This window comes from Neobacillus sp. NPDC093182 (genome assembly GCF_044754045.1).
In genome coordinates, this window is record NZ_JBIVOI010000006.1 from 173014 (window position 1) to 230684 (window position 57671).

Genomic DNA, 57671 nt, shown 5'->3' on the forward strand with positions numbered 1-57671 from the left:
AGATAATAATTGCTGTTATTTTAGGTTTATTTTTAACTCATAGCCCTGTATATACTTTTTTATTCGAAGCGGATCATGTGTTTTTAATTCCGCTTGAAACCCGTTTAAAAGGTTATTTTTTACGTTCAGGGCTGCTTAGTTTAGTTTTTCAGGGATACATTTTATTAATGGTTTTAGCTATAGTCATGCCAATGTATGCACATGTCAGCGCAAACGGATTTCAATCATTTTTTATTTTCCTATTGATTCTGCTGGTCATTAAAGGATGGAATATTGCTGTAAACTGGAAAATCCACTATTATGTACAGCCATCCGTTTATACTTGGGACATGTTCGTCCGTTATTTCATTAATGTGTTATTTACCTTTTTGCTTTTTAACAACGCACATTTCGTCTTTTTATTGATATTTGCTTTGATTATGGCGTCTTATTACCGCTCCTTCTCTGTCAGGACGGAAAAGATGGGCTTAAAATGGGATTTGCTTATTGCTCAGGAAGAAAAGCGAATGGCGTCATTTTACCGGCTGGCCAATTTATTCACAGATGTACCAAAATTAAAAGATACGGTAAAAAGAAGAAAATGGCTGGACTGGTTTATTAATGGGATTTCCTTTTCACAAGAAAAAACCTATGATTATTTATTTGCAAGAACATTCTTGAGATCTTCCGATTATTTAGGTCTTTTTATTCGCTTAACGGTGATAGGTGCATTAGCATTGTATTTTATTTCCTTCGGGGCAGGGCAAATCGTGCTGTCTCTCTTATTTATCTATTTAACCGGATTCCAGCTTCTTCCATTATGGAATCATCACCAAAACAAGCTTTGGATTGATTTGTATCCAGTATCTCATAACCATAAAACAACTGCTTTTCATTCCCTGCTTATGAGGATTCTGATCATTCAATCCTCCATATTTACAGTCGTTATTTTGTTTAAAGGACAATGGATGTTTTCCTTATTAATCCTCCTCTCTGGACTGCTGTTTAGTGTTTTATTTGTAAAAGTTTATAGTAAGAATAGACTAAAAGCATGAATGGATTAGAAACAAACCTAATATCTTTTTGCTGAGGGGAGTGGGAGCATGAATGAATATGAGCTGAAGGCATATGGTGAAGTGGTCGACTGGAAAAGAAAATTAACCAGACGTTCAGGAATGATGAATCGAATTTCAAAAAAAGCGCAAGGGAAAATAAATGAAATGATTCCTGAAAAGGTTCACGAAGTCATGACAGAAAGCATAAAGGGAATGGTTAAAACCACCTTATTTGGATCCCAGCTTACGACCAGCAAAAACCAAGCTGCCGGCCTGACACTCGAAGAACGTGATGAATTAATGAGGAAAAAGACGGCAATCTTCCAAAAAACGGCATTGGTCGAAGGTGCAGGAACAGGTGCTGGAGGAATCCTTCTAGGGCTGGCAGATTTTCCTTTACTTCTTTCCATCAAGATGAAATTTCTTTTTGAAGCGGCAGCCATTTATGGATTTAACACGAAAGAATTTGAAGAGCGGCTATTTATTCTTCATATATTCCAGCTTGCGTTTTCAAGTGATGATATCCGCCGTGAAACGTTAGCTGAAATTGAAAACTGGGATGCGAGAAAGCAAGAGCTCGTTGAAATGGACTGGCGTAAATTTCAACAGGAATATAGAGATTATATCGATCTTGTTAAGATGTTCCAGTTAGTTCCTGGAATTGGTGCGTTTGTAGGTGCGTATGCCAATAACAATCTGCTCAAACACTTGGGAGAAACGGCGATGAACGCATATAGGTTAAGAATCCTAACAAAAGCCCCTGAACTTTAAACAGTTCAGGGGATCAGTTTATTTAGAGCTGTGTATTTTTAGTGCAGCTGTCCCGAGCGTTTTTGCGGCTATTAACATGGCGTTCTCATCAATATCAAACTTTGGGTGGTGGTGTGGAAAGCCTGGGTTTACACCTGGGGGTTTTGCACCTGTGAAAAAGAAGGTTCCGGGTACTTCCTTTAAGTAATAGGAAAAATCTTCTCCTCCCATTTGCGGCTCAGATTCTTCAATGGTCGTTACCTCAGGAACTTCCCTTGCCGCAGCAACGAGAAACTCTGTTTCTTTAGCATGATTCACTACTGCAGGATAACCTCTCTCATATAAAAATTTATAGGTGCTGCCAGACATGTGGCATGTGCCCTGAATAATTCTTTCCATTTCTTCCTCAATGTATTGGCGGACATCATCACTAAAGGTACGGACTGTCCCAATAAGCTTTGCTTTATCTGCGATTATGTTAAACGCATTTTCAGACATAAAGGAGCCCACTGTCACAACCGCAGACTCAACTGGATTCACTTTCCTGCTGACAATTTGCTGCAGATTTATAACTAACTGGGAAGCGGTGACAATCGCATCCTTGGTCTTATGCGGCTGTGCACCATGACCGCCTTTGCCCTGAATCTCAATTTCAAAACGATCAGCTGCCGCCATGATTGGACCGGTTCGATATTGGATGGTACCGGTCGGTTCACTGGCCCATAAATGAGTTCCAAATATCACATCAACACCTTCTAAGCAGCCATCCTCAATCATGGTAATGGCTCCTCCGGGTGCGTATTCTTCAGCATGCTGATGAATAAAGACATAGTTTCCCTCAAGGTCAGCCTTCAATTCATTTAGTACCTTTGCAAGGACAAGAAGAGTGGCAGTATGTCCATCATGACCACAGGCATGCATCACACCAGGAACTAAGGATTTATAAGGTACATCTTTTTCATCATGAATAGGTAACGCATCGAAATCTGCCCTTAATGCGACCGTTTTCCCTGGCTTTTTACCGTAAACTTTGGCTACAACACCATTTCCTCCAATATTTCCTTTTACTTCTATCCCAAGTTTTTCATAAAATTCCTTTATATATTGGGCTGTGTTATATTCTTGAAAGGACAATTCTGGATGCTGGTGCATAAACCTGCGTATTGTGACCATATCTTCATAGTAATCATCTAATTTTGAAAACAATTGCTTTAACATGTGTGAAATCCTCCAAACACCAAAGATTTTTATCCTATTTTCAAACTATTTTAACACTTTTACACTATTATGTAGATTTAAAAGTAAGTTTTATTTATAATTTTATAGTGTTTAGATAGAGAAAGGATCATTAAGCAGATGGTAAATAAAAGGAATACTTCTACATACTTAATTTTAGGTTTTTCTATTTTAATAGCAATCTATATTTCTATCAAAGTAGCTGCTAAACAAACTTTTTGGCTGGATGAAAAACTAGCGGACTTATTCGCTTATGTACCGGATACGTTTAACCCGTTTTTTCTTATTCTAACGGACCTAGGGGATAAGAAGGGGATTGGCATTGTTGCCCTGATTGTTTTAGGCTGGTTATTGCTAATAAAAAGAAATCTTTTAGGTGCTGCGGCCATTGCTTTGAGTGTTGCTCTAGGAAATGAAGTTAATAAACTTCTCAAGGACCTGATTGCACGCCAAAGACCAGAGCTTGACCATCTGGCACATGTGGATAGCTTAAGTTTTCCAAGCGGACATGCAATGGTTGGATTAATTTTCTACTATTTTATTGCCTATCTTATGCTGGAGGATATCAAATCAGCAGCAGCGAGAAGGTTGGTTATCATCTTTGCCGTTCTGCTGCTGTTATTAATTGGAGCCAGCCGCATCATTCTTCAAGTCCATTACCCTACAGATGTCATTGGAGGCTTTGCCTTTGGCTATATATGGGTGCTTCCATCCATATATATTTACAATTTCTTTAAAAAGAAACTGAAAAAGTAATCATAAAAAAGAGGCCGCAGCCTCTTTTTTATATTAGAAACATTGCGACGATCGTTGTAACTGCTAGACCGATTACTACAGGAAGCAGATTCCTCCTTGCTAATTCAAATGGGTCAACGTTACAAATAGCGGCTGCAGGGATTAACGCCCAAGGTACTAATGTTCCGCCGCCTACCCAGATGGCAGCAATTTGGCCAAGGGCAGTTAAAGTGGCCACACCTTTACCAATTGCAACTGCAAACAAGCCCGCGACTGAACCTGCGAGTGATATTCCTGAAAATCCAGAGCCATCCAAACCCGTAATCGCTCCTACAGTGGTAAGTGTTACTGCTCCGACCACCTTGCTCAATGGAACAATATTGGCTAACGCAATACCAAGGTCATTGACAATACCTTGAGAACCATCTGGTAAAAAGTCACCGATAATCTTTCCAAACCCAGCATCACCTAAATAGAAAAAGGCAGCGATTGGAATCACCGGACCAAAAACCTTAAACCCGAAAGTAAAACCTTCAATTAAATAGCTAGTTGTTTTTTCAAGACCCTTGTTTTTATGGCTGGCCATGGTAATAAGGAGGAGGATAAATATCGATGTCCCGCCAACTAATGCAGTTGCGTCGCCCCCAGTTAGGTTAAGGATAAACATACCGGCAACGTCGATGGTAAATAAAATCGGAACAAGAATCGCGAAGAATCGCTTTTGGCCAATAGTGAGGAGGTTTTTCTCGGATGTTGTTTCTTCGGTTGACTCCATAGGTACATATGGAGTTGGCTGTAAGACGCCATTTTTCATATCTCTTTTAAGAAAATAGAAGGCAGCAATAGTGGTCACAATCCCCATTACAAATACTAATGGTATACTGGCACTGATGACATCACCGATTGGAATTCCAGCTGCATCAGATGTTAATTTCGGAGCAGCCTGAATGACAAAGTCCCCTGATAAAGCTATACCATGCCCAAACAAGTTCATTGCCATTGCAACACCCAAAGCTGGAAGTCCTGCTCGTAAGGCAACAGGAAGCAGCACGGCTCCTAAGAGAGCCACAGCTGGGGACGGCCAGAAAAACCAGGAAATAACCATCATTAAGATACCAATGGTCCAATAGGCGAGTGCAGGGTTACGAATTAATTTTGTAAAAGGTGAAATCATCACATCGTTTATTCCGGTAGAAGTTAAGGTTTTGCTCATTGCCACAATAATAGATATGACTAAGATGGTTGATAACAACTCTGTAATCGCATAAATAAAACTGTTGAAGATACTGCTGACGGAACTGCTTAAGGAGCCCGTTGCAGTAATCGCAATAAGGAATATCCCGAGGATACAAATAAGGGTGGTATCTCTTCGTTTGACCATAAATCCGATAATAAGAGCAATAAAAACAACGTATATCCAATGGAGAGCTGAAAGCTCGACAAGCATACAATGACCTCCTTTCATTATCATCGTAGGGGGGGAGGAATATAGGTATTCGCCCTCTGGATGTAATACAGGATATGAATCTACTTGAAAGTGGTGAAAGGGATTTGAATAAATAATAAGGTTAAAAACGACTTTTTTTTGACACTTTTCATCGTAACCTATACACAAATAGGAATAATCGATATAGTGAAAACAGTGCTATGTACGCTATAAAGTTTTTAATTTGTTGCCACATATATTAAAATATAACGAGACATGTCTTTTGAAAGGTGGATTTATTTACATGACGAAGCAAATCAACGATACATTTTTAAAAGCAGCAAGAGGAGAAAAGACAGATCACGTGCCAGTCTGGTACATGAGGCAGGCAGGACGTTCACAGCCCGAGTACAGAGAAATCAAAGAAAAGTACTCATTGTTTGAAATTACTCACCAGCCTGAGCTATGTGCGTATGTAACCCGCCTTCCAGTAGAGCAGTATAATGTTGACGCGGCTATTCTTTATAAGGATATCATGACACCGCTGCCAGCGATTGGTATGCAGGTTGAAATAAAATCTGGGATTGGTCCTGTCATTGACAATCCCATCACATCATTAGCAGATGTTGAAAAACTTGGTGAAATTCATCCTGAAGAGGACGTACCGTACGTATTAGACACGGTTAAATTATTAACCCAAGAACAATTGTCAGTACCGTTAATTGGATTTTCAGGGGCTCCCTTTACACTCGCAAGTTACATGATTGAAGGCGGACCTTCGAAAAACTATAATAAGACAAAAGCATTCATGTACTCTGAACCGAAAGCATGGTTCGCGCTAATGGAAAAACTTGCTGATATGATCATTACATATGTGAAATCACAAATTACGGCCGGAGCTAAGGCGATCCAAATCTTTGATTCTTGGGTTGGGGCTTTGAATGTTGAGGACTATCGCTATTTTATTAAGCCAGTCATGAATAGAATTTTTACGGAATTGAAAGAAGAGAATGTTCCCCTGATTATGTTTGGAGTAGGTGCGAGTCATCTTGCCTTAGAGTGGAATGACCTTCCGCTTGATGTAGTTGGTTTGGACTGGCGTTTGCCGATTCAACAAGCAAGAGAAATGGGTATTCATAAAACCGTTCAGGGTAATCTTGATCCAGCCATCCTGTTATCACCTTGGGAAGTGATTGAAGAAAGGGCCAAAGCTATTTTAGATCAAGGGATGGCTCAAGGCGGTTATATCTTTAACCTTGGCCATGGTGTATTCCCATCGGTAAACCCGGCAACGTTGAAAAAATTAACCTCATTTGTTCATGAGTATTCTGCATCAAAACTAAGCAGATAGCTACTATTCTCGAGTGTTAATATTGGTAAGATAAGTGTTTTTTTGGCACAATATAATATGCATGAAAAAAGAGGGCCCTAAACAATTAGAGGCCCTCTAAATCCTGATACAAGCTATTATTTTAGGATAAAGTCCTATATTTTGGATAAAGCAGCAAGACATAAAAATGAGGTGCGGATGATGACGAAAAAGAAAATGGGATTACTCGTAATGGCATACGGAACCCCATATCATTTAGATGACTTGGAACGTTACTATACACATATTCGGCATGGAAGAAAGCCTACTCCAGAAATGATTGAAGAGTTAAGGAATCGCTATGAAGCAATTGGCGGAATTTCACCGTTAGCTAAGATTACAATGGAGCAGGCAAAAAAACTGGAAGAACACCTTAATCAGGTTCAAGATGAAATACAATTTAAAATGTATCTAGGTTTAAAACATATAGAACCATTTATCGAGGACGCTGTTAAGGAAATGCATTCAGATGGAATTAAAGAGGCTGTTAGTATTGTCTTGGCGCCTCATTATTCAACTTTTAGTATTAAGTCCTATAATAACAGGGCAAATGAAGAAGCAGAAAAACTTGGAGGCATTTCAATCACTTCAGTTGACAGCTGGTATGATGAACCCAAATTCATTAACTACTGGGCAGATAAAATTAAAGGAATATATGATCAGATGCCTCAAGAGGAAAAAAATGACGCTATGATGATTGTTTCAGCCCATAGTCTTCCAGAGAAAATACTACAGTTTGGTGATCCTTATCCAAGTCAGCTCCAGGAAACCGCGGATCTCATTGCAAAACAAGCTGGAATTACTAACTATGCGATTGGATGGCAAAGTGCGGGGAACACACCTGATCCATGGTTAGGGCCAGACGTGCAGGATCTAACTCGGGACTTGGCAAAAGAACATCCTTATAAAGCATTTGTTTACGCGCCGGTTGGCTTTGTATGCGAACACTTGGAAGTCCTCTATGATAACGATTACGAGTGTAGAATAGCAGCCGAGGAAGCAGGAGCGAAATACTATCGTCCTGAAATGCCGAACGCACATGATGATCTAATTGAAGCAATGGCAGCGGTAATTTTAAAAAGATTAGCCAACTGACAGCAATCAGAATAAAGAAAGAAGGGTGACATCCGTGACGGAAGAAAAAAAGAAGGTAGCCATTATTGGGGGCGGAATTGCGGGCCTTACTGCGGCATTCTACCTTCAAAAAATTATTACCAATAAAAAGCTGCCTCTTGAAATCAAACTGATCGAAGCTTCACAACGTCTCGGAGGTAAAATGCAAACCGTTATAAGAGACGGTTTCACCATTGAAAGAGGTCCCGATTCCTTCTTAGCAAGAAAAACCAGCATGATTAGACTAGCTAAGGAAGTAGGGATGGAGGAGCAGCTGGTATCTAATTCTACTGGGAAATCCTATGTTCTTGTAAATGACAAGCTCTATTCGATGCCTGGTGGGTCCATTATGGGAATCCCAACTGAAATAGGACCATTTATTACGACGGAATTGTTTTCAATACCAGGAAAACTTAGAGCTGCTGCCGATTTTGTTTTACCTAGATCCGCTGGAAATACAGACCAGTCTTTAGGGGGATTTTTTCGCAGAAGGCTGGGCGATGAGGTAGTTGAAAATTTAATTGAACCGTTATTATCGGGTATTTATGCTGGTGATATTGATCAAATGAGTTTAATGTCGACCTTCCCGCAATTCTATGAGGTGGAACAAAAGTATCGCAGCCTCATCCTGGGCATGAAAAAAAACACACCATCAAAACCGAAAACACAACAACCTGATGAAAAGAAAAAAGGTGCATTTTTAACCTTTAAGTCTGGACTTCAGTCCTTTGCTGAAGGTATAGAAGCGAAACTAGAACCTAATTCTATATTAAAAGGGCACAGAGTCGATAAAATTACAAAGACAAATGAACACTATGAACTTTATCTAAATAACGGTGAAACATTGACTGCTGATTGTATTATTGCTGCAACTCCACATAAAATAACACAATCCATATTCTCGGACTATCGTTTTTTTGACCCTTTCAAATCAGTACCCTCAACATCTGTTGCAACGGTGGCGCTGGCATTTCCTGAAGAAGCAATAAAAAACGATATTGATGGAACAGGCTTTGTTGTCTCTCGAAATGGTGATTATTCCATAACAGCTTGTACATGGACACATAAAAAATGGGCTCATTCTACTCCAAAAGGAAAGGTGCTGCTGCGCTGTTATGTAGGGAGAGCAGGCGACGAAACCATCGTCGATCTTTCTGATGATAGAATTATTCAGATTGTTCTTGATGATTTAAGCAGGACAATGGATATTGGAATGCAGCCTGAGTTTGCTGTCGTTTCGCGCTGGAAGGATTCCATGCCGCAATACACAGTGGGACATAAACAGCGTCTAGAGACCATCAGAAACCATGTTAAATCCGAGTTGCCAGGTGTCTTTTTAGCCAGTGCCTCCTTTGGCGGCGTAGGACTTCCTGATTGTATTGACCAAGGTGAAGAAGCTGTAAAAGGTGTATTAGAGTATCTAAATGTCAAAGAATAAACTCGAAGCTGTTTTATAAATAGCTTCTTTTTTTATAAATAAGGGGGGTTTTTAGATGAAGTTGACAATTATCGGTTTTTGGGGTGGATACCCGAAAAGAAATGGCGCAAGTTCAGGATACTTGTTGGAGCATGAAGGATTTAATCTGTTAATTGATTGTGGCAGCGGTGTTCTTGCGAAAATGCAAAATATCATTGAGCCAGAAGAGCTTGATGCGGTATTAATTTCTCATTATCATCCTGACCACATTGCAGATATTGGGGTCCTGCAGCACGCACGATTAATACAGGGTTTTTTAGAGAAGAGTTTTCCGACATTACCTATTTATGGCCATTCTTTAGACAATACAGAATTTGCGAAGTTAACCTACAAAGAAATCACGAAGGGAAATGCATATTCACCTAATGATGTTTTGACTGTTGGTCCCTTCCAAGTTGCCTTTTTAAAAACAGACCATCCGGTGCCTTGCTATGCAATGAGGATAGAAGCAAACGGAAAGTCGATTGTGTACACAGCAGATAGTTCCTTTAAAGAAGAATTTATTGAGTTTAGTAAAGGCGCAGATCTATTATTATGTGAATGTAATTTTTATCAGCACCAAAACGGCAAATCAGCAGGTCATATGAATAGCATTGATGCAGGAAGATTTGCTGCAAGAGCTGAAGTTAAACAACTAATTCTTACCCATCTGCCACATTACGGAGAGGTTTCTAAGCTAATTAGTGAAGCCAGTACGGAATATACTGGTATAATAAAACTAGCAGAAGAATTTCAAACTATTTCACTATAAGAAGGGGAAAAATCGTATGTTATTTATTGATAATAAGGGCATTACCGATCCAAGAATAAATCTTGCCATTGAAGAATATGCGTTGAAAAATCTTGATATCAATGAAACGTATTTATTATTTTACATAAATGAGCCATCGATTATCATTGGAAAAAACCAAAATTCAGTAGAAGAAATTAATACCGAGTATGTTGAGAGTAATGGTATCCATGTGGTGCGCAGATTGTCTGGCGGGGGAGCAGTCTATCATGACCTTGGCAATCTTAATTATAGCTTCATCACAAAAGATGACGGTGATAGCTTTCACAATTTTCGTAAGTTTACCGAGCCGGTGATTGCTGCACTAAAACAGATGGGAGTAAATGCAGAATTAAGCGGCAGGAATGATATTTTAGCTGAAGGCAGGAAAATATCTGGGAATGCCCAATTCTCGACCAGGGGACGGATGTTTACCCATGGTACACTGCTGTTCAATTCCGAAATGGAGCATATTGTCTCAGCCCTGAGGGTAAAAAAGGATAAAATCGAATCCAAAGGAATTAAGTCTGTCCGAAGCAGGGTGGCTAATATATCAGAATTTTTGACAGAAAAATGGACTATTGAAGAGTTTCGTTCTGCTTTGCTGAAGTTTATTTTTCAAGGGCAAGAAGTAACGGAATATGTACTAACGGAAAAGGATTGGGAGAATATCCATCAACTTTCAAAGGAACGCTATCAAAATTGGGATTGGAACTACGGCAAATCGCCGAAATTTAATCTCCAGCATTCCCATCGCTTCCCAGTGGGGCAAATTGATGTTCGCTTAGATGTTGATAGAGGAATTATTGAAAACTGTAAAATCTATGGTGACTTTTTCGGTGTCGGCGATGTAAGTGATATCGAAAATAAACTAAAGCATGTTCGCTACGAAAAGAGCGAGCTAGAAGCGGCACTTAAAGATGTCGACACAACCTTTTATTTTGGAAATGTATCAAAAGAAGAATTTATCAACCTTATATATTAGAGTTTTACACGGTGAAATATTCACCGTGTATTTTTTAGGCTTTCTATCTAATGGTTTACACAAACAAGGCATAAAACCTTTTGTGGGTTAATTTATTATTTCTATGCTGGTTGATTAAAAGTCCATGCCTTCTCTATTTCTTAGAATAAATTATTAGTGAATAAAAAACTAAAATGGGTAATCTTCCGATAAATTTGGCTTTTAATCAAAAAGGGGAAATAAAATGCGTGTTTCTGTTGGGAAATGGACAAAACATAAATTGATGTTGGAGAATGAAAGACTTGCATCCTTTTTGCCTGATACACAATATTTGAATAGAACTTCTTTAAATACAATGTTAGACAAATATAATCAAATAATGGTAAAGCCATGCAATGGTTTTCAGGGGAGAGGAATTATCCAAATCTCTTCATTACAAGATGAAAAATTCGCACTTCATATTGAACGCAGTAAAAAGTTCGTAAACGGAAAGGAGAACATCTACGATTACTTAAAAGAGAATCACTTTCCAAGAAAAAGACACCGGTATATCGTCCAGCAAAGAATTCCACTTGCCGCGATAAATAATAATCCATTTGATGTTCGGGTAATGGTACAAAGGAAAAAGGATTCATTGGAATGGGCAGTAACGGGAAAACTTGCAAGAGTGGCAGCAAATAATTTTGTTGTTACTAATGTCGCAAAAGCAGTTTTATCAGTGGAAGATGCTATTGAAAAATCACTGATAAACAATGAAAAAATAAAAGATATTGTCGCTGATTTAGAGGAAGTTTCCTTGTTAATTGCGGGGCAATTATCAAATTCCTATTCCCAAAAACGTGTATATGGAATAGATCTTGGTATTGATTTAGAAGGGAAGGTCTGGATTATAGAAGCAAACCTAAGACCGGCTATTTCCATGTTCAAATATTTGAATGATGGCTCATATGAAACCATTAAATCTTTTAAAAGAGGATGAAAAATGGCTAAGTTTAACATCTGCCCATACCTTTTAAAGTGAAATGAATATAAATTATGGTAAAGGTCCTAATTACCTATTTATATTAGGAGGCGGAGGATAGATGATGAATACGGTTGGTGTACTGCTTTCTAAAAGGGAATGGAGTAAGTTACTTAGCCAAAAAAACAAGAAGGACGAAATTTGGCATATTTATGCTAAGAAGGGTAGAGAGTTAGACCTTAAAATTCAATTCTTTACACTTGTTGATCTTTCTCTCGAGAGTTTAAAAACGCAAGCAATTGAACTTCAGAATAATTTAATGATAAAAAAGGAAACAATTGACATCCCATCGATTATCTATAACCCCACTATGTTTTATAAAAAAAAGAATATCAAAAAATTAAGGGAACTTTCTAACCACCCTAAAATTCAAGTCCTTAATGAGCACCATATAATAAAGAAAAATGAATTATGTGCATTAATGGATTCATATTTTGATATAAAAATAGATTTTGATGAAGAAAACGACGCTGACAATACTGTATTTACTTTATATGTATTAGGTCAAAAAAAGTTAAATAATAAATGGAAATCCCCGCTTATGTACGCAAAAGATTCCAGCCAAAAATTATACTATCTAGAAGATTCCTCAATGGATGAACTATGGGAGTATAGCCAAAAGGTTTTAAATATCATTCACTTTTATTATCCTGGAATTTTCGAGATTGGTATTGTATTTTCATTAAATAGTAATGGTTTCTATTCCTTAAGTTCAACCTGTCCGATCAGTACCATTGTTAAAGACATTTTTGGATGGAACACTAAGATGTGTGAAAAAATATGTAAATTCCCATTCAAGGTTGCCAAGGAAATACTGCGACAAAAGGATTATCACGATGAAATCAGTAATGAATATAGCCTTGCTTATCCACAATCAACTGAACTTATACCAAGTCAATCTGAAGATAAAATGATCAAGCATTCTAATGATCACAGTATTAATCTTTGGATCAAATTAAAGGAGTTTCAGGAAGAGGAAATGTGCCTGAAATTACCAATGCTTCCGTCAAAATTAATCACCAGTGACCAAATCTCCCTCCAGTTTGGAATTAAAGAACAAACTTGTAAAATTGACATCATTGAGAGCGATTTTCGTTTAAACCGAAATTCATTTACCAATCCTGCAGAAGTGATTATCTCTAGTTCTCTTTTAAAGAAGCTGCATATCCCCATGGACTTGACATATCAGTTAAAGATATCAAACGATAAAGTAATAATTGGTCCAACCATTGGGCTGCTGCTAGGAGAAAACAATCAACTGTACAGTCCAGCCTATATGGAAAAGTACTCTGACCGTTTAATGGAATATGAGAAATTTGGAGGCTTAGTTGTTGCCTTTTCCACGCGTTCCATCGATTGGGACGAAGAGATTGCCTATGGGATGCTGTATGATCCATTTCTTAAAGCGTGGAGATATGATTCTGTACCAATTCCAGCTGCCTTGTACCGTAGAAATTTCCATCAAAATCATGATAGGATTAACGACCTGATTGAAATGACAAATAAGAATTTATTCAATTCCCATTACTTTAAGAAATCTGATCTGATTTTATTAAAAGATGAAAAGGAAATTCGTAATCATGTCCCGGCCACACATCTATTGAAAAAAATCGACGATTTCATTGAATTTATTCAGGATAAGGAAAAGGTTATATTGAAGCCTGTCAGCCTTTCACGAGGGAGAGGCATTTTTATACTGGAAAAAAATCAAAAACAAGATGATGGCTATATCTTATACGACCATCAAAATGAGTTTATACTGCGGCATCTGATTCCTGATAACAAGAGATTAGAAGAAATGTTAAAGAAGTTAAATATATTAAATAAGCAATATTTGTATCAAACTTACATTCCGCTTCTGAAAATAAACAACCGCCCTTTAGATGTGCGAGTAGTGATGCAAAAATATGATATAAAAAGCTGGAAATGCTCTGGTATTGAATGCAGGGTTGCCGGTGAGAATGAGGTGTTAACCAATATTTCAAGAGGCGGAGAAGCAATGACCTTGGAGGAAGTAGTAATTGGATCAGGAATTAATCAATCATACAATAAGATTTATGAGAGTATTATAGGTCTTTGCCAGAAGTTCTGTTATTTAATCGATAAAAAAGACGAACACTATGCAGAATTTGGTTTAGATATCGGTCTTGATCAAGAGGGGTTTCCATGGATTATTGAGGCAAATATTTTTCCGAGTTTTAAAGGCTTTAAAGAAATGGACTATGAATTGTACTTAAAAATACGCACTCAGCCTGTCTTTTATGCTGTTCATTTACAAGGATTTTGCGTAAGTGAAAGTGAGGCAGGGAGTTCCTATGAAACATTTAATAAAAGAAATTCCCATTCCTACTCCAACAATTCTCTTCCTTTAAGTGCAGATTAGGGGTTAATAAAATTTACTGGAAAGAAGGAGATTAGGAATATGACTACTCTAACCGTAGGAATTTTAGTAGATGGGTTGATATATAGCCGGATTAAGAATAACAGGTCATATTTTAAGCCTGTCAGTTTTTATGAAGAAGCCTGTTTACAATATGGGATGTGTCCTTGCTTTTTTCGATTAAAAGATATAACGCTTGAGACAAATCAAGTTAATGCGTTAGTAAAAGGTGATAAGGAAAAATATGAATTGAAAGTTATCACCATACCGAAAATTATTCATAATCGAGGACTTTTTTTTAGGAATGAATCAAAGTTAAAGATAATGAATCTTCAAAAAATGGGGGTCATTATTTTTAATGATAGGAATCGTTTTGGAAAATGGGTTGTTCATGAAATTTTAATGAAAAATGAAGAATTACAGCCCCATTTGCCTGAAACGAAACGAGCAAGTTCAGAGAATTTCAACGAAATGATGGAGAAGTATAAAGAACTAATCATTAAGCCCAATAGTGGAAGTCTAGGCAGCGGGGTCGTTATGGTCGAAAAAAAAGATAGTGATCTTTGGGAAGTTCGATACCGCCAGAAGAGAGAGGCTTTTGCTAACGTATGGCCGGAGATCATTCGTAAAAAGGTCTTAAATAAAAACTACATCATTCAGGAACGAATTCCTCTTGCAGAGTATGAAGGAAGCCCTTTCGATTTACGTGTTTCCGTCCAAAAAAATGGATTAGGAGAATGGCAGGTAACAGGTGTGGTTGGGAAGGTTGCAAAAATAGGAAATTATGTAACCAATGTTGCAAAAGGTGGTACCTGTAAAACGCTTAATGAACTATTAAACGATTATTCTGACCTGGACTTTAATGAAGTCTACCAATCAATTAAGGACTTTTCAATTAAAGCTGTAACTGAATTAAATAAGTATTTTCCTAACCTAGCAGATGTTGGGCTGGATATTGGTTTAACTACTGAAGGTTTTCCCATGTTTATTGAATGTAATGGCCGCGATCTAAGAATATCATTTAAAATAGCCCAAATGCACGAAGTATGGAAAGCCACATATACAACACCAATCAGTTATGCACGGTATCTTTTTGATTCCAAGATTGATGAGGAGTAATTTTATGAAGACTCGGGATGTGATTTATTTGCAAGGAATCGGTATGCTCCACTTCCGGGAAGATCCTGCAGATGTAAAAAAGGCGTACCCCTTTGCAGCCGTTGCAAAAATGGAGGGAATTCACTTTTTTTACTTTTCATTTAATAATGTAGATTTTGACAACATGAAGATTGATGGCTGGATGTATGAGGAAGGGAAGTGGATTCAAAAACAAGTAGATTTTCCTGCCGTTGTGATAAACAGCTGTAACCCAAAAACGGAGAACCAGACTAAAATATTAAGGAAGTTAAAAAAATATGCCATTTTAACAAGCTTTCCTGTAGGGAACAAAATGAAAGTATACAAAAAAGTGAAAAAAGCAAAAGTGTTCGCCTCATATCTAATTCCTTCCACTACGCTGCACAAGCCTGAAGAACTTATTACATTTCTAAAAAATCAGCCGAAAGCCGTAATAAAACCTTTATCTGGAAATCATGGAAAAAAGGTGTTTTTTATTGAAAAAACGGAGCAACAGTATAAAGTAACAGAACAATTCAACACAATGTATTTGAATGAAAAAGAACTTAACAGATACTTTCAGCCAATTATTACGGGACAAAGGTTTCTGATGCAGCCATTCATTGAATGTAAAACAAAAAATGGTCTTACGTATGATTTTAGATTACATGTTCAAAAAAATGGTGAAGGGAAATGGGAAATCAACTTGATTTATCCTAGAATATGTGGAAATGCAAAAATGATTAGTAATATAAGCAGTGGCGGCTACCGTGGAGAATTAGCCTCCTTTTTAAAAGATGAATTTGGTGAGGATTCGAAAATGGTCAAGGAAAGCCTTGAGGTTTTTGCTTTAACCTTTTCTGCTCATTTTGATACTTTATATGAACATTCCTTTGATGAGCTTGGTATAGATGTTGGTATCGATGCAAATCAAAGATTGTGGATGTTTGAAGTGAATTGGAGACCAGGTTCAAAGAACAGGGAATTTGAAGTTGCCAAACGCCTTATTCCTTATTGTAAATATCTTATAAATAAAAATTGAATACCTTAAAATGAAGCACAAGAATGCATCATGCCTTTTAAGGTCATACAAATGCCCCTTCTTATTACAGACTGATAAAAGGTGTGTAAGAAGGGTTTTTTGTAATGGATAGTGTAGAGGTGGAAATTTGACGAATCTATTAAAGTTTTACTTGAATACTTAAATTTCTTTAAATATAATATATTTAGAAAATTTTTACGATTTAGTGAATGAGTATTCATTCACAAAAGGGAGGGAAATTATGAATTTATCAACTAGACTTCAGGAAACAGCTAAAAACGCAGCAGGCAAAACGGCCTATTATTTTATGGGACAAGGTACTACATATGCTGAACTGGATGGGGCGATTACAAAATTTGCGTCCGGCCTTGAAAAGTTAGGAGTTAAACAAGGTGATCACGTTGCTTTGTTACTTGGGAACTCGCCTCATTTTGTCATAGGCTTATACGGGGCTTTGAGGTTAGGAGCCACTGTCATTCCAGTTAATCCTATTTATACAGCAGATGAAATTGGTTACATTTTAAATAACGGTGATGTAAAACTTGTTGTTGCGCTAGATATGGCGATTCCATTAGCTGAAAAAGTCCATGCCTTCCTGCCTAAGGTAGAGAAGTTTGTATTCTGTGAAACTAGTAAAAATGGTATCTCTCAGCATAATGTTGAATCTCTCACACTTTACTCCAAAATGAAATCGTTTACAGAGGTAATTGCCTCTGGTGATCTCACCTACCAAGGCCCAGAGCTGAAAGATGATGACACAGCGATTATTCTTTATACTTCTGGGACTACAGGGAAACCAAAAGGTGCGATGTTAACCCACAAAAATTTATATAGCAATGCTAGTGATGTTGGCGATTATTTAGGGATGAATAATCAAGACCGTGTCATCACTACCCTGCCTATGTTCCATGTATTCTGCTTAACGGTGGCTTTAAATGCACCATTATTAAGTGGAGCTACCTTGTTGATTGCCCCAAAATTCAGTCCTAAGGAAATTTTTGAATTAGCAAAAGAGTATGAAGCAACGGTTTTTGCCGGGGTTCCAACGATGTATAATTTCTTATTCCAATACCCTGAAGGCAACCCTGAAGATTTTAAATCTCTAAGATTATGTTTATCTGGCGGTGCTTCTTTACCAGTTGCCCTGCTTAATAATTTTGAAAGGAAATTTAATGTCCGTGTTTCTGAAGGCTACGGTTTGTCTGAGGCTTCACCGGTTACCTGCTTCAATCCACTGGACCGCCCGCGTAAGGCTGGGTCTATCGGAACCTCAATCCTTCATGTGGAAAACAAAATAGTTAATGAACTGGGGGAGGAACTTCCTGTTGGAGCCGTTGGAGAATTAATTGTTGCTGGTCCGAATGTCATGAAAGGCTACTACAAAATGCCTGAAGAAACAGCAGCAGCCATTCGTGATGGCTGGCTATTTACTGGGGACTTGGCAAGAATGGACGAAGACGGATATTTCTATATTGTCGATCGAAAGAAAGATTTAATTTTAGTAGGCGGTTTTAATGTCTATCCTCGAGAGGTTGAAGAAGTGCTATATATCCATCCCGATTTAGTAGAAGTCGCTGTACTAGGCGTACCAGATTCAAATCTTGGAGAAGCAGTAAAATGCTATGTTGTGAGCAAAAATCCGAGTACGACTGAAGAGCAATTACTTGAGTATTGCCGAGAACATTTAGCCAAGTATAAAGTTCCTGCTTCCATTGAATTCTTGGAAGAACTTCCAAAGAATACAACAGGTAAAATATTAAGAAGAGCACTAAAAACTCAAATTACACAGACCGTTTAAAGACAAACTGGATATAAGGGAAAACATGGCAGAATTCTCGCCATGTTTTTTTATTTCATTATTTTTGAAAATTTGATAAAATTTACTTTTGATTCAAGGAATGAAGAAGTCTAGCTTCAGGCGAGGCAGGCGCCTTACGCTTTCCATAGGAGGGGGATAAAGTTGTCAGATTTTGCAATTGGAAAAGAATCTACTGAATTTAAAAAGGGTTTACAGGCAGGGATCAGCATTGGTATTGGTTATTTTCCCATTGCTTTGACTTTTGGATTTCTTGCAAAAACATCAGGACTTTCTATTTATGAATCAGTATTAATGAGCATGGTTGTATTTGCAGGGGCGTCACAATATATTTCATTAAGTCTGCTGGCTTATGGGACAGGGATAGTTGAAATTGTATTAACTACTTTCATTGTGAACATTCGTCATTTTTTAATGTCAACTTCTTTGAATGAAAAGTGTGAAGATGACCATCTTGGCAAAAAAATGCTTTATTCATTTGGAATTACAGATGAGACATTTTCAGTCGTGGCGACGAGAGAAGGGACAGCGACTACTGGGTTTATGTTTGGAGTCAATTTATTGGCCTATTCAAGCTGGGTAATTTTTACTGGGATTGGTCATTTGATAGGGGCAAGTCTTCCACAAACATTACAAGAAAGTATGGGCGTTGCGCTTTATGCAATGTTTGTTGGCCTCTTAGTTCCTTCTCTGAAAAAAAGCGTGAAGGTGTTATTTCTAGCCTCCCTTGCGGCGATATTTAATACGATTTTTACAATTGGCGGCTTTATGGCACAAGGGTGGGCAATTGTTACCTCCACCATTTTATCGGCTGTTATGATTGAGCTGATTGAAGTGATAAAAGCAAGGCATTGGGGTGTAAAGCATGAAAAGTGAAATAGTGTGGATGATTATTGGAATGGGTTTAGTTACATATATACCTAGGATGCTTCCGTTTGTTTTATTTAAAGGTATGGAGCTGCCGCCATTTATCCAAGGTGTACTGAAAAATGTTCCATATGCAACCCTCGGAGCATTAATTTTCCCTGCGATTATCTTTCTTCAAAAAGATGATATTTGGTATGGAATCGCAGGTGCTGCCGCTGCTTTTGGTGCTGCTTTTTTAGGGGCAAATGTAATTGTTGTTGTTCTCGGTTCTATCACAGTGCTTGCTCTATATTCATATTTTCTTTAAGTCGGTTTAACCCGGCTTTTTTTAGTTCTAAATATGAACTTTATAACTAAACTAAGTATAGAGAGGTTGTACAAAAAGGGGGACAAAACATTACATGGTTAGAAAAATGGGATTCTATGCAGTTTTGGCCTATGTGATATATGGGTTGTTTTTTTATTGGTATTTATTTCACTTTGCAGACTCAAGCCTGCCTTTTGAATATCAAGGAACGAAAGCAGATCCTGCAACTTTTTTAAATGGCAGAGAATTAATGTTAAGTGAAGAGTATTCAAAAATAAGAAATTTGTTATTTTTCCTTTCTACACCGTTTGAATGGCTTTTCTATTTTCTGATTTTATTATTTGGCTTATCAAAAGCATTCAAATCATGGGCAGAAAGTTCATCCAAGTATAAGCTGCTGCAAACGGCGATTTATCTTATATGGCTTTCTTTTTTTGCTTTTCTGGCTACATTGCCTCTAAGCTATATCAGTTACACCGGGTCAAAAACCTATAACATTTCAACACAAACCTTCGCCTCTTGGATGAAGGAGGAGTTAATCGATTTTTGGATTAATTACGGGACGTTATTGATTATTGTTCCAGTTCTATATTGGCTCATGAAAAAAAGTGTTAAGCGCTGGTGGCTTTATGCTTGGATATTGTCGATACCTTTTACCTTGTTTATGATGTTTTTACAGCCTGTAATCATTGACCCGTTATATAATGATTTTTATCCTTTGAAAAATAAAGAATTAGAAACGAAGATATTAACTTTAGCAGAGAAGGCGCAAATTCCCGCCGAACATGTTTTTGAAGTGAATATGTCTAAGGAGACTAATTCCTTAAATGCTTATGTATCAGGAATTGGCTCTAACGCAAGGATTGTACTTTGGGATACCACTCTAAATAAATTATCAGATGATCAAATTTTATTTATCATGGCCCATGAAATCTGTCATTACGTTGAAAAGCATATTTATATCGGAATCGCTTTATATTTATTGTTCTCACTTATTGGTTTGTATTTAACGTACCGCATCATGAGTTGGGTAATCGCACGATATGGAAAAGAACTGAAGATACCGGACGTAAAAGATATTCGTTCCTTACCGCTCTTTTTCATGATCATTTCAATGCTCCTGTTTGCATCCAGTCCTTTCTCTAATTTAATTTCTCGATATGAGGAAAAAAGGGCCGACAGATATGCGATTAATATGACTCAGAATCCTGAAGCTGCTATAACATCCTTCCAGGAATTAACCCGATCGGGATTAAGCCAGGTTAACCCGCCGTTACTAGTAAAGATTTTCCGTTACAGTCATCCTTCGATGCTTGAACGCATTTCAATGCTCGAAGAATACGAAGTAAAACAACGTAATAAATAAAGATGGGAAGGGAGAATTATTCTCCCTTCCCATTTTTATTTAAGGCTCTTTTGTCTACGTTCCGAATCGTTTGTTTATTTCGACTAATTGTTTTGATAAAAGGTAAAAGTTTTGTTTATCGCGATGGTCAATCGCACAGTCAATTTTCTTCAGCAGTTTTTCTCTTTCAACATTTAATTGAATCTCTGATAAGAGCATATCGATGTATAAATCTTGGACAAAATTCTCTTTCCGATGACGTTTCATGGCACCAATTTTCATTAATTCCGTGTATGATTTCTCATTCATCAAAATCACCTCGATGCTTTTTAATATTATATGGTTTTTTTTTGATAATATCAATGAACATTTACAATTTTCAGTTTTATTTTTCTGTAATAACTTTGTGAATAAATTCGCAACAATTCAGAAAAATAAATAAACCATAAATCAAACATGATATGATGGATAAAATTGCTAATGGAGTTGAAGATGTTGAAGCTAAAGCAAATTGAAGAATATGAGGCTAATCCATTTACGATGTTCGTTAAACCCATCGCGTACGGCAGTAAAATTTATTCGGAGATTTTCGAAGTAGAGGACGAGTTTTTATCCCCTTTTAAACCGCTCGATATTATAAGAAATAGTTGTGAGTACTATGGGAGTGATTATGAAGGCCGGAGGAATGGTACAAAACAGTTAGTTGGTTATGCACATAAGATTCCAATCGCGATTGATCCTACAAACCGCATTTTTTTCTTCCCTACCACATCACCTAGCCGTCAAGAATGTATTTGGATTTCCCATGAACATGTAAAAGATTACGATCGCATTAATCCCCAAGAAACTGTAATTCTTTTTAATAATAATCAGTCATTTAAATTCCCTGTTTCGTGCAGTACGATTATTTCTCAACTGGAGCGAACAGCTTACTTAAGAACAAAGTTAATGCAAAGAATTGAATACAATGAAAAAAAATCTTTTTATTTACTACAACGGCCAAAGGCCATGGAGGCATCAGAAGATTCTTATCATTATGGCAAACAGAAGATAAAGGATAAACATTAACTTCTTAACGGGACAGATACTGCTTTAGAAAATAGAACTCCATTAATTCTTGAACTTTATTGCGTATTCTTGGATTAAAGTAATTGTGTGCTTCTTCATACCCTTTATATAAGAACATATACATAGTAAAGGCATCGTCCCGTTTTGTTTCCATTACTTTCAGGTTATTCTTCTTCATATATCGTTTCACTTCTGCTAATTCCGTTTGAATACTTTTCATGGTTTCTTCAATTAGTTGTAAATAGGGTTTTTTTAATTTAAAAGGACTGTTTTCTACAACCGTTAAATCACGATTTAAGACAATTAATACCATCGGCAAATAGATGGCTTTTTCCATTATATTACGATCCTCCTCTGGAATTCTGGTCATCCCATCATCGGCCCCTTTCTGAATCAGTTAGAACACTTGTTCTTATATTATCATACAAAAGTCTTATTGAAAACGCAATGCTTTAAAGCTTGCGTTTTTTTTATTTGCAAAATTTGGTACTTGTATGAGAAAGTTTTTGATAGAAGGATATTTTATCGGGGAAAATGAATTATATATAGACACAAAAAATTTGTCCTTAAAAATATGACATAGATGGGTGAAGCCAGAATGAGATACGAGAAACACAAAAAAAAGAAAAAAAGAAAATCGGCCTCTATAGTATTGGTCCTGCTACTGTTATTTGGGGCTGCGGCTGGTTATGCATACTATCAGTATAAACAAGGAGTTAATCAATCATTAGACAAAATTAATAATGACGAAAATAATGTTAACGAAGAAGTCTACACTTTTGATGGTAAAAAGGATCAATATGGGGCTACCAATATCCTTCTATTAGGAAGCGATGCCAGAGAGGGTGAGGAAGTATCACGGGCTGATACTATAATGATTGCGCATTATAATGAGGACAAAGGAACTTATAAGCTAACCTCTATCATGCGGGATATTTATGTAAATATCCCTGGTGAGGGTAAGCATAAAATCAATTCAGCCTTTATGCGCGGCGGTCCTGAACTAATGAGGAAAACAATCAAACAAAACTTTGATATTGATTTACAGTATTATGCTATCGTTGACTTTGAAGGCTTTGTTCAATTAATTGATGAAGCGTTTCCTAAAGGGGTAGAGATAAACGTTGAAAAGAGAATGGAAGATTACATTGAGGTTCCACTCGATCCAGGACTGCAAAGATTAAATGGGGAGCAAATGCTTAGTTTCGTTCGGTTTCGGCATGATGCTGTAGGTGACTTTGGCCGGGTTCAACGTCAGCAGCAGGCCCTTCAGGCAATAAGTGATCAGCTTTCAGGAATTCAAACAATCCCGAAACTCCCTAAATTAATAGGTGTGGTCACACCATATATCAACACAAACATGGATACCGGAGATATATTGTTTATGGCGAAGGATTTCTTTGCAAAAGATAGAGGAAATATTCAGACCTTTAGAATTCCTATTGAAAATGGATATGAAGATGCAAAAATAAAAGGGGAAGGTTCTGTTTTGGATTTGGATTTAGAGATGAATAGGGAGGCCTTTCACCAATTTTTAACTCAATAATCCAACCAAACAGCTGCAATGCAATAAGGTAAGGAGCAATCATATGGACTTTGAAGCAATCAAGGCATGGTTCACACTAGAAAATATAATGGACTTAATTCAAGAGTACCGGTCCTTTGGACCAATACCCGGCGTAGTGCTTCCCCTGATTGAAGCATTTTTACCGTTTCTGCCGTTGGTTATTTTTGTAATGGCTAATGCCAGTGCTTTTGGGCTTTGGCTGGGATTTTTATATTCTTGGCTGGGATCTTGCCTGGGAGCGCTGCTGCTATTTTTGCTCATCAGGAAGTACGGACAAAAGAGAGTTTTTTCTTTTCTATCAAAACACCCACAGGTTCAAAAGCTGATGGACTGGGTAGATCGGCATGGTTTTGGACCACTCTTTTTACTCCTTTGTTTCCCATTTACTCCATCTGTGGTAGTAAATGTTGTAGCGGCTTTTTCGAAAATCAGTATTTACCAATACATGCTTGCTGTCGCAATTGGCAAAATGGTGATGATTTTCACCATAAGTTTTGTTGGCTATGATCTTCAATCATTGATTACTCGGCCATACCGTACTGGCATAGTTTTTCTAGTTATTTTTATTCTTTGGTATGTTGGAAAAAGAATTGAAGTAAGATTGAATAAGAGCATGGAAAATGACCATAATGAGGAAATAAATAGAGGTAAAGAACTGAAGAAAAGGAGGAGTTAAAAGTGAATATCGAATGGAAAAAAGAGGGGATTGAATGGATTAAAGCTTTTGCAATTGGAATTATTATTTTTGCTTTTATACGAACCTTTTTCTTTTCTAACTATGTTGTTGAGGGAGAATCAATGATGCCTACCCTCCAGGATGGGAACAAATTAGTCGTCAATAAACTAGGCTATCAAATTAGTGATTTGAGCCGTTTTGATGTCATTGTGTTCCATGCTAATGAGAAAGAGGATTTCGTCAAGAGAGTGATCGGGCTTCCAGGGGATAAAATCGAGTTTAAAGACGATCAATTATATATCAACGGACAAAAGTATAAGGAACCATTTTTATCTGTTTATAAGCAAGAAATACCCGGTGTCAAACTTACAGGCGATTTTAGTTTGAAGGAAATTACAGGTGAAAGTACTGTACCAGATGGAAAGCTATTTGTACTAGGAGATAATCGCTTAGGGAGCTGGGACAGCAGGCATTTTGGTTTCATCTCTGTTAACCAGGTTGTAGGAAAAGTCGACCTCCGTTACTGGCCGCTAAACGAAATGGATGTTCAATTCTAAAATAAAAATAGATTAAAACCCTGAGAGCGATAATCATATCGCCTCTTTTTTTGTTTAAAAATTACCATTACTGGTTTAAATCTGTATGAAGTGTTCCAAACGTTTGTGCTCTTTTTGTGATAAAATGAGAGTATTAAGTTTAAAGCAGGGTAATCGGAAAGCGAGGAAAAAACATGTCTTTAAGAATGGTTACCGGAAGGTCGGGAAGCGGTAAAACACAAATGTGTATGAATGAAATACAAGACCGGCTCCTGGAAAATCCAGAGGGAGCACCGATTATTTATATTGTTCCAGAACAGATGACCTTTTCAACAGAATATCGATTAGCGACTAATCCGAAACTTGGCGGAATGATTCGTGCACAAGTATACAGTTTCTCACGCTTAGCTTGGAGAATACTTCAGGAGACTGGCGGCATAAGCAGGTATCATCTAAGCAGTGTTGGGATAAGCATGCTGATTCGAAAAATTATAGAAGATAAAAAAGACGAATTAAAATTGTTTCAGCGTGCTGCTGATAAAAATGGTTTTGTTCAGCAAGTTGAACAGATGATTACTGAATTTAAGCGTTATTGCATTACACCAGAAGAGATCATTCAAAAGGCTGAAAAGGGCAATGGGAATAGTGAAACAACTTCGAGAGCCTTGCAGGATAAACTGAATGATTTAGAGATTATATATAAACAATTTGAAGATGAGGTCTTTGGAAAGTATATCGATTCCGAAGACTATTTTCGTTTGCTTTCGGAAAAGATTTCTGAATCAACCTACTTAAAAGAGGCCGAAATCTATATAGACGGATTTTATAGCTTTACACCACAAGAATATTTGGTCATAAAAGAGTTAATGCGGCATTGTCAGAGAGTAACAATCACCATGACGACAGACCGAACCTCCTTTGAAACGCAGCCAGATGAATTGGATTTATTTCGATTATCTAGTGATGCTTGCTGCACTTTATACGAATTGGCAAATGCAGAAGGAATTAAAATGGAGCAGCCTATCTTTCTTTCGCATCAGCAGAAGTGGAATAATCCATCTCTAAGCCATTTAGAAGGCTATTTTGATACACGGCCAGCGGCTCCGTATTATGGACAAACAGACATCCATATTGGTCAAGCGGTTAATCGCAGAGCGGAGATAGAAGGAATAGCGCGCGAAATTCTTCAGTTGGTTCGGACAAAGAATTATCGTTATAAAGACTTAGCCCTATTGATAAGAAATGGCAGTGATTATCATGAAATCGTAGAGCCTGTTTTCTCGGATTATCAAATACCATTTTTTATTGACCAAAAGAGAACGATGCTGAATCACCCATTGATTGAATTAATTCGGTCAACCTTGGAAGTAATTCAATCATTTTGGCGTTATGAGCCTGTTTTTAGGGTAATTAAAACGGAATTGATTTACCCGCTTCAGGAAAATTCAGATCGAATGCGTGAAAAAATGGATAGGCTGGAAAACTATGTACTTGCTTATGGAATTAAAGGCAGTAAATGGACAAGTAAAGACCGATGGACGTATCGCCGCTTCAAGGGTCTTGAAATGGAAGCAAATGTGCAAACCGATGCTGAAAAAGAAATAGAACAGCAATTGAATGAATTAAAGCTTATGGTAACTGCTCCGATACTACGATTATCAAGAAGGTTAAAAAAGGCAGATACAGGCCGAAAACTTTGTGAAGCAATCTATTTATATTTAGAAGAATTAGATATTCCTTCAAAACTAGAAAATTGGAAAATAGAAGCGGAACAAAAAGGCAATCTTGTAAAAATGCGTGAGCATCATCAGGTGTGGAATGCCTGTATTGATCTCTTAGACCAATATGTAGAAATATTAGGAGATGAAGCTGTTTCCTTAAAGTCGTTCTCCGCTATCCTAGAAGCTGGATTTGAATCACTCTATTTTTCACTCATTCCCCCAGCACTAGACCAGGTTATCATCGGAGATTTGGAAAAATCTCGACTGACAGACATAAAAGCAGCCTTTATTGTTGGTGTTAATGAGGGGATCTTACCCGCTAAAATTGCCGATGAAGGGATATTATCTGATGATGAGCGTGAAATGTTAATAAATGCAGATTTAATAGTGGCACCAAGCAGCAGAACACGCCTATTGGATGAAAATTTCATAGCTTACAAGGCCCTGACTACACCTTCAGAATCTCTTTATGTCAGCTATCCGCTTGCCAATGATGAAGGAAAGGCATTAATAGCTTCCTCATATATTAAGAGATTGAAAGATATGTATCCGAATTTAGAAGAACATTTTTATGGTACAGATCCTGCTGAGCTGACAGAAGAAGAACAGTTAAACTTTGTTACCAATTACAAAACGACTCTGTCTTACTTGACCTCACAGCTTCAGTTGAAAAAGCGGAATTATCCTATATCTGATTTGTGGTGGGATGTCTATAACTTTTATATCAACAGCGAGTGGAAGGGACGTGCTGAGAAAGTATTCTCCAGTCTCTTCTATACCAACCAGGCGGTACAGCTTTCAAAGGAAACAGCAGACGAATTGTATGGTGATATGATACAGGCAAGTGTTTCACGAATGGAATTGTATAATGGCTGTGCCTTTTCGCACTTTGCACAGCATGGGCTCAAGCTTCGTGAACGGCAGGTTTTTCGTTTGGAAGCTCCTGACATAGGAGAATTATTTCATGCTGCTTTAAAGCACATATCTGATTTTGTAAACGAGCAAAGACTTAGCTGGGCATCTCTTACAAAGAAACAATGTGAAGAACTGGCCAGAGAGGCAGTAACTGCTTTAGCTCCTAAGCTTCAAAATGAAATTCTTTTAAGCTCAGAACGTCATCATTATATCAAACGAAAATTAGAACAAATTATTACACGGGCCTCTCAAGTTTTAAGCGAACATGCAAAAGTAAGTGGATTCTCACCAATTGGATTGGAATTGAGCTTTGGACGTAATGGCAGCCTCCCGCCATTAACGTTTTCATTAAAAAATGGAAAACGGATGGAATTAGCTGGCCGTATCGACAGGGTCGATCAAGCAAAACAAAATGGAAGTACCTACCTGCGTGTCATCGATTATAAATCGAGTGAAAAGGATGTTAATCTTAACGAGGTTTACTATGGACTAGCCCTGCAAATGTTAACCTACCTAGATATCGTCATTACACATTCTGACGAACTGGTAGAAATGAAAGCAAGCCCTGCAGGAGTCCTTTATTTCCATGTCCATAACCCGTTAATAAGCACTGCTAAATTATTGACGATAGATGAAATTGAAAAGGAAATCATGAAAAAATTCAAGATGAATGGTTTAATGGTGGGTGACGCAGACGTTCTCAAACTGATGGACCAAACACTTGAATCAGGTGATTCACAGATTATTTCGGCGGGCATTAAAAAAGATGGGAGTCTGACGAAGAAATCAAAAGTAGCCAGTCTAAATGAATTTGATGAGCTAAGGAATTATGTTCGAAAGCTTTATCAAACTACCGGAGAGGCTATAGTAGATGGTCAAGTTGATATTGCGCCATATAAAATGAAAGACAAAACACCATGTACATTTTGTGCCTACAAATCTGTATGTCAATTTGATGAGTCAATTGAAAATCATTACCGAATCCTATCATCACAGCCGAAAGAAACGATTTTCGAATTAATTAGAAAGGAGGTTGGCAATAATGAGTAGTTTTGTAATACCTCCTAAACCTAAGGGAGCAACATGGACCGAAGACCAATGGAAAGCGATTATGGGGAAAAATAAAGACATCCTTGTTGCAGCCGCAGCGGGCTCTGGTAAAACCGCTGTATTGGTCGAACGAATTATCCAAAAGATTCTTTCAGAAGAAGATCCTATTGATGTCGATGAGCTCTTAGTTGTAACATTTACGAACGCATCTGCTGCGGAAATGCGTCATCGAATCGGAGAAGCATTAGAAAAAGCGATAAATAAGGATCCAGGATCCAGGCATTTACGAAAGCAGCTAAGCTTATTAAATAAAGCTTCGATTTCGACTCTGCACTCCTTTTGTATGGAGGTTATCAGAAAATACTATTATCTCATTGATGTAGATCCTGGTTTTAGAATTGCCGACGAAACAGAGGCACAATTAATTAGGGATGAAGTCATGGATGAGCTTTTTGAAGAGGAGTATGGAAAAAAGGATAATGAGCCGTTTTTTCGGTTAGTAGACTCCTTTACCAGCGACCGGAGTGATAGTGCTTTAATGGATATCGTCAGGGATATTTATGATTTTGCACGGTCGAACCCTTTGCCTAGTCACTATTTACAGTCAATGATAGAGATGTATGATGTTTCTGCTATTTCAAATCTCGAAGAATTACCATTCATTCAAGCGTTGTTATTTGATATTGAACTTCAATTAGAAGGTGCGAAGGAAATGATTGAGCGAGGCTTGGAAGTGACGAAGCTTCCAGGTGGTCCGGCACCAAGGGCAGAAAATTTCCTTGATGATATAAATGTGATTAATACTCTTATCCAGGCAAACCGTGACTCGTGGTCAGCCCTATATCATGCCATGCAGACATGGTCATTTACAAGAGCAAAACAAGTAAAAGGAGATAATTACGATAAAGAGTTGACGGAAAAAGCTCAAAAGCTTCGCGATAAGGCTAAAAAGAAGATTCAAGATATCAAAGAAGAGCTGTTTTTACGGAAACCAGAAGGCTTCTTACGGGATATGGAAGAAATGCGCCCACTCATTGAAACGCTTGTCCATTTAGTCACTGTTTTTTCCAAGCGGTTTGAGAAAGCAAAACAAGAAAAAGGGCTTGTGGATTATGCGGATTTGGAACATTATTGCCTAGAAATATTAACAGGGGAAATTACTGCCGCAGAAGAGTTTCTTCCATCGGAAGCAGCATTAGCCTACCGCCATCATTTTAACGAAGTATTTGTCGATGAGTACCAAGATGTCAATATGGTTCAGGAAACCATACTAAAGCTGGTCGCAAAAGAAGATGAAACCAATGGTAATCTGTTCATGGTTGGTGACGTGAAGCAATCCATATACCGTTTCCGTTTAGCTGAGCCGAATCTATTTTTGGGAAAATATAATCGGTTCAGGCAGGACGGTAATGGTACAGGATTGCGCATTGATCTTGCGCGTAATTTTAGGAGCCGGAAAGAAGTACTTGAAGGGACAAACTATTTATTTAAACAGATCATGGGTGTCAAGGTTGGAGAAATTGAATATGATGAAGCTGCTGAACTACGGCCGGGTGCACCATATCCTGAAGATGAACCATTTCCAATCGAGCTATTACTGATTGATCAAAATAATGATAGTAAAGAAGTGCCTGCAGAGGCTGCTGAACCAGAAACTGAGGCAGTACCTTCTGAATTTGATGAGGTGGATTTAGAAAAATCCCAGCTCGAAGCAAGAGTGATGGCTTCAAAAATCAAACAATTAATTGCAAATGAAACCAAGGTTTATAATCCCAAAACAAATTCTTACCGTCCTATTATGTATCGAGATATGGTGATTCTGCTTCGTTCCATGACCTGGGCGCCACAAATCATGGAGGAATTTAAACAACAAGGGATTCCGATTTATGCGAACCTTTCCTCTGGATATTTTGAAGCAACGGAAGTAGCCATCATGATGTCGCTGCTTAGAGTGATTGATAACCCATATCAAGATATTCCATTGGCTTCTGTTTTACGGTCGCCCATCGTGGGGCTGAACGAAGAGGAGCTGGCGCAAATACGTTTACACAACAAGGGAACATACTGGGAGTCTGTTAAAAAGTTCTGTAAAAGCAGCCCGACAGAAAAAACAGAACTTTTATACGAAAAGGTGCGCCGTTTTTATGACCATTTGGAACAATGGCGTTCTATGGCACGCCAGGGGTCACTCTCAGAATTAATCTGGCAGCTTTACCGGGATACACAGTTTTATGACTTTGCAGGCGGTTTGCCTGGAGGTAAGCAGCGGCAGGCAAATTTACGAGCTTTGTATGATCGGGCAAGGCAATATGAGCAAACCTCGTTCCGAGGGCTATTCCGCTTTCTGCGTTTTGTTGAGAGAATGATTGAAAGAGGAGATGATTTAGGAGCAGCTCGAGCGCTTGGAGAGCAGGAAGATGTTGTGCGGATTATGACCATTCATAGCAGCAAAGGTCTCGAATTTCCTGTCGTTTTCATTGCAGGGTTGTCTCGAAGCTTTAATATGTCTGATATCCGGAAGCCTTATATGCTTGATAAAGAGTACGGATTTGCTGCAAAATATGTAAATGTGGAAAAGCGAATTTCCTATCCTTCTTTACCTCAAATTGCTTTTAAGCGCAGAAAGAAGATGGAAATGCTCGCAGAAGAAATGCGGGTCCTTTATGTAGCATTGACACGTGCGAAGGAAAAACTATATTTGACAGGAACATTGAAGGATGCAGATAAAAAAATAGAACAGTGGACTGATGTATCTACTAATACAAACTGGCTGCTTAAGGATTATGAAAGGGCAGGGGCAGGCTGTTATATGGATTGGGTCGGACCAGCGCTGATTCGGCACCAGGACAGTATAAAACTAGGGAAGATGGAGATTCAAAACCCGTTAGTTCCTGATGAGATTACCTGTCACCCATCTGCATGGAAAATTACAGTAATGAATGCTGATGATATAAAAAATCAGGAAGTATTGATCAGCTTAGAGGAGGACACCTTTTTAGAAAAGGTAGAGAATAAGGAAATGATCCCCGTAACATCTCCTTATAAAGAGGAAATTGAGTCTCGCTTAACATGGGAGTATTCTTTTGAGAATGCCTCCACCCATCGCTCAAAGCAATCGGTATCGGAAATGAAGCGTCAGCGTGAAATGTCTGATGAGCATAGTGGTACCGAATTGTTAAGCAGATTTAAAAAATCGATTACAAAACGGCCAAAGTTTATGCAGGAAAAGGCGCTTACCCCTGCTGAAAGAGGGACTGCTCTGCATATGGTCATGCAGCATGTCGATTTAACAAGACCTGTTACGATACAATCTGTTAAGACACAAATCGAGTCGATGGTTAATAATGAACTGTTAACTATCGAACAGGCGGAGGTCATTGATACACAACTCATTGGGAAATTTTTCGAGTCAGATTTAGGTAAGAGGATAATAAATGCAAAGGTGGTACATCGTGAGATTCCCTTTACCCTGTCATTGCCTTCGTCAGAAGTATATCCGACATGGAAGGATGAAGAAGAATCTGTTTTTGTCCAGGGGATTATCGACTGTGTTTTTGAAGATGAAAATGGACTCGTCCTTATTGACTTTAAATCGGATGGGATAACGGATCGTTACAAAGGCGGTTTTGTCCAGGCAAGACCTATTCTTGAAGAGCGGTACCGATTACAAATCAATTTATATACAAAGGCATTGGAGCAAATTTGGAAGAGAAAAATTAATGAAAGATTTTTATTCTTCTTTGATGGAGCTCACGTATTAAAGCTATAGTCAAATAGAAAACGACATAAACATTCAGGTTTATGTCGTTTCTAATTATTCCCGCCTATTGGCTGGTCAAGCAAATTAGCATCAAGTACATTTGTGCCGCTTAAACCGCTAGCAGTAAATATAATTCCCCCTGTATTTAAGCCTCCAGAACCTGCATTGGTCTTTGAAGCACTTTTTGGAGAAATATATACAGTATCCCCGAATTGAACAATTCCACCACTTACATTCACAATCTGAACTGGACCAATTATCGCTGGCATTTACGAACATCCTTTTCTTTACTTGCCCTTAGTAATCTTGTGATATCGTATTCCAACGTCCTTGTCATTGTTCATCCTCATTATGATGCAGATGTCTGATATGTTTTACCCGTGCTTCCATGGAGACGTTTTGACTGTTTCCAACGTGCAGTATGGCATCCGAAGACATTGCAAGGATAGATATAGTATTGACCTTAATGATAGGAAGGCTATTATGAGTAGATATCGTCATGCTTTCATTGATTGGTAAAAAAGGGATTGGTTCCGAAAACACAGGGTAGTTTAAAAAATTACCTTCTTTTGAATTAAAAACTTCAGCTTCCCTTTGAACAGCTAAGGCGCGTGAAAATCCATTAATAATACGGGAATCTCCAAGCTGGATGATAGAGGCAAAGGAAGCCGAGGTTACATTAATGGCGTTTACGACAGAAGATCTCTGGAGCATGATCTTAAGCACACCTAAAAAAGTGGCACATAAGGCCCGATGATGAGTGATTCAGCAGGTGTGTCGAAAGTTGCTGCTAATTGAATCGTTTGTGTATCGCCAACCATTACGAGCGAAGAACTTGAAACGCCTAGAATTCTAATTGTATCTACATGGAGGTCTCGATTATATACTTCAAAGTTCATTTTGCGTATTCATTCCTTTCACATTCTCTGGTAAATGATTAATAAATATTAAAATACCTTTTCTAATTTCCTCTTTGAGTAATGCAATAATGCTCTCCTCTGTACTTTGTTCGTCGTCACGTTTATTGGCTGCAGTATTTTGTATATGGTAATCAATCCTAGCTGGAAGCTGTTGCATGATATCTTGTTTAATAAAAGCTAAATAGGAATCATCTAATCTAACATTTAATTGATTTTGGGTTTCCTTAAATAGTACTGGCAGTTCCGTTTCTAAATACCGATAAATTGATTCTTCTATTTTCATTGAACGCTGCATTTGTGCCTTGGGATGGATAGGAGTATTTAAGGATTGATTTTCTACAGCAAAATCTTCAATATTTGCCAAATCGGATGGATTTAGTCCAATGTTTAAGGTTCCTTCAAGAGTTTCAACCTTCAATTGATCAAATTTATATTCAATCTTATCAACCCGAATACTAGGCTTATCATTTAATTGCTTCATTTCTTCCTGAAGTTTTTGAATGGTGTGTTCCAGAGTAGCAATTCTATTTTCCTGTGCCTGCAAAGTCAATTGGACCCATTGAAGAAGTTGTGAATAATCCTGGTACATACCATCACCTCACTTTGAATCAACTTCTCTCGTGCCTGATAATGGCACTGCAGGGCTACTAGATTGCCCGCTTGTAGTTTGAGTACCTCCTGCAGTTGGTGCGGGCTTTGTAAAACCTCCTGTATTATACAAATAAGATGCAGGTTTAATAATTCCGGCGCTGCCGATCTGCAGGACAGAAGAATTGGTAATACTGCTAATTTTAATAAAGTTTATTTGAATTGTTTGCTGAATATAAAAATTCATATAAAATCAACCTTTCCTTAAGCATTAAGGAAGATTCCTTGATCAATACCATCTGAATCGTATGTGTTCGTATTGCTTAAATTATTATTATGAACACTTAAACTTTCACCCGTATTAAAGGAACCAGCACCGGAGAAAGTTTTTGCAGATGAAAATGGCATGATTTTGTAGACATCTCCAATATGAAAAACGGAACTGCTGCCAAGTGATATGACTTGTGCAACTCCTACAATCGCTGGCATAAACAACACCCTTTACCTTTTTTTCTCCTAATATCGTATGTATAGGTTGGTGTAATGTGATTCATTCGCCCAAATAAAGTAAATCTAATCTAAATTGTTGGGAAAATTATATAATTAGGTAATATTACCTATGTATTTTTAAAAAATGATATAATAGTAGGATATGAGATTAAGACAAAAGGACTTATGATAGGTTTAAGAGATCAGTCGGAAATGTAAAAACACTGATTCTCGATAAAGGCAAAACTGGTGAAAATCAGTGACGCAAAGCTAGAGGGGCTAAGGTGCATTTGCACTACGCCAGCCAGTTACCGAAAGAACAGGGCGTTTTTCATAGATAACAGCAATGTTTACATAGGTCTTTTTATGTGCATTGTTGTACTTCATTTGTTAACCCCCCTTTCGGTAAAGGCGGGGTTATTTTTATTGTGTTTCATTAAACCTCGCCTAACCGTTCATATCTTCTTTATGTTTTGTGAGCAAAATGGTTTTCAAAAAACAAAAACAAGGCGGGTGGAATGTATGGGGCTATTAAAACAAATCCAGCAAATTAATTGGGTACAAGATGTAGATCACAAATTGTACAAGTCAGCAAGGCTGGCTATTAGAAGGAATTCATGGAAACCTCTAGAGCTTCAGGATTTAATTCTTAACGGGACCATGACAAAAGAAATGGCACTCTTCCTCTGTACATGTGTGAAAGCTAGATTAAATATTCTAGTAAGCGGAGGAACAGGGGCAGGAAAAACTACGCTTGTTAATGCACTTTCCACTTTTATTCCAAAAGAGGAAAGGAATCTTATTGGAGATGTTCGTGGTAAAGATGTACGTGACATACTTCGGAAAGAAAATAAAGGACTGGATGGTTTTCTTGCAACAGGACATTCCAGCAGTCCGCGTAATATGATTGACCGCTTGGAAATCATAGCATATCTTGAAGGGATGAATTTTCCTATCCAAGCGATTAGGGAAAAAATCGCTGGAACAATTGACATCATTGTCCACCTTTCACGTTCACATGATGGAAAAAGAAAAATTACGAAGATAACAGAGGTTCAGGGAATTGAAGGGGAAAATATTGTCCTTAGAGATATTTTTTCGGTTAATCCTCTTGAAGGTTCATATTATTAGCAGCCAGTTTTATTTAGGATTTTTTGAATGCCTATGGTATGATAGTGTTGCTATAAGCTATTGATACATAGGAGGAAAATCAAATGATTCATGGTCACGTTACAGCTTGGGTTTTAGCCCTAATTTTATTTATTGTCGCTATATTTTTACTAAAAGGCGGAAAAGAAAAGGGCGCTAAAATTGTCCGAATGATTTTACGTGTGCTTTATTTGCTAATTATTGCAACAGGTGTTGGTCTAATTTTCATGCTGTCCAATATTGATTTGTTGTATATACTAAAAGCGGTAGTAGGGATATGGGTAATTGGTTTATTTGAAATGATCCTAAGCAAGGTTGCACAAAATAGAAAAACTTCAGTTTTATGGATACAGTTTGTTATCGCCTTCTTACTTGTATTGTATTTAGGGTTTGATAAACTGCCTATGTCGATTTTTTATGTATAACATCGCTTTAGGAGAAAGAGCTGCCGGGTCACTCCCCGGCAGCTCTTTCTACGTTAAAAAAGGATGACAATTATTGCAAATAGTTTTACTATTTAAGTAAGGGGAGAGGAGTGTTTGATATGCTAGTTAGAGTGTTTGCTAATCTCCGGCAAATTTGCGGCGGAGTTGGGGTTGAGGTTAACCCGGACGGTCAACGGGTGATTGATGTATTGGATAAGATGGTTGAAATGTTTCCTGATTTGAAGGGAGAAATATTTACTCCTGAAAAAGAGCTGCTTCCATTTGTTCATGTTTTTATAAACGGAAGAAATATTATTCATTTAGATGGTCTTGAGACTATTGTAAAAGAAACCGATCAATTTGCACTATTTCCTCCTGTAGCGGGTGGTTAATATGCTTGAGCAGGAATTAGAGTTTCGTGGAATAAATCGAAAGCACCTAGGAATGTATTTTGAAGAGTTAGGCGGTAAACAAATTACAGATCAATTTCCTTACATATATAAATCTGACCACTGGTATGGTGAAATAATAAGGGAAGAAGAGCTTTCAATTACTTCTACATTTAAAGTCAATCGTGTTTATATTCGGTTTTATGCCTCAAATGACATGACGCTAAAAGAGCTGATTAAAAATTATCGGGTGAAAACAAGAAGGATAGGCGGATAGCTAATATCCCAAACAAAAGGCTTCTGCACAATATGCAGAAGCCTTCGATTCTTGCATTATACTAATTGATTTTCCGGGTCGATAATCTCAAGCTCACGAAGCTTTGCTTCGGTAACTTTTCCAGCCTCCCAGCCGCGTACTTGGTAGTACTCTTTAAGCATAATATCCATACGGCTGACCTCACCTGCACTATTACCAGATGCAGGCTCCTCGGTGAAGCGTTTTGGCAGATAGTCATCTTCTTCTTTATCGAATCCAGCGAGGTTATTATAATAACGCTCAAGATTATAAATTCTTTCCCCAGCCTTCATCACATCATCAGCTGTCATCGGAATACCAGTCATGGCACTATATTGCTCAGCGTAATGCTCAGCGTTTTCAGAGAAAGATGAAAACTTACAAATATTCATAGAATCAGAGAAAGCAAGCATATCTTGGAATACTTTTAATAACTTACCTTTTCCTTCTGGCTTAAGGCGGTCTGTAGGCTCTGGAATACCGGCAATTTCACTGGCAACCGTATAGCCGCGTAAATGACAGGCTCCGCGGTTACTAGTTGCATAACCGAGACCAATTCCTTGAATACCACGTGGGTCATATGCAGGAATGGATTGTCCCTTTACAGACATAGAAAGTTCTGATGCACCCCAAGAAGCTGTTGCTTTTGCTGGACCTTCAGCAAGGATACCGCCAAAGCCTTCACGGAATGCAATTTTCTTCGTTAGGTCAATCATGGAATCCGCATCGCCCCAAATCAGCTCTTCCGTAATCAACCCTTTTTCATAAGCTTCCATTGTAACGGAGAAGCAGTGTCCTAATTCAATGGTATCAAGACCGTACTCATTACAGCGGTCAATCAGATAAGAAATGGCCTCGGCATCGCTTAATAAGCAGTTAGAGCCAAGTGACCAAGCAGATTCAAACTCAATACTTTCGACTCTAGTTTTATACTTTCCATCCTTGACTTCAACTTCGATTTTGCAGCCTACAGGACATGCATGGCAAGTATTATTTTTAATAAGTAAATGCTCGTTGACATATTCTCCACTATGCTTTTCTGCCTCATCCCAATGAGTGAACTGGGAGTTCTTTGTTGGAAGCGCCCCGACCTCATTGATAATATTGGTTAATACGTTTGTACCGTAAACGGAAAGACCACCTTTATTTGGTGCGGTTAATCCGCCGTCAAGAATAGCCTTTACTGCCTTTTTGTTAGCCTCTTTATATTCAGTTTCTAACTTAGGCTGTGGCATATTTCCTTTTTGAGGTGCTTTTATTACAACCGCTTTCAATTTTTTATAGCCTGCAACAGCGGCAGTTCCGCCACGTCCTGCAGCGCGGTCATGCTCGTTAATAAAGGAAGCAAACTTAACTGTATTTTCACCGGCTTGACCAATGGTCATGACACTAAGATCTTGTTCACCGTATCTAGCCTGCATTGTTTTAACCGTTTCTCTTGTTCCTTTGCCCCAAAGTTCTGAGGCATCACGCAGTTCCGCCTTACCATCTTCGATATAAAGATAAACAGGCTTGTCGCTTTTACCTGTAAGGATGATATTATCGACCCCTGCCCACTTTAATCGGGCTGCGGTCCATCCTCCCATATGAGAATCCGTAACTGTTCCTGTTAGCGGAGATTTAGTCACAACACAAAGACGTCCACTCATTGAAGACCGTGAGCCGGTTACAGGACCAGTCATAATACAAAGCATATTTTCAGGAGATAATGGCTCAACTTCAGGCCCATTATCAAGTACATATTTTACTCCCAGACCGCGGCCCCCAATGTACTTTTTTGCATCCTCTTCATTAATAGGTCTGTAATTAATCGTGCCTGCTGTTAAATCAACTACCACTTCTTTGTTTAAAAAACCACCTAGATTCAAATGTTTTCCCTCTCTTTCATTAATAAATTGAAGCTTATCTCCCATTTATATTAAAAAATATTAATAGGATATTCCTCTCAAAATTAATAAATAAATCCAATTTCTATTATACTATTATTTTTATATATTTAATATTTAAACTTTTTCAAAATTCAATTAAAATTAACGTATATTATGTGACTCGTTAAAATGTACTACTAATCTAGGAAAGAGGATTACACATGACTGATTTAGGAAGATACTCAAGGCAGATTCTTTTTTCAGGAATAGGGGAAGAGGGACAGTCGAAATTGCTGCAAAGCAAAGTAGCCATTGTCGGTGTGGGAGCATTGGGAACGGTATGTGCCAATCATTTGGTCCGATCTGGTGTGGGATACATTAGGTTAATTGATAGAGATGTTGTTGATCTTTCCAATCTGCAGCGTCAATCACTTTTTAATGAGGAAGATGTAAAACTAAATCTTCCCAAGGCAGTTGCGGCACAACAGAGACTGAGCTCTATCAACTCTACGGTTACAGTTGATGCAGCTATCACAGATTTAAATCTTGATAACGCAGAGGAACTATTAACGGGGGTTGATGTTATCGTTGATGGTACTGATAATTTTATGACCCGCTACTTAATCAATGATGTTGCGATTAAGTATGGGGTTCCTTGGGTCCATGGGGCTGCAGTCAGTTCTAGAGGAATGTTTGCCGTCATTAAACCTGGCATAACCCCATGTTATCGCTGCCTATTTCCACATGTACCGGCTGGCAGGGGGGAAACATGTGACACGATTGGTGTTCTGTCACCAATAACGGATATTATCGGTTCCTTCCAAGCAATGGAAGCAATAAAACTAATAATAGGAGCCGCTACAAGTTCTAACCTAGAGCAAATTGATGTATGGGATACTTCCTTTTTTTCAATGGATACAAGTGAGGGAAAAAACCCACAATGTCCTGCATGTGTAAACGGTCAGTTTGACTTTCTTGATCGTTCGTCTGTCGTTCAAGAAAGTTATAGTTCACTGTGTGGAAGAGATACCGTGCAAATATATTTTAGAGAAAAGCGTGAGCGAGACCTAAAAAAACTTAGTGATCACCTAAAGAAAAATGGAAAAGTAACCGGAAACCAATTTTTACTCCGTTTTTCTCCTGATCAAGAAACTTCAATCGTCGTATTCAAGGATGGTCGAGTCCTGGTCCATGGTACGAATGATATCGTAAAAGCAAAATCCCTTTACTCAAAATATATAGGAAACTAAAAATCAGAAAAAAGGTGTGTTTTTCTCTTATATGAAAAAACACACCTTTTCTAATTATGAAATCATCTTTTCGATTACCAATCTTTTTCCCGTATTTAAGGTGAATTCAAAGCGGTCATTTACCTTTTCGAAATAACAAAAATGGTGCTGAACATTACAAATTTGTTCCTGGTTATCGAAGACAATAAAGTTTACCCCATCTCTTTGATTATCATCGGATAAGAATGATAGGTGATTATAACAATAGATACAATCGTATATAGAAAAATCTAAAGAATTTAATGTCGTGACAAATTGAAAAAAGGCGTCATCATTCATTCCCTCTAAAAGTCTTTCTAATGAGTAAATTAAATGCTTTCTTATTCTAACCTTATCATGGTCACGAAGCATAATAATCTCATTCCCGCTTCGTACCTTTCCAGATTCGATTAAGATTCCTTTCCTCCAGCGATTCCCGCGAAATATTTCAATCTCTTGCTGTAGGAAGTCATCCAGCATCGCCGCTTCTTCAGTTTCTTCATCAAAAAAGATCCATTGATCACTAATTTGTTCAACTGCTCCTTCGTTATAGGCCCTCAGTTGAAAATCTAATAGTTTAATTCTTTGTTGTCGATTCATGTTTAACCTCCGTGCCTAATGCTTTCTTTTTCTTTGTAGACATCTTTGTGAGATTTTATAACTTGTTTATCTTTAATTTGGACAATTTACCAAATAATTTGGGCTGAATAGAATAAAAGCATGTAATGATATCCAGTCTCAGTTACTGGAGAGAGGAGAGTTTTATGTGCGGAGTTTCAGGGTGGGTTGATTTTACTAAAGACTTAAGAATTGAAAAAGACACGATTGAAAAAATGACAAAAACGCTTGCCAAAAGAGGACCAGATGAAACCAACCTCTGGGTTCAAACACATGCCGGGTTTGGTCATAAGCGCCTGATTGTTGTGGATCCTGAAGGCGGAAGACAGCCAATGACAAAACAAAAGGAAGGTAAAGAGTACACCATTTGTTACAACGGTGAACTATATAATACCGAAGATATCCGCAAAATTCTCCTTACTAAAGGATATTCTTTCAAAGGTCATTCTGATACAGAAGTTCTGTTAACTGCCTATATAGAATGGGCGGAAGAGTGCGTAAATTATCTCAACGGTATCTATGCCTTTGCAATCTGGGATCAGCAGAGAGAACAATTGTTTATTGGCCGCGATCGATTGGGAGTTAAACCATTGTTTTATACAGAATTAAATAACGGGATAGTATTTGCTTCGGAAATCAAGGCTATCCTTGCGAACCCAGGAATGAAGACTGAACTGGAATACGAAGGGCTAGCAGAAATTTTCGGTTTAGGACCTTCAAGGACTCCTGGATCTGGAATCTTTAAAGGCATTAAGGAGCTGCGGCCGGCACACGCGATGATTTTTTCAAAAAACGGCATAAAAATTTGGCGCTACTGGAATGTTAAGAGCGATGTGCATAAGGATAATGTCGAAGAAACAGCTGAAAAAGTACGCTATTTGGTAACAGACGCTGTAACAAGACAGCTTGTATCAGATGTGCCGCTTTCCACCTTCTTATCAGGCGGGCTTGATTCAAGTATTATTACAGCGATTGCTGCTCAAGGATTTAAAGAACAAGGAAAAGGCCAGCTTCATACGTATTCGATTGATTATGAAGGTAACGACCAATTTTTCAAAGCAAATGAATTTCAGCCAAATGCGGATGAAAAATGGATTAACATTGTAACCAATGAGTTTAATACAAAGCACCATTTCAAAACAATTTCTCAGCAGCAATTAGTGAAAGACTTAACAGAAGCGGTTCATGTTCGCGACTGTCCTGGTATGGCTGACATTGATTCATCCTTACTTTGGTTTTGTAAGGAAATAAAACGGGACTTTGTTGTTAGTCTTTCTGGAGAATGTGCGGATGAGATTTTTGGAGGCTATCCATGGTTTCATCGCAAGGCAGATTTAGAGAGACCTAGTTTCCCTTGGATGCGTTCAGTTAATGAAAGAAATAATTTGTTAAGAGCTGATTGGCAGCAAAGATTGAATTTAAAGGATTATGTGATAGAAAAATACAATCAAGCGATCCAGGAAACGCCTAGATTGGATGGAGAGAGCCCAGAAGAAGCAAAAAGGAGAGAGCTTTTCTATATTAATATGACACATTTTATGACAACGCTCCTTGACAGAAAAGATCGAATGAGCATGGGAGCCAGTCTTGAGGTCAGAGTCCCATTTGCAGACCACCGTCTTGTAGAATACGTCTGGAATATCCCATGGGATATAAAAATGGTCCATGGCAGAGAAAAGGGGATTTTAAGAAAAGCGTTTGAAGGAATTCTTCCAGAGGAAGTACTTTATCGTAAGAAAAGCCCTTATCCCAAAACCCATAATCCAGAATATACTTTAGCGGTTCAGCAGCAATTGAGGGATATATTAGCAGATAAGTCTACGGTACTTTACGAACTATTCAATCGTGATTTACTCAATCAACTGGTTGAATCTGGTGGTAATTCGTTCAAAGAGCCATGGTTTGGTCAGTTGATGTCAGGTCCGCAACTATTAGCATACTTTATTCAACTTGATATTTGGTTTAGAGATTACAATATTAATATAGTAAATGGATAGACGTTAATAGTTGGATTCACACCTTTATTAGATTAAAATGAGTGTATGGAAGGGGATTGAAGATGAAAAAAACCTTAATTACACTTATTTTAATCTTTTTTTTAGTTATAACATCATTGCCGGCACATGCAGAAACGGAGAAAGAAGACCGAAGCTGGCAGGATGAAACCATTTATTCTATCATGGTTGATCGTTTCTTTAATGCGAATACAACCAATGATAAGGAAGTTAATACACTAGATCCGTTATCCTACAATGGCGGTGATTTTCAGGGAGTTATCGATAAGTTGGATTATCTGAAAGAAATGGGCTTTACAGCCATCCGATTAACATCGATATTTGATAACACTGCTGGAGGATACCATGGTTATTGGGTGAATGACTTTTATAAGCCTGACGAACATTTTGGATCAATGAAAACGTTTAATAAACTAGTACAAGAAGCACATAAACGAGATATGAAGGTGGTTATGGATTTTGTAACCAATAATGTCTCTGCAGAACACCCATGGGTAATAGACTCATCTAAGCAAGATTGGTTCCATGAGAAGCAGGAAATTAATAACACAGAAGATCGGGATGAACTAGAAAATGGCTGGGTGAACGGTTTGCCTGACCTTAATCAGGACAACCCTGACGTAAAGGATTACTTATTGGACGCTGCTAAGTGGTGGATCAACAAAACCGATATTGACGGTTATAGCCTTCCGGAAGTAAATCACGTACCTGTGTCCTTTTGGAGTGATTTTTCAAAAGAAGTAAAAAGCGAAAAGGAAAACTTTTTTCTGTTAGGGATAACCTCTCCTAACAGTGCAGTAGACTTCGAAAAATATGAAAATGCTGGAATTGACAGCCTTACTGATTATCAACATAGCGAAGAGTTAAGAAATGTCTTCGCTGCTACTAATCAAACCTTTAGCCCTTTAAATGAAAGTAAGGTTCAAAAACCAGAATTGCAGCCGCAATTTTTTGATAACGAGAATACACATAGGTTTACACAAGATATTGTTACAAATAAACATTTTCCAGGGGCACGCTGGAAAACCGCATTAACTTATATTTATTCAACTCCCGGTATTCCCGTTGTTTTTTATGGAAGTGAAATTGCATTAAATGGGGGAGAAATTCCAGATAATCGTCAGCCAATGAATTTTCGGACTGAAAAGGAACTCATTGACTATATAACCAAGCTTGGTGAGTTGAGGAATCAACTTCCTTCGTTAACCCGAGGAAGTATGGAAATGCTTTACGAAAAAGATGGAATGGCAGTTTACAAACGTGTTTACCAAAATGAAACAGCGATTATCGCCATTAATAATACAAGTGAATCTCAAAACATTACCTTAAACAATGGGCAAATTGAAGGTGATAAGGAATTACGAGGATTGCTTAACGGAGATCTGGTTCGGAGCAATGGTGATCAATATGACCTTATCATCGACCGTGATGAGTCAGAAATATATGTGTTAACAGAAAAAAGCGGTATCAATCTGCCTTTAGTCGGCTCCTTAGTCGTAGTGTACATCTTGTTCATGATTTTCATCTTAAAGATTAGGAAAAGAAGAAGGTAAAAAGTCAGTGCGATACTCCAAACGAGTATCGCACTTTCCTTTATGGTCTATCCATTTACGATTTCTCCGCCGTTGACATGGAGGATTTGCCCGCTTACATAAGAAGAATCATTAGAAGCGAGGTATACGTAGCTTGGGCCAAGTTCAAATGGTTGGCCCGCTCTGCCCAGTGGTGTATTTGAACCAAAGCTTGCGACTTGGTCTTCATTAAACGTAGAGGGAATCAGCGGCGTCCAAATGGGACCCGGTGCGACGCCATTTACCCTTATCCCTTGTGGGGCAAGCGATTTTGCCAGAGAACGTGTAAAGGTCACGATGGCACCTTTTGTAGCAGAGTAATCTAATAATTGCTCATTGCCGGCATACGCAGTGACAGATGCTGTATTGATAATAGTACCACCTTGTTTCAGGTGTGGCAGAACCATTTTAGACATATAAAAATAGGAGAAAATATTGGTCCGAAACGTTTTTTCAAGCTGCTCTGAGGTAATATCTAACAGACTTTTCTGCGGGTGCTGCTCTGCGGCATTGTTGACTAAGATATCAATTTTCCCAAAATGATCCATCGTTTTACGAACGGTTTCCTTACAAAATTCCTCATTGCCTGCGTCACCGGAAAAAAGCAGACATCTGCGTCCTTCTGCTTCAACGAGTCCTTTTGTTTCTTCTGCATCCTGATGCTCATCCAAGTAGACAATCGCGACATCCGCACCTTCTTTAGCAAAATAAATCGCAACGGATTTACCAATGCCGCTATCCCCTCCGGTGATAATGGCTGTTTTACCGGTTAATTTACCAGCACTTTTATAGTTTTGGTCAACAGAAACAGGACGAGGGTTCATCTCACTTTCAATTCCAGGCTGGCGATTTTGGTGCTGTGGTGGATAAGCATTTTTTTGTTGTTTTTGGTTATTGGACATTCATTTTACCTCCAAGTTTATTTACCATGTTAGTTTGAGGAAAATGAACGAAAATATTAGAAAATAAAAAAGGCGAAAAGAAATTTTTCCTTTCACCTTGTAAATGAATTTTATCGATAGTTAATAAATTGAACATCGACGGTAAGGTCTGCTTCACGTACCAGCGCGATAATCTTTTGTAAATCATCACGGTTTTTACCGCTGACCCTGACTTGATCGTCTTGAATCTGGCTTTTAACCTTTAGACCGCTATTTTTAATAATCGTGTTAATTTTCTTAGCATTTTCTTTATCGATTCCTTGAACCAGCTTTGCTCTTTGGCGAACAGTTCCGCCAGAGGCTTTTTCCATTTTTCCATAATCGAGATTCTTAACAGGAACACCTCTTTTGATTAACCTGCCAAGCAGGACGTCTTTTAGTTGGTCCATTTTAAATTCATCATCTGAAACTAGAACGAGTTCTTCTTTATCCAGAGTAACCTCACTTTTGCTGCCCTTAAAATCATAACGGGTTTTAATTTCCTTCATCGTTGCTGTAATTGCATTTGTGACTTCAGTAAATTCCACTTTGGATACAATATCAAATGATTCATCTTTGGCCATAGTAATAATACCTCCAGTATATTTTTAATAAAGGTATTTAGTATTCATCGCACTGCTAAAGTTTCCCTTTATGGGTACATTATAGTAAAATATAGCAGTTCAAACAACCCTATGGAAAACGATAGGAAAGAAAAGGTGAGTTAACATGTCTCTACAAGAACTTATTGGTCAAACCGTTACTTTATCGGTAGCACGAAAAGCAGAATTCGGCTATTTTTTAACTGATGGAAATGAAGATGTTTTGTTGCATATAAATGAGGCGGACCGTGAATATGATGAAGATGAAACCGTCGAGGTATTTCTTTATGTTGATTCTGAAGGCAGAACGTCTGCGTCCACCACTATACCTGAAATAGCTATTGGGAAATATGCTTGGCTTAAAGTTGTCGATACCAACCCAAATATCGGTGTATTTTTAGATATTGGGTTAAAAAAGGATTTATTATTAGGAATTGATGATCTTCCAGTTCATAAGTCAGTTTGGCCAAAGCCAGGCGATCTGGTCTATGCAACTCTAAGAGTAAATAACAATTACCTGCTTTATGCAAGGCTTGCAACTGACCCTGTCATCGAATCGATTTCAACAAATGCCACTAGAAAAGATTTTAACAAAAACATACAAGGGCATATCTATCGTACAGCTAAGGTAGGAAGCTGGGTCTACACAATTGAAGGCTATAAAGGGTTTATTCATGAATCACAAAGACAAGAAGAGCCAAGATTAGGGCAAAAGGTGGAAGGCCGAATCATAGATGTTAAGGAAGATGGGACAGTAAATGTTTCCCTGCTCTCAAGAAAACAGGAATCTCAGGACCTTGACGCTGAACGGATTTTTGAGTATTTAATGAGTCGGAACGGTGCGATGCCATTTAATGATAAAAGTATGCCTGAGGATATCCAAGAGCGATTCCAGTTAAGTAAGGGTGCATTTAAGCGAGCACTTGGGAAGCTGATGAAAGACGGCAGAGTCTATCAGGAAGGAAGCTGGACATATCTAAAGAAAGATTAACTTTTTTCTACATACTCTTTTTTAAATTGACAACACTAATGTTGAAAGCATTTTGAAAGGGGTATGATTATGCCGCATACATCAGATAATGATAAAAAGGCTCAAGATAATAATGCACTTAGACACGAAAAAAATATGATGCGTGAGAAGAATCGCCAAGCAGGTAAAAATCAATATTCAAAGAAAACAGACCACAAATAAAAAAAAGCGGGGCTTCCCGCTTTTTTATTTTGGCAATTTATTTAAAAAGAAAATTGCAATGGTTCCTGGCCCGGTATGCGCGCCGACTGTTGATCCAATCGAAGTAATAAAGACTTCTTTTGGATGTAATTCTTCCTCAATCATTGCTTTTACTTCTAATACAGTATCTTCGGTATCCGCATGACTAATCCCCACTACTTGGTCACCAAAGCTTTCACCGCGTTCTTTCATCAGTTCAATTATACGTCTATAAACCTTCTTTTTTCCTCGTATCTTTTCAATTGGAACCAGTTTTCCGTCCTCGACATTCAAAATAGGCTTTATGTTTAGTAAGCCGCCCAAAAAGGCTGAGGCTTTGGATACACGACCGCCTTTAGCTAAATAATCTAAGTCCTCTACGGTAAATAGATGCTCCATGTGTTGACATCTGAATAATACATCTTTTAGTATTTCTTCCTTTGAGACGTTTTTTGCAGCAAGCCTTGCCGCTTCTTTAACGACTAGTCCAAATCCAAGTGAGGCACACTTAGTATCAACTACGATTAAATTAAAGTTTGGATATTTTTCCTTCACTTGGTCAAGAATCATAACAGATGTCTGATATGTACCAGATAATTCGGAAGAGAACGCAATATATATTCCATCTTCATTATTTTCAGCCATTTTTGTAAAGACTTCCTCAAATAATAAAGGAGATACTTGAGACGTTTTTGGAACATCGCCGCCACGTATGGCGTCATAGACAGTTTTTGGATCAATTGTTTTAACATCCTCATATTCCTGTCCGTTAACCTGAACCTTTAATGGAAATAATGTAACGTTATGTTCAGAATAAAAATCTTTTGGTAAATCGCATGCGCTGTCAGCTAGTATTTTTACCGGCATGAAGCTCACCTGCTTTCAAGCTAATATAGTTAACTTCAGTTTATCGGTTTCACATCAAAAATACAATTATCGGTTTAGAGATAAGTACCTTAAAAATTGAAGGAGATGGTGCTTTTGTTATGGCAGCAAACAAAAAAAACAATCATTGTTATAGTGGGTGCATTCCTAAATGCCCTGGCAATTAATTTATTTTTAATTCCAGCAAATGTATACTCAAGCGGTTTTACTGGAGTAGCACAACTATTATCAAAAGTATTAAGTGACCAAACGCCATTAAATATATCAATGGGATTCTTATTGCTATTGCTTAATATTCCCGTAGCAATCCTAGGATGGTTGAAGGTAGGAAAGTCATTCACCATTTATAGTTTTTTAAGTGTGGCTTTATCATCACTTTTTTTAGAATTAATTCCCATTACAGAAGTATCAAAAGATATTCTTCTTAATGCGGTATTTGGGGGCGTAATTTTAGCCGTGGGGGTCGGTTTAACCTTAAAATGGGGGGCTTCAACAGGCGGCTTAGATATTATTGCGATGGTTTTATCAAGGATGAAGGATAAACCGATTGGCAGCTATATGTTTATTATGAATGCAGTTATCATCATTACCGCGGGCTTTTTATATGGCTGGGAAAAAGCCCTTTATACCATAGTTTCTTTATATGCTTCGACCCGAGTAGTGGACGCCATCCATACTAGGCATGCAAAGCTTACTGCGATGATTATTACCAAAAAAGCTGATGAGCTAAAGAAAGCGATTCATTCTCAGTTAGTTAGAGGTATTACGATGATTCCCGCAAAGGGAGCTTTTTCTAATGAAGCAAGGGACATGCTGATGATTGTTATCACCCGTTATGAGCTGTATGATTTGGAACGAATTATCGCTGAGGTTGATCCTAATGCATTCACGAATATTATTCAAACAACAGGGATATATGGATTTTTTAGACGGGAATAGGGAGGGTGTAAATCGTGAGAATTGTTTTAAGTGTGATTTTGTTTCTTTTTCCCTTTAGTTTAAAAGGAGAGGCAAGTTATGGTGAGCAATTTCAGTTTTCAGTTGTTCCTAATGTAGGAAATGAGAGAGTGGAATTTGAACTTCTTATTAAGAATAATGAGGAAGCTCCATTGCATTTTGAGTTTCCTACCTCACAATATTATGAGATTACTGTTACTGACCGAACCGGGCATGAGGTATATAGATATTCAAAAGGACGATTCTTTTTACAGGCACTGCAATACCTAAAAATTGAACCGCAACAAACCTATCGAAAAATAGAAAGCTGGGATTACAAAGTAAATGGAAAAAGAGTTCCTGCCGGGCAATATACGGTTACTGCCACTCTTTTACCGAGAAAACTTAATGACCAACCATTAAATAACAACCAAAGTGTAGTCAGCAAGGTGAATTTTAATGTGCCAGCAGAAAATTCTGGCTTTCGACGACCGGAATCAAAGGAAAATTGAAAAAGTGGTAACCATGAAGGAGCCTAACAGAGCTATTAAAACAGAAAAGCTGGCACGTTTCTGAGACGTGCCAGCTTTCCCATTATTTTAATTGATCAAGCTCATTTTGCATTTCTTGGAGCTGACTTTGTTCTGCGAAGGTTGAATTAGCATATGCCGAACTTAATGCATTCTTTGCCTTCGAAATCACAGAATCGCGATCAGCAGGGTCGGCAGACTTTGCCATCTCAACAAATCTTCTTGCTTCTTGGAACAACTGGTTTCCCATCGTTATATTCCCCCAAGCGAGGATTCACGCACATTGGACATTTTCTGGGCTTCCGCTTCAGCGTAGGTCATGTGGTAAGGAATACGTTCATCATGCTTACTGACAGTATCCACTCCTTGCTGGACAAAGCGTTTTGATTTGTTTCGTTTACCCATTACAATCCCTCCAATTTGGTGAGCTTGGTGTAAGCAGGTTAACTGCCTCACAAAAATAGTATGCTCAAATCAGAGTATTTCATTTAGGTAAACAATGGTGAACCACTATCAATATTTTAAGTTTAACAAATCTGACAAATATACCCCAATCCCGTCTTCCTCATTGGTCAAGGTTACTTCATTGGCAATCGTTTTGACTTTATCAATGGCATTGCCCATCGCAATCCCTCGGCCAGCATATTCAAGCATTTCTAAATCATTATCTTCATCGCCAAAAGCAATAATTCTTTCTGCGGGAATGTTGAAGTATTCAGAAGCCTTTTTTAAACCCACAGCCTTGCTTATACCGGTCTTAATAATTTCAATGACATGCCATGGCGCCGCCCAGCTGCGATGATCAATCACTTCCGCGTGAACGTCAGACAAATGCTTACGTATATGTTTTAATTCATCTTCCTCTGTATGAATTAACAAACTAGTAGGAGAATCCTTTAAGTAATTTCGCAAATCGCCCGTTGTTACATTTGGATTGCCCATGCTAAAAATATCTAACAGCTTTTCATCATGATAGTGGAAATAAACATCATCAATCACTTCGGCAATAATATTGTGAAACTGAAAGGATCGGCACGCTTCTACAATCTCTTTGGCCACTTTTACGTCAAGTGGGTCATGAAAAAATCCCCAGCTGGCATCGAGCGGGTGATGCATGAAGGCACCATTAAAGTTAACAATGGGCGTGTCTAACCCAAGCTCGTGATAATAGGGTTCACTTGAACGATAGGGTCTGCCTGTGGCAATCATGACCACATGTCCTTCTTCTCTCGCTTTACTTAAAACTTTTTTAGTTTTCTCGGAAATCGTTTTATTATCTTTTAATAAAGTTCCATCTAAGTCTAGTGCAATTAAATGTTTTTCTGCCATATTGACTCCTTTTGAATCGTTTTCTAAACAATAAGTCTAAGCTTTAGATAAATAGTTAACGAAATGATACACTACAACTATGGATTTTTTTGTTGGAAAGTCATACCATTATAACTACTATGTTAACAATTTTATACCGTACCTGTAAAAAAATTCACTTCATAAGATTTTGCTTTCAGATATAATTATTTTACCCAGGAGGATTTACCTACGTGATTATCGTTGAAAAAAGTTTGGTTAATAATAATCCCTTCCTACATATAGTAAAGAAAAGTGGACAACAAGAGAAACTTCCGTTTATTATTTTTACTCATGGTTTTACTAGTGCCAAGGAAAATAATCTTCATTATGCTTATTTATTAGCAGAAAAGGGTTTTCGAGTCATCCTGCCAGAGGCGATTTATCATGGTGAAAGGGAACAGGGTTTAACCGAAAGAGATCTATACGGTCATTTTTGGGAAATTGTCATCAAGACAATCCATGAATTAAACATTTATAAGGAATACTATGTAGAAGAAGGATTAGCAGATCCTGAACAAATTGGACTGGCTGGAACCTCTATGGGCGGGATTGTGACCTTGGGTGCTTTGACTAAATATAAATGGGTCAAAGCTGCAGTTAGCTTAATGGGGATGCCAGCATATGAAGATTATCTGCATTGGCAATTAGCACAAATGAAAAATCTTGGTGTTAGCCTTTCTTTTACTGATGAGCAAATTGCAGAGCAATTATCAGTTTTACGTCAATATGATTTGAGTCTGCAGCCAAATAAGCTTGAAAATAGACCATTGTTATTTTGGCATGGAAAAAAAGATCCTATTGTGCCTTTTGAGTTAACATATCGTTTTTATCAATCTGTAAATCAAAACTATAGTAAAAACCCTGGTAATATTCACTTTATTACAGATGAACATGCTGACCATAAGGTAAGCAGAGAAGGATTAAAAGCAACAGTTGAATGGTTTGAGAAACATTTACTACAATAAATAAAAGGAGTGGTATAGATGAATGAAGAGTTAAAAGAAAATATTATGGGTGCATTAGAGCTAGTAATCGACCCTGAGTTAGGTGTAGATATCGTTAATTTAGGTTTAGTCTATGATACAGAAATGGACGATGAAGGAAATGTAACGATTACCATGACATTAACTTCCATGGGCTGCCCGCTTGCTGGAACTATTGTGGATCAGGTGAAGCGAGCATTAGCGGATATCCCTGAAGTAAAAGAGGTCGAGGTTAATATTGTGTTTAACCCGCCATGGAACAAGGATATGATGTCACGTTATGCAAAAATCGCATTAGGAATTCGTTAAGTAAACAAGAAAACAGCAGAGATTCTGCTGTTTTTATTTTGCACTTCACAATGTGGACATATTTTTTTAGACGTAATGTGAGGTAGTTCACTTATCCATAGTGGAATCCCCTATATAATTACAAGTAATAAGGCTGTTTGGTTTTTGAAATGGCCGTTTTAGGAGGCGTTTCATATGGCTTTTGGCCGAGATTTTAATAAAGATCCATTTATCGTTATATGGGAACTCACACGTGCATGTCAATTAGCTTGTTTACATTGTCGTGCAGAAGCTCAAGTAAGAAGAGACCCACGTGAACTAACATTTGAAGAAGGTAAGAACCTAATAGATCAAATATACGAAATGAATAATCCAATGCTGGTGTTTACGGGGGGAGACCCATTAATGAGACAAGATGTTTTTGATATTGCAAAATATGCAGTAGAAAAAGGCGTTAGAGTTTCCATGACCCCAAGTGCGACACCAAATGTCACAAAAGAAGCAATTGAAAAGGCGAAGGATGTTGGTCTTTCCCGATGGGCTTTCAGTATTGATGGACCAACCGCTGCTGTTCACGATCACTTCCGTGGAACTGCTGGTTCCTTTGATCTCACAATGGAGAGAATTAACTATTTGCATGAACTAGAAATTCCCATTCAAATAAATACAGTTATTTCTAGATACAACATTGAATACCTAGATGAAATGGCAAAAATGGTGGAGGATTTAGGATGTGTACTTTGGAGTGTCTTTTTCCTTGTTCCGACAGGAAGAGGACAGGAGTCTGATATGATTTCGCCTGTTGAACATGAGAAGGTATTCAGATGGTTATATGACCTTAGTAAGAGTGTTTCTTTCGATATTAAGACTACCGCTGCCCAACACTATCGCCGTGTTGTTATCCAGCAAAAGATGCGTGAAGCAAAAGATCAGACAGATGAAATAAATTATTTAAGTGCATTAACAGAACAAGGCTTAACAGGTTCAATTGACGGACTTGGTCGAGCACCTAAAGGTGTAAATGATGGAAATGGCTTTGTCTTCATCTCACATATTGGAGATGTGTATCCAAGTGGATTATTACCAGTTAAAACAGGAAATGTCCGTGAAACACCGCTAGCGGAAATTTACCGCGAGTCACCAGTATTCCAATCACTAAGAAATCCGGATCTTTATAAAGGAAAATGCGGGGTGTGTGAATTCCGTCATGTATGTGGCGGCTCAAGATCTAGAGCCTATGCGATGACAGGGGATTATTTGGAAAGTGAACCGTTCTGTGTGTATATTCCAAAAGCAATACGTGAAAAACAAGTGCAATAAAGGCTCTTTTCTTATACAAAAAAACAGTATCAATAAAAATATGGAAGCAATCGAATTCGATTGCTTCCATATCACTATTCAATATTGCAATAGATAGCAGGGCAATTTTCACAGCCAATTTCATCCTTTAAATATTGCAAATCTAGAATGGAGATTTTCCCTTTTTTAATATTGATGATCTTATCTTTTTTTAATTCACTTAGGATACGGTTCGTGCTCTCTCTCGAAGTCCCGCAGAAGTTGGCCAGTTCCTGGTTAGTTAATGGTAAATCGATTAATATTTCATTATCTTTATGAATACCATAGCTATTAGACATGCGGATTAGAGTAGAGAAAAGTGCTCCTCGTTTGCCATTTAGAACAAGATCACGAAATTTTGTTTGTGTTTTACGGAAATGGTCACTCATCCATTTCATAAACTCGAATGCAAGCTTGCTATTTTGGAAAATCTCACTTTCAATCACATCTTTTTTGATGGCAACGATTTCTCCTTCCTCCAATACTTTAGCACTTAATAAATATCTCGGATTGTCGGTAAAGAGTGTTAATTCTCCACAAATATCATTTTCTCCACATATTCTTAAGGAAAGTTCACGTCCATCGGATGTAATTTTACTGATTTGTACTTTACCAGAAACAATAATATAAAGTTCTTCTGCAGCCATTCCTTCTTGAAATAAATAGGTGCCTCTTTCACTTTTAATTTTTCGATCAGCAAATTTAAGCAGTTCTTTTATTTCTAATGAATGAGTTGGTTTCATTTTAGTCACCATGTATTTCACCTCAAAGTCATTTTTAGACTCATCTTCTAGTATCGATAGTCTTATTTTAACTTACGATTTGACCTTCGCGCGGAGTAAACAATGACAATATAGTGAAAACTCATCTAATTACATGAAACACGTTAAAAAAATGTAAAAGAAATGTTATGATAGTGAATAAAGTAACAGTATTTTTTATTAATAGTTGGTACACTTGCATTATATTATTCGCTTTTACAATAATGGAGTTGATATGAATGGAAAAGACCATTATTAAAGATAAATTCGCACGCCCATTACGTGATTTAAGAATCTCAGTAATCGATCGTTGTAACTTTCGCTGTCAATATTGCATGCCTGCAGATCAATTTGGAGATGATTTTGAATTTCTGCCGAAAAGTGCCCTGCTGACATATGAGGAAATTGAAAGAGTAGCAAAAGCTTTTGTAAGTGTTGGTGTAGAGAAAATTCGTCTAACGGGCGGGGAGCCGCTGCTTCGCAGGGACCTTCCCATTTTGGTGAAAAAGCTATCGGAAATTGATGGCTTAAAAGATATCGCTCTAACGACAAACGGAGTACTTCTTCCTAAACTCGCTGATAAATTAAAAGAGGCTGGACTAAAAAGAGTGAACATAAGCCTCGATACATTAAACGATGAGCTGTTTGGGATCATAAATGGACGAGGCGTCGGCACTCAGCCGGTGTTAGATGGGATTGAAGCAGCTAAAAAAGCTGGTCTCAGAGTCAAAATCAATATGGTTGTTAAAAAAGGCCTTAATGATTCAGAAATCATCCCAATGGCAGATTTTTGCTTAAAAAATGGATTAGAACTCCGCTTTATTGAGTATATGGATGTTGGCTCTTCTAATGGCTGGAAAATGGATGATGTGATTACAAAAAAACAGATTTACATTATGCTTAAAGAGCACTATCAATTAGAGTCTCTTGACCCAGCCTATTTTGGCGAAGTTGCAAAATTATATAATTATACGAACACGGACGTTAATGTTGGCTTTATCTCCTCCGTCTCAGAGTCTTTCTGCAGCAGCTGCACGCGCTCGCGACTTTCTGCAAATGGACAAATTTTTACTTGTTTATTTAATGGGAATGGTCATGATATCCGTAACTTTATGAGAAACGGTGCGACAGATGAAGAACTGCGAAACCGAATAACAGACATTTGGAATGGCCGAAATGACAGATATTCAGATGAAAGAACAGAAGAGACAGCAAAGAATCGTAAGAAAATTGAAATGTCCTATATCGGCGGCTAGACCTCTTTTACTATACGAGATGTTTTTTAAATAGAAAAAGAGGCTGTAAAATATACAGCCTCTTTAACTTACCCTTATTAAAAATATCTAGGGAATAAGATATTATTTTCTAAATGCACATGCATAAAAGTTAATCCTTCAAGATCTTCTAGCCGCTTATAAACTAAACGGTAGGTTCCACAAGCGTCTAAAGGCAGAGTGTAATCAGAAGTTACGGCACGAATCTGTCTTAAGATTTCACCTGCATGATCATGTTCTTTTTCTAACTCAACAATCATGTTAATCGCTTCTTCACGATTTTCTGCCGTTCCATCCGCAAGTTGTTTAATTAATGGAAAGACAACAGCTTCCTCTTTAGCCATATGCTCCATTAATTCTTTTTTGAATTCATAAAATAATTCATGAACCTTTAAAAGCTCTGGATGACTGTCGCCGTGTACACGGGAAACCTTGGTAACATAGGGGCTAAGCAGTGATAATTCTTCTTCAGAAGTATGGTGATAATGGTTGATAACATGATCAATAATCGTAGTTGAATCCGATTTAGTCCAAACTTCTAAATCTGTTTCAGCAGAACTATTTTTTTCAAATACTACTCTAAGTTCCTCCATTATTGCTTCTTCATTTATTCCATTTGCGGCAATGGCTTCGGATAATGGAATATTGCCTCCGCAGCAAAAGTCGATTCTGAATTTCTTGAACACATCACTCGTTTTTGGCAGTTCATTTACGATATCTCTAACCAATGTATTTGTAGAAAAAGGGAAAGTAATCATAATTTCCTCCTAATGTTTTGTTCGTTTCTAGCTTAAGAATAAGGCATTCCCCGAAAAAAGTGGGTGACCTGAATCACACAATGGCAATGATTTAATAATTTTTTTGTCTATGTTGTGATGTTTGCTATATTTGTGACGATTCGATAGGTTTATAATGATATATGAATAAACGATTTTATTTAATTTGATATGTTTCCTGCAGGAGTTGATTGAATTGTTAGAGAGAAGAAAACCGATCCCGATTGGGGATGCAGTTAAAAAAATAATGGAATACCAGTTAGATGGAAAAACTGAATATATATCAATCGATGAAAGTTTTGGCCGTTTTTTATCAGAAGACTTAGTTGCTACGAGCGATGTCCCTCATTTTGATCGAGCACCTTATGATGGATTCGCTGTCCGGTCTATAGATACTAAAGAAGCTTCCTTAAATAACACAGTAGAATTTAAAGTAGTCGACCATCTTGGCGCGGGAATGACTTCTTCTAAGATCATTAAAGAATACGAAGCAGTTCGAATTATGACCGGGGCAATGATGCCTGAAGGAACAGACGCAGTAGTCATGTTTGAAGTCGCAAAAGCGTATGAGAAAAATGGGATACCATATATGTCAATAAAGCGAAGCTTTAATCAGGGTGACAATGTCTCCTATCGAGGCGAAGATGCCAAGAAGGGTGAAGTCCTAGTGAAAAAGGGAACCTTGATCAACCCAGGGATTCAAGCGATGCTGGCTACTTTTGGCTATCACCAGGTTCCTGTTGCGAAAAAACCGATCATTGGCTTGTTTGCCACTGGAACAGAATTGCTCGAAGTGGATGAAGAATTAGTACCTGGTAAAATCCGAAATAGTAATTCACATATGATCGCGGCCCAAATCCAAAGAACTGGAGCCATTGTTCAATATTATGGCAAGCTTCCGGATGTTTTTGACACATGTTTTACAGCAGTAAAAACTGCGCTGGATAAAGTCGACCTGCTTATTACAACGGGCGGCGTTTCGGTTGGCGATTTTGATTATTTACCTGCCATATATGAAAAGCTAGGTGCAGAAATTTTATTTAATAAAGTTGCCATGAGGCCTGGTAGTGTCACGACAGTTGCTCAATTTCACGGGAAACTGCTATTTGGTTTATCCGGTAATCCTTCTGCCTGCTATGTTGGTTTTGAGTTGTTTGCACGGCCAATCATTCGCAAAATGCTGTTTTCCACTATGCCGCACCTGCGAAAGGAAAAAGCAGTCCTTGAGGTTGATTTTCCAAAGGCTAACCCATTCACAAGATTTGTCCGCAGTGCCTTTTCGATAAAAGAGGGGAGATTAAGTGCAACACCCAGCGGTTTAGACAAATCCAATATTATTATGAGTCTTTCTGGAGCTAATTCGTTGATGATTCTGCCTGGTGGAACGAGGAGCTTTAAAGCAGGGGATGAGGTTGATATTTTATTGCTTGAAGACCAAGCAGGAAGTGAGTGGCCTTGGTAAAGCCAATAATCTTTCAAATCGTGGGATACCAAAATAGCGGTAAAACCACGATCATATTGAAACTTATAAAAATCTTAAAAAATAAAGGTTTTAAGAGTGTTACCATCAAGCATCATGGGCACGGAGGCCGGCCAGACATTCTTTCTGAAAAGGACTCGGCTAAGCACATAAACGCAGGAGCAGCTGCATCGTTAGTTGAAGGAGAAGGCAGGTTATGCCTGCAAGCGGATGAAACTGCTTTAACTCTTGAAGAACAAATAAAATTGGTGGATTTCTTTTGCCCAGATATTATCTTAATTGAGGGCCATAAAAAGAAATCTTATCCCAAATTAGTGATTATTAGAGATGAAAACGATCTTTCACTTATTTCCGATTTATCTAATATTAAGGCTGTCATTGTCTGGAAGAAAGAATTGATAGTTGGAGTTAGAGGGCGGTTGGAGGTTCCAGTGTTTCCTATTACAGAGGAAAAAGCACTGATGGAGATTTCAAATAATTTGATAAAACTTGTTCATAATATTGATGAAAAAAATTAATAAAATTGTCAAAAATGTTACTTTTATCACTGTGGAAGATACATATTTGCGCTAAAATTCAAATTGGGGTTTATATGTTTGTTCAATAATAGATCAGGGTCGTCTTGCAATGCTCCAGCATATTCATTTTATCCATGGATATCTGGGGCATTTCTATATTTCAAA

59 protein-coding genes and 1 riboswitch (1 of these 60 running past the window's edge) are annotated in these 57671 nt (G+C 37.9%); of the genes, 39 read left to right on the forward strand and 20 right to left on the reverse strand.

All coding sequences use genetic code 11. The features are described 5' to 3' along the window. Nucleotides 1-1034, forward strand: the 3' portion of a protein-coding gene (locus tag ACIQAA_RS13145) for an ABC transporter permease (protein WP_402619937.1). The gene continues 178 nt to the left of window position 1, outside the view; only the last 1034 of its 1212 coding nucleotides appear in the window; its start codon lies beyond the left edge, outside the window; its stop codon occupies nt 1032-1034. 48 nt (nt 1035-1082) lie between these two features. Beyond that, complete coding sequence (locus ACIQAA_RS13150; RefSeq protein ID WP_402619939.1) at nt 1083-1805, forward strand: EcsC family protein; 723 nt, start codon at nt 1083-1085, stop codon at nt 1803-1805. An 18-nt stretch (nt 1806-1823) separates the two neighbouring features. On the opposite strand, the gene ACIQAA_RS13155 is transcribed toward ACIQAA_RS13150, so the two are convergent. Beyond that, nucleotides 1824-3002 (reverse strand): M20 family metallopeptidase, encoded by a 1179-nt coding sequence (locus ACIQAA_RS13155; protein WP_402619941.1) that lies wholly within the window; start codon nt 3000-3002, stop codon nt 1824-1826. A 138-nt stretch (nt 3003-3140) separates the two neighbouring features. On the opposite strand from ACIQAA_RS13155, the gene ACIQAA_RS13160 reads away from it, so the two are divergent. After that, nucleotides 3141-3776: a phosphatase PAP2 family protein gene (locus ACIQAA_RS13160; protein WP_402619944.1), complete on the forward strand. Its 636-nt coding sequence runs from the start codon at nt 3141-3143 to the stop codon at nt 3774-3776. Nucleotides 3777-3804: 28 nt separating this feature from the next. Here the strand turns inward: ACIQAA_RS13160 and ACIQAA_RS13165 are convergent, their stop codons facing one another. Then, nucleotides 3805-5202 carry a hypothetical protein gene (locus tag ACIQAA_RS13165; protein WP_402619946.1) on the reverse strand — a complete coding sequence of 466 codons (1398 nt, stop codon included), beginning with the start codon at nt 5200-5202 and terminating at the stop codon, nt 3805-3807. Nucleotides 5203-5485: 283 nt separating this feature from the next. Between ACIQAA_RS13165 and hemE the strand changes: the two genes are divergently transcribed. The 13 genes from hemE to ACIQAA_RS13230 all read left to right on the forward strand — a co-directional run bounded on the left by hemE (nt 5486) and on the right by ACIQAA_RS13230 (nt 20788). Next, nucleotides 5486-6532 carry a uroporphyrinogen decarboxylase gene (gene hemE, locus ACIQAA_RS13170; protein WP_402619949.1) on the forward strand — a complete coding sequence of 349 codons (1047 nt, stop codon included), beginning with the start codon at nt 5486-5488 and terminating at the stop codon, nt 6530-6532. Between the two features lie 180 nt (nt 6533-6712). Then, nucleotides 6713-7645, forward strand: coding sequence for a ferrochelatase (hemH, locus tag ACIQAA_RS13175; protein ID WP_402619952.1), 933 nt, complete (start codon nt 6713-6715; stop codon nt 7643-7645). Nucleotides 7646-7679: 34 nt separating this feature from the next. Beyond that, nucleotides 7680-9101, forward strand: coding sequence for a protoporphyrinogen oxidase (gene hemY / locus ACIQAA_RS13180; protein ID WP_402619955.1), 1422 nt, complete (start codon nt 7680-7682; stop codon nt 9099-9101). 55 nt (nt 9102-9156) lie between these two features. Continuing rightward, complete coding sequence (locus ACIQAA_RS13185) at nt 9157-9891, forward strand: MBL fold metallo-hydrolase (RefSeq protein WP_402619957.1); 735 nt, start codon at nt 9157-9159, stop codon at nt 9889-9891. A 16-nt stretch (nt 9892-9907) separates the two neighbouring features. Then, nucleotides 9908-10894, forward strand: coding sequence for a lipoate--protein ligase (gene lplA / locus ACIQAA_RS13190; protein ID WP_402619960.1), 987 nt, complete (start codon nt 9908-9910; stop codon nt 10892-10894). 223 nt (nt 10895-11117) lie between these two features. Further along, on the forward strand, nt 11118-11852 hold the full coding sequence (locus ACIQAA_RS13195; RefSeq protein ID WP_402619963.1) for a YheC/YheD family protein: 735 nt from the start codon (nt 11118-11120) through the stop codon (nt 11850-11852). A 103-nt stretch (nt 11853-11955) separates the two neighbouring features. Next, nucleotides 11956-14277, forward strand: a complete 2322-nt coding sequence (locus ACIQAA_RS13200) for a YheC/YheD family endospore coat-associated protein (protein ID WP_402619966.1) — start codon at nt 11956-11958, stop codon at nt 14275-14277. 39 nt (nt 14278-14316) lie between these two features. After that, nucleotides 14317-15393 carry a YheC/YheD family endospore coat-associated protein gene (locus ACIQAA_RS13205; protein WP_402619969.1) on the forward strand — a complete coding sequence of 359 codons (1077 nt, stop codon included), beginning with the start codon at nt 14317-14319 and terminating at the stop codon, nt 15391-15393. Nucleotides 15394-15397: 4 nt separating this feature from the next. Continuing rightward, nucleotides 15398-16432: a YheC/YheD family protein gene (locus tag ACIQAA_RS13210; RefSeq protein ID WP_402619972.1), complete on the forward strand. Its 1035-nt coding sequence runs from the start codon at nt 15398-15400 to the stop codon at nt 16430-16432. Nucleotides 16433-16673: 241 nt separating this feature from the next. Continuing rightward, nucleotides 16674-18230, forward strand: a complete 1557-nt coding sequence (locus ACIQAA_RS13215) for a fatty acid--CoA ligase family protein (protein WP_402619975.1) — start codon at nt 16674-16676, stop codon at nt 18228-18230. A gap of 162 nt (nt 18231-18392) precedes the next feature. Further along, on the forward strand, nt 18393-19124 hold the full coding sequence (locus ACIQAA_RS13220; protein ID WP_402619977.1) for an AzlC family ABC transporter permease: 732 nt from the start codon (nt 18393-18395) through the stop codon (nt 19122-19124). Further along, nucleotides 19114-19422 (forward strand): AzlD domain-containing protein, encoded by a 309-nt coding sequence (locus tag ACIQAA_RS13225; protein ID WP_306076344.1) that lies wholly within the window; start codon nt 19114-19116, stop codon nt 19420-19422. The genes ACIQAA_RS13220 and ACIQAA_RS13225 overlap by 11 nt, the downstream gene beginning before the upstream one ends. A gap of 94 nt (nt 19423-19516) precedes the next feature. Further along, nucleotides 19517-20788 carry a M48 family metallopeptidase gene (locus tag ACIQAA_RS13230; RefSeq protein WP_402619980.1) on the forward strand — a complete coding sequence of 424 codons (1272 nt, stop codon included), beginning with the start codon at nt 19517-19519 and terminating at the stop codon, nt 20786-20788. Nucleotides 20789-20842: 54 nt separating this feature from the next. On the opposite strand, the gene ACIQAA_RS13235 is transcribed toward ACIQAA_RS13230, so the two are convergent. Continuing rightward, complete coding sequence (locus ACIQAA_RS13235) at nt 20843-21076, reverse strand: IDEAL domain-containing protein (protein WP_402619982.1); 234 nt, start codon at nt 21074-21076, stop codon at nt 20843-20845. A 183-nt stretch (nt 21077-21259) separates the two neighbouring features. On the opposite strand from ACIQAA_RS13235, the gene ACIQAA_RS13240 reads away from it, so the two are divergent. After that, nucleotides 21260-21835 (forward strand): competence protein ComK, encoded by a 576-nt coding sequence (locus ACIQAA_RS13240; protein WP_402619985.1) that lies wholly within the window; start codon nt 21260-21262, stop codon nt 21833-21835. A gap of 4 nt (nt 21836-21839) precedes the next feature. Here ACIQAA_RS13240 and ACIQAA_RS13245 read toward each other — a convergent pair whose 3' ends face one another. After that, on the reverse strand, nt 21840-22205 hold the full coding sequence (locus ACIQAA_RS13245; RefSeq protein WP_402619988.1) for a YhjD family protein: 366 nt from the start codon (nt 22203-22205) through the stop codon (nt 21840-21842). 228 nt (nt 22206-22433) lie between these two features. Here ACIQAA_RS13245 and ACIQAA_RS13250 point away from each other — a divergent pair, with 228 nt between their 5' ends. The 5 genes from ACIQAA_RS13250 to addA all read left to right on the forward strand — a co-directional run bounded on the left by ACIQAA_RS13250 (nt 22434) and on the right by addA (nt 32069). Beyond that, complete coding sequence (locus tag ACIQAA_RS13250; protein ID WP_402619990.1) at nt 22434-23381, forward strand: LCP family protein; 948 nt, start codon at nt 22434-22436, stop codon at nt 23379-23381. A gap of 43 nt (nt 23382-23424) precedes the next feature. Then, nucleotides 23425-24078, forward strand: coding sequence for a TVP38/TMEM64 family protein (locus tag ACIQAA_RS13255; RefSeq protein ID WP_402619993.1), 654 nt, complete (start codon nt 23425-23427; stop codon nt 24076-24078). A gap of 2 nt (nt 24079-24080) precedes the next feature. Then, a complete protein-coding gene (lepB, locus tag ACIQAA_RS13260; RefSeq protein ID WP_402619995.1) occupies nt 24081-24635 on the forward strand; it encodes a signal peptidase I in 555 nt (184 codons plus the stop codon). Nucleotides 24636-24808: 173 nt separating this feature from the next. Next, nucleotides 24809-28300, forward strand: a complete 3492-nt coding sequence (addB, locus tag ACIQAA_RS13265; RefSeq protein WP_402619998.1) for a helicase-exonuclease AddAB subunit AddB — start codon at nt 24809-24811, stop codon at nt 28298-28300. Further along, the gene (gene addA, locus ACIQAA_RS13270; protein ID WP_402620001.1) at nt 28293-32069 is read left to right on the forward strand and encodes a helicase-exonuclease AddAB subunit AddA; all 3777 of its coding nucleotides are present in this window, start codon (nt 28293-28295) and stop codon (nt 32067-32069) included. The genes addB and addA overlap by 8 nt, the downstream gene beginning before the upstream one ends. A 41-nt stretch (nt 32070-32110) precedes the next feature. Here addA and ACIQAA_RS13275 read toward each other — a convergent pair whose 3' ends face one another. The 6 genes from ACIQAA_RS13275 to ACIQAA_RS13300 all read right to left on the reverse strand — a co-directional run bounded on the left by ACIQAA_RS13275 (nt 32111) and on the right by ACIQAA_RS13300 (nt 34057). Next, nucleotides 32111-32329, reverse strand: a complete 219-nt coding sequence (locus ACIQAA_RS13275) for a spore germination protein (RefSeq protein WP_402620004.1) — start codon at nt 32327-32329, stop codon at nt 32111-32113. A gap of 64 nt (nt 32330-32393) precedes the next feature. Continuing rightward, a complete protein-coding gene (locus ACIQAA_RS13280; RefSeq protein ID WP_402620007.1) occupies nt 32394-32774 on the reverse strand; it encodes a spore germination protein GerPE in 381 nt (126 codons plus the stop codon). Nucleotides 32775-32788: 14 nt separating this feature from the next. Continuing rightward, on the reverse strand, nt 32789-32959 hold the full coding sequence (locus ACIQAA_RS13285) for a spore gernimation protein GerPD (protein WP_402620010.1): 171 nt from the start codon (nt 32957-32959) through the stop codon (nt 32789-32791). Further along, nucleotides 32949-33569, reverse strand: a complete 621-nt coding sequence (gene gerPC / locus ACIQAA_RS13290; RefSeq protein ID WP_402620013.1) for a spore germination protein GerPC — start codon at nt 33567-33569, stop codon at nt 32949-32951. Before gerPC ends, ACIQAA_RS13285 begins: the two co-directional genes overlap by 11 nt. A 9-nt stretch (nt 33570-33578) precedes the next feature. Then, on the reverse strand, nt 33579-33815 hold the full coding sequence (locus ACIQAA_RS13295; RefSeq protein ID WP_402620016.1) for a spore germination protein GerPB: 237 nt from the start codon (nt 33813-33815) through the stop codon (nt 33579-33581). Between the two features lie 17 nt (nt 33816-33832). Next, complete coding sequence (locus ACIQAA_RS13300) at nt 33833-34057, reverse strand: spore germination protein (protein WP_402620019.1); 225 nt, start codon at nt 34055-34057, stop codon at nt 33833-33835. A gap of 229 nt (nt 34058-34286) precedes the next feature. Beyond that, a riboswitch (cyclic di-GMP riboswitch) is annotated at nt 34287-34373 on the forward strand. Nucleotides 34374-34579: 206 nt separating this feature from the next. On the opposite strand from ACIQAA_RS13300, the gene ACIQAA_RS13305 reads away from it, so the two are divergent. From ACIQAA_RS13305 to ACIQAA_RS13320, 4 genes are all read left to right on the forward strand, one after another. After that, nucleotides 34580-35188: an ATPase, T2SS/T4P/T4SS family gene (locus ACIQAA_RS13305; protein WP_402620022.1), complete on the forward strand. Its 609-nt coding sequence runs from the start codon at nt 34580-34582 to the stop codon at nt 35186-35188. A gap of 83 nt (nt 35189-35271) precedes the next feature. Next, complete coding sequence (locus ACIQAA_RS13310; protein ID WP_402620025.1) at nt 35272-35631, forward strand: YisL family protein; 360 nt, start codon at nt 35272-35274, stop codon at nt 35629-35631. Between the two features lie 119 nt (nt 35632-35750). After that, complete coding sequence (locus ACIQAA_RS13315) at nt 35751-36023, forward strand: ubiquitin-like small modifier protein 1 (protein WP_402620027.1); 273 nt, start codon at nt 35751-35753, stop codon at nt 36021-36023. Between the two features lies 1 nt (nt 36024). Next, nucleotides 36025-36297 (forward strand): MoaD-like domain-containing protein, encoded by a 273-nt coding sequence (locus ACIQAA_RS13320; RefSeq protein ID WP_402620030.1) that lies wholly within the window; start codon nt 36025-36027, stop codon nt 36295-36297. Nucleotides 36298-36353: 56 nt separating this feature from the next. Here the strand turns inward: ACIQAA_RS13320 and ACIQAA_RS13325 are convergent, their stop codons facing one another. Next, nucleotides 36354-38183 carry an aldehyde ferredoxin oxidoreductase family protein gene (locus ACIQAA_RS13325; RefSeq protein ID WP_402620033.1) on the reverse strand — a complete coding sequence of 610 codons (1830 nt, stop codon included), beginning with the start codon at nt 38181-38183 and terminating at the stop codon, nt 36354-36356. A 221-nt stretch (nt 38184-38404) separates the two neighbouring features. On the opposite strand from ACIQAA_RS13325, the gene ACIQAA_RS13330 reads away from it, so the two are divergent. Next, nucleotides 38405-39433, forward strand: coding sequence for a ThiF family adenylyltransferase (locus ACIQAA_RS13330; RefSeq protein ID WP_402620036.1), 1029 nt, complete (start codon nt 38405-38407; stop codon nt 39431-39433). A gap of 54 nt (nt 39434-39487) precedes the next feature. Here the strand turns inward: ACIQAA_RS13330 and ACIQAA_RS13335 are convergent, their stop codons facing one another. Continuing rightward, nucleotides 39488-40051, reverse strand: coding sequence for a DUF2777 domain-containing protein (locus tag ACIQAA_RS13335; protein ID WP_402620038.1), 564 nt, complete (start codon nt 40049-40051; stop codon nt 39488-39490). Nucleotides 40052-40215: 164 nt separating this feature from the next. On the opposite strand from ACIQAA_RS13335, the gene asnB reads away from it, so the two are divergent. Then, entirely contained in the window at nt 40216-42066 is a 1851-nt protein-coding gene (gene asnB / locus ACIQAA_RS13340) for an asparagine synthase (glutamine-hydrolyzing) (RefSeq protein ID WP_402620041.1), read from the forward strand. A 62-nt stretch (nt 42067-42128) separates the two neighbouring features. Beyond that, nucleotides 42129-43637: an alpha-amylase family glycosyl hydrolase gene (locus ACIQAA_RS13345; RefSeq protein ID WP_402620044.1), complete on the forward strand. Its 1509-nt coding sequence runs from the start codon at nt 42129-42131 to the stop codon at nt 43635-43637. A gap of 47 nt (nt 43638-43684) precedes the next feature. On the opposite strand, the gene ACIQAA_RS13350 is transcribed toward ACIQAA_RS13345, so the two are convergent. Together ACIQAA_RS13350 and ACIQAA_RS13355 are read right to left on the reverse strand one after the other, a co-directional pair. Next, complete coding sequence (locus ACIQAA_RS13350) at nt 43685-44557, reverse strand: SDR family oxidoreductase (protein WP_402620046.1); 873 nt, start codon at nt 44555-44557, stop codon at nt 43685-43687. Nucleotides 44558-44667: 110 nt separating this feature from the next. Further along, complete coding sequence (locus ACIQAA_RS13355; protein WP_402620049.1) at nt 44668-45159, reverse strand: YajQ family cyclic di-GMP-binding protein; 492 nt, start codon at nt 45157-45159, stop codon at nt 44668-44670. 145 nt (nt 45160-45304) lie between these two features. Between ACIQAA_RS13355 and ACIQAA_RS13360 the strand changes: the two genes are divergently transcribed. Further along, nucleotides 45305-46168: a CvfB family protein gene (locus ACIQAA_RS13360; RefSeq protein WP_402620051.1), complete on the forward strand. Its 864-nt coding sequence runs from the start codon at nt 45305-45307 to the stop codon at nt 46166-46168. Nucleotides 46169-46237: 69 nt separating this feature from the next. Continuing rightward, complete coding sequence (locus tag ACIQAA_RS13365; RefSeq protein WP_081810752.1) at nt 46238-46369, forward strand: DUF3941 domain-containing protein; 132 nt, start codon at nt 46238-46240, stop codon at nt 46367-46369. A gap of 24 nt (nt 46370-46393) precedes the next feature. On the opposite strand, the gene ACIQAA_RS13370 is transcribed toward ACIQAA_RS13365, so the two are convergent. Beyond that, nucleotides 46394-47254 (reverse strand): DegV family protein, encoded by an 861-nt coding sequence (locus ACIQAA_RS13370; protein WP_402620054.1) that lies wholly within the window; start codon nt 47252-47254, stop codon nt 46394-46396. A gap of 105 nt (nt 47255-47359) precedes the next feature. Here ACIQAA_RS13370 and ACIQAA_RS13375 point away from each other — a divergent pair, with 105 nt between their 5' ends. Next, on the forward strand, nt 47360-48211 hold the full coding sequence (locus ACIQAA_RS13375) for a YitT family protein (RefSeq protein ID WP_402620057.1): 852 nt from the start codon (nt 47360-47362) through the stop codon (nt 48209-48211). Between the two features lie 14 nt (nt 48212-48225). After that, nucleotides 48226-48720, forward strand: coding sequence for a BsuPI-related putative proteinase inhibitor (locus tag ACIQAA_RS13380; protein ID WP_402620060.1), 495 nt, complete (start codon nt 48226-48228; stop codon nt 48718-48720). An 82-nt stretch (nt 48721-48802) separates the two neighbouring features. On the opposite strand, the gene ACIQAA_RS13385 is transcribed toward ACIQAA_RS13380, so the two are convergent. The 3 genes from ACIQAA_RS13385 to ACIQAA_RS13395 all read right to left on the reverse strand — a co-directional run bounded on the left by ACIQAA_RS13385 (nt 48803) and on the right by ACIQAA_RS13395 (nt 50067). Next, nucleotides 48803-48988, reverse strand: a complete 186-nt coding sequence (locus tag ACIQAA_RS13385; RefSeq protein WP_374933217.1) for a DUF3813 domain-containing protein — start codon at nt 48986-48988, stop codon at nt 48803-48805. A gap of 2 nt (nt 48989-48990) precedes the next feature. Next, nucleotides 48991-49143, reverse strand: a complete 153-nt coding sequence (locus tag ACIQAA_RS13390) for a hypothetical protein (RefSeq protein ID WP_179597737.1) — start codon at nt 49141-49143, stop codon at nt 48991-48993. A gap of 108 nt (nt 49144-49251) precedes the next feature. Then, nucleotides 49252-50067 carry a Cof-type HAD-IIB family hydrolase gene (locus ACIQAA_RS13395; protein ID WP_402620065.1) on the reverse strand — a complete coding sequence of 272 codons (816 nt, stop codon included), beginning with the start codon at nt 50065-50067 and terminating at the stop codon, nt 49252-49254. Nucleotides 50068-50279: 212 nt separating this feature from the next. Here ACIQAA_RS13395 and ACIQAA_RS13400 point away from each other — a divergent pair, with 212 nt between their 5' ends. From ACIQAA_RS13400 to ACIQAA_RS13410, 3 genes are all read left to right on the forward strand, one after another. Further along, on the forward strand, nt 50280-51053 hold the full coding sequence (locus tag ACIQAA_RS13400; protein ID WP_402620068.1) for a prolyl oligopeptidase family serine peptidase: 774 nt from the start codon (nt 50280-50282) through the stop codon (nt 51051-51053). 18 nt (nt 51054-51071) lie between these two features. Further along, nucleotides 51072-51380, forward strand: a complete 309-nt coding sequence (locus ACIQAA_RS13405; RefSeq protein ID WP_283864205.1) for a metal-sulfur cluster assembly factor — start codon at nt 51072-51074, stop codon at nt 51378-51380. A gap of 174 nt (nt 51381-51554) precedes the next feature. Further along, complete coding sequence (locus tag ACIQAA_RS13410; protein ID WP_402620071.1) at nt 51555-52679, forward strand: TIGR04053 family radical SAM/SPASM domain-containing protein; 1125 nt, start codon at nt 51555-51557, stop codon at nt 52677-52679. Nucleotides 52680-52753: 74 nt separating this feature from the next. On the opposite strand, the gene ACIQAA_RS13415 is transcribed toward ACIQAA_RS13410, so the two are convergent. Next, on the reverse strand, nt 52754-53452 hold the full coding sequence (locus tag ACIQAA_RS13415; RefSeq protein WP_402620074.1) for a Crp/Fnr family transcriptional regulator: 699 nt from the start codon (nt 53450-53452) through the stop codon (nt 52754-52756). A 245-nt stretch (nt 53453-53697) separates the two neighbouring features. On the opposite strand from ACIQAA_RS13415, the gene moaA reads away from it, so the two are divergent. After that, nucleotides 53698-54714 (forward strand): GTP 3',8-cyclase MoaA, encoded by a 1017-nt coding sequence (gene moaA / locus ACIQAA_RS13420; protein WP_402620077.1) that lies wholly within the window; start codon nt 53698-53700, stop codon nt 54712-54714. A 77-nt stretch (nt 54715-54791) separates the two neighbouring features. Here moaA and ric read toward each other — a convergent pair whose 3' ends face one another. Then, nucleotides 54792-55490 (reverse strand): iron-sulfur cluster repair di-iron protein, encoded by a 699-nt coding sequence (gene ric, locus ACIQAA_RS13425; protein WP_402620080.1) that lies wholly within the window; start codon nt 55488-55490, stop codon nt 54792-54794. Nucleotides 55491-55704: 214 nt separating this feature from the next. Here ric and ACIQAA_RS13430 point away from each other — a divergent pair, with 214 nt between their 5' ends. Together ACIQAA_RS13430 and mobB are read left to right on the forward strand one after the other, a co-directional pair. Further along, nucleotides 55705-56970 (forward strand): molybdopterin molybdotransferase MoeA, encoded by a 1266-nt coding sequence (locus ACIQAA_RS13430; protein ID WP_402620083.1) that lies wholly within the window; start codon nt 55705-55707, stop codon nt 56968-56970. Further along, on the forward strand, nt 56958-57506 hold the full coding sequence (gene mobB / locus ACIQAA_RS13435; RefSeq protein WP_402620086.1) for a molybdopterin-guanine dinucleotide biosynthesis protein B: 549 nt from the start codon (nt 56958-56960) through the stop codon (nt 57504-57506). Before ACIQAA_RS13430 ends, mobB begins: the two co-directional genes overlap by 13 nt. Nucleotides 57507-57671: the final 165 nt, after the last annotated feature.

What these genes read in the sequence shown, in the direction of transcription:
- ACIQAA_RS13235 (WP_402619982.1), bottom strand. Translation starts at nt 21,076, where the DNA reads ATGAATGAGAAATCATACACGGAATTAATGAAAATTGGTGCCATGAAA.
- ACIQAA_RS13415 (WP_402620074.1), bottom strand. Translation starts at nt 53,452, where the DNA reads ATGGTGACTAAAATGAAACCAACTCATTCATTAGAAATAAAAGAACTG.
- hemH (WP_402619952.1), top strand. Translation starts at nt 6,713, where the DNA reads ATGACGAAAAAGAAAATGGGATTACTCGTAATGGCATACGGAACCCCA.
- gerPC (WP_402620013.1), bottom strand. Translation starts at nt 33,569, where the DNA reads ATGTACCAGGATTATTCACAACTTCTTCAATGGGTCCAATTGACTTTG.
- asnB (WP_402620041.1), top strand. Translation starts at nt 40,216, where the DNA reads ATGTGCGGAGTTTCAGGGTGGGTTGATTTTACTAAAGACTTAAGAATT.
- addA (WP_402620001.1), top strand. Translation starts at nt 28,293, where the DNA reads ATGAGTAGTTTTGTAATACCTCCTAAACCTAAGGGAGCAACATGGACC.
- ACIQAA_RS13375 (WP_402620057.1), top strand. Translation starts at nt 47,360, where the DNA reads ATGGTGCTTTTGTTATGGCAGCAAACAAAAAAAACAATCATTGTTATA.
- ACIQAA_RS13280 (WP_402620007.1), bottom strand. Translation starts at nt 32,774, where the DNA reads ATGCTCCAGAGATCTTCTGTCGTAAACGCCATTAATGTAACCTCGGCT.
- ACIQAA_RS13245 (WP_402619988.1), bottom strand. Translation starts at nt 22,205, where the DNA reads ATGACCAGAATTCCAGAGGAGGATCGTAATATAATGGAAAAAGCCATC.
- ACIQAA_RS13210 (WP_402619972.1), top strand. Translation starts at nt 15,398, where the DNA reads ATGAAGACTCGGGATGTGATTTATTTGCAAGGAATCGGTATGCTCCAC.
- ACIQAA_RS13320 (WP_402620030.1), top strand. Translation starts at nt 36,025, where the DNA reads ATGCTTGAGCAGGAATTAGAGTTTCGTGGAATAAATCGAAAGCACCTA.
- ric (WP_402620080.1), bottom strand. Translation starts at nt 55,490, where the DNA reads ATGATTACTTTCCCTTTTTCTACAAATACATTGGTTAGAGATATCGTA.
- ACIQAA_RS13230 (WP_402619980.1), top strand. Translation starts at nt 19,517, where the DNA reads ATGGTTAGAAAAATGGGATTCTATGCAGTTTTGGCCTATGTGATATAT.
- ACIQAA_RS13300 (WP_402620019.1), bottom strand. Translation starts at nt 34,057, where the DNA reads ATGCCAGCGATTGTAGGAGTTGCACAAGTCATATCACTTGGCAGCAGT.
- ACIQAA_RS13410 (WP_402620071.1), top strand. Translation starts at nt 51,555, where the DNA reads ATGGCTTTTGGCCGAGATTTTAATAAAGATCCATTTATCGTTATATGG.
- ACIQAA_RS13215 (WP_402619975.1), top strand. Translation starts at nt 16,674, where the DNA reads ATGAATTTATCAACTAGACTTCAGGAAACAGCTAAAAACGCAGCAGGC.
- ACIQAA_RS13330 (WP_402620036.1), top strand. Translation starts at nt 38,405, where the DNA reads ATGACTGATTTAGGAAGATACTCAAGGCAGATTCTTTTTTCAGGAATA.
- ACIQAA_RS13315 (WP_402620027.1), top strand. Translation starts at nt 35,751, where the DNA reads ATGCTAGTTAGAGTGTTTGCTAATCTCCGGCAAATTTGCGGCGGAGTT.
- ACIQAA_RS13255 (WP_402619993.1), top strand. Translation starts at nt 23,425, where the DNA reads ATGGACTTTGAAGCAATCAAGGCATGGTTCACACTAGAAAATATAATG.
- ACIQAA_RS13350 (WP_402620046.1), bottom strand. Translation starts at nt 44,557, where the DNA reads ATGTCCAATAACCAAAAACAACAAAAAAATGCTTATCCACCACAGCAC.
- ACIQAA_RS13365 (WP_081810752.1), top strand. Translation starts at nt 46,238, where the DNA reads ATGCCGCATACATCAGATAATGATAAAAAGGCTCAAGATAATAATGCA.
- ACIQAA_RS13205 (WP_402619969.1), top strand. Translation starts at nt 14,317, where the DNA reads ATGACTACTCTAACCGTAGGAATTTTAGTAGATGGGTTGATATATAGC.
- ACIQAA_RS13360 (WP_402620051.1), top strand. Translation starts at nt 45,305, where the DNA reads ATGTCTCTACAAGAACTTATTGGTCAAACCGTTACTTTATCGGTAGCA.
- ACIQAA_RS13310 (WP_402620025.1), top strand. Translation starts at nt 35,272, where the DNA reads ATGATTCATGGTCACGTTACAGCTTGGGTTTTAGCCCTAATTTTATTT.
- ACIQAA_RS13305 (WP_402620022.1), top strand. Translation starts at nt 34,580, where the DNA reads ATGGGGCTATTAAAACAAATCCAGCAAATTAATTGGGTACAAGATGTA.
- ACIQAA_RS13195 (WP_402619963.1), top strand. Translation starts at nt 11,118, where the DNA reads ATGCGTGTTTCTGTTGGGAAATGGACAAAACATAAATTGATGTTGGAG.
- ACIQAA_RS13185 (WP_402619957.1), top strand. Translation starts at nt 9,157, where the DNA reads ATGAAGTTGACAATTATCGGTTTTTGGGGTGGATACCCGAAAAGAAAT.
- ACIQAA_RS13150 (WP_402619939.1), top strand. Translation starts at nt 1,083, where the DNA reads ATGAATGAATATGAGCTGAAGGCATATGGTGAAGTGGTCGACTGGAAA.
- ACIQAA_RS13165 (WP_402619946.1), bottom strand. Translation starts at nt 5,202, where the DNA reads ATGCTTGTCGAGCTTTCAGCTCTCCATTGGATATACGTTGTTTTTATT.
- ACIQAA_RS13285 (WP_402620010.1), bottom strand. Translation starts at nt 32,959, where the DNA reads ATGAACTTTGAAGTATATAATCGAGACCTCCATGTAGATACAATTAGA.
- ACIQAA_RS13345 (WP_402620044.1), top strand. Translation starts at nt 42,129, where the DNA reads ATGAAAAAAACCTTAATTACACTTATTTTAATCTTTTTTTTAGTTATA.
- ACIQAA_RS13275 (WP_402620004.1), bottom strand. Translation starts at nt 32,329, where the DNA reads ATGCCAGCGATAATTGGTCCAGTTCAGATTGTGAATGTAAGTGGTGGA.
- ACIQAA_RS13405 (WP_283864205.1), top strand. Translation starts at nt 51,072, where the DNA reads ATGAATGAAGAGTTAAAAGAAAATATTATGGGTGCATTAGAGCTAGTA.
- lplA (WP_402619960.1), top strand. Translation starts at nt 9,908, where the DNA reads ATGTTATTTATTGATAATAAGGGCATTACCGATCCAAGAATAAATCTT.
- ACIQAA_RS13155 (WP_402619941.1), bottom strand. Translation starts at nt 3,002, where the DNA reads ATGTTAAAGCAATTGTTTTCAAAATTAGATGATTACTATGAAGATATG.
- ACIQAA_RS13240 (WP_402619985.1), top strand. Translation starts at nt 21,260, where the DNA reads ATGTTGAAGCTAAAGCAAATTGAAGAATATGAGGCTAATCCATTTACG.
- moaA (WP_402620077.1), top strand. Translation starts at nt 53,698, where the DNA reads ATGGAAAAGACCATTATTAAAGATAAATTCGCACGCCCATTACGTGAT.
- ACIQAA_RS13200 (WP_402619966.1), top strand. Translation starts at nt 11,956, where the DNA reads ATGATGAATACGGTTGGTGTACTGCTTTCTAAAAGGGAATGGAGTAAG.
- ACIQAA_RS13370 (WP_402620054.1), bottom strand. Translation starts at nt 47,254, where the DNA reads ATGCCGGTAAAAATACTAGCTGACAGCGCATGCGATTTACCAAAAGAT.
- ACIQAA_RS13355 (WP_402620049.1), bottom strand. Translation starts at nt 45,159, where the DNA reads ATGGCCAAAGATGAATCATTTGATATTGTATCCAAAGTGGAATTTACT.
- ACIQAA_RS13395 (WP_402620065.1), bottom strand. Translation starts at nt 50,067, where the DNA reads ATGGCAGAAAAACATTTAATTGCACTAGACTTAGATGGAACTTTATTA.
- ACIQAA_RS13385 (WP_374933217.1), bottom strand. Translation starts at nt 48,988, where the DNA reads ATGGGAAACCAGTTGTTCCAAGAAGCAAGAAGATTTGTTGAGATGGCA.
- ACIQAA_RS13335 (WP_402620038.1), bottom strand. Translation starts at nt 40,051, where the DNA reads ATGAATCGACAACAAAGAATTAAACTATTAGATTTTCAACTGAGGGCC.
- ACIQAA_RS13390 (WP_179597737.1), bottom strand. Translation starts at nt 49,143, where the DNA reads ATGGGTAAACGAAACAAATCAAAACGCTTTGTCCAGCAAGGAGTGGAT.
- hemE (WP_402619949.1), top strand. Translation starts at nt 5,486, where the DNA reads ATGACGAAGCAAATCAACGATACATTTTTAAAAGCAGCAAGAGGAGAA.
- ACIQAA_RS13250 (WP_402619990.1), top strand. Translation starts at nt 22,434, where the DNA reads ATGAGATACGAGAAACACAAAAAAAAGAAAAAAAGAAAATCGGCCTCT.
- addB (WP_402619998.1), top strand. Translation starts at nt 24,809, where the DNA reads ATGTCTTTAAGAATGGTTACCGGAAGGTCGGGAAGCGGTAAAACACAA.
- ACIQAA_RS13160 (WP_402619944.1), top strand. Translation starts at nt 3,141, where the DNA reads ATGGTAAATAAAAGGAATACTTCTACATACTTAATTTTAGGTTTTTCT.
- ACIQAA_RS13225 (WP_306076344.1), top strand. Translation starts at nt 19,114, where the DNA reads ATGAAAAGTGAAATAGTGTGGATGATTATTGGAATGGGTTTAGTTACA.
- ACIQAA_RS13295 (WP_402620016.1), bottom strand. Translation starts at nt 33,815, where the DNA reads ATGAATTTTTATATTCAGCAAACAATTCAAATAAACTTTATTAAAATT.